This is a genomic window from Bacillus sp. V33-4 (assembly GCF_002860225.1).
In the GTDB taxonomy this organism is placed as follows: domain Bacteria; phylum Bacillota; class Bacilli; order Bacillales; family Cytobacillaceae; genus Bacillus_BJ; species Bacillus_BJ canaveralius.
Genome location: NZ_PGVC01000064.1, coordinates 1 through 41,546, shown reverse-complemented (window position 1 = coordinate 41,546; position 41,546 = coordinate 1). Strand labels below are relative to the sequence as shown.

The 41,546-nt window shown below is 43.3% G+C and carries 46 protein-coding genes, 10 tRNA genes and 2 riboswitches; of the genes, 50 read left to right on the top strand and 6 right to left on the bottom strand.

Annotation, left to right across the window (positions count from 1 at the left end; translation table 11 throughout):
* The first annotated feature begins 406 nt into the window (after positions 1-406).
* From CVD23_RS19820 to CVD23_RS19755, 14 genes are all read left to right on the top strand, one after another.
* Positions 407-1,183, top strand: a complete 777-nt coding sequence (locus CVD23_RS19820) for a hypothetical protein (RefSeq protein ID WP_101575414.1) — start codon at positions 407-409, stop codon at positions 1,181-1,183.
* 95 nt (positions 1,184-1,278) lie between these two features.
* A riboswitch (cobalamin riboswitch) is annotated at positions 1,279-1,465 on the top strand.
* 192 nt (positions 1,466-1,657) lie between these two features.
* Positions 1,658-2,635 (top strand): ABC transporter substrate-binding protein, encoded by a 978-nt coding sequence (locus CVD23_RS19815; RefSeq protein ID WP_101575413.1) that lies wholly within the window; start codon positions 1,658-1,660, stop codon positions 2,633-2,635.
* The gene (locus tag CVD23_RS19810) at positions 2,598-3,659 is read left to right on the top strand and encodes a FecCD family ABC transporter permease (RefSeq protein WP_101666960.1); all 1,062 of its coding nucleotides are present in this window, start codon (positions 2,598-2,600) and stop codon (positions 3,657-3,659) included. The genes CVD23_RS19815 and CVD23_RS19810 overlap by 38 nt, the downstream gene beginning before the upstream one ends.
* Before the next feature lie 3 nt (positions 3,660-3,662).
* Positions 3,663-5,135: an adenosylcobinamide amidohydrolase gene (locus CVD23_RS19805; RefSeq protein ID WP_101666959.1), complete on the top strand. Its 1,473-nt coding sequence runs from the start codon at positions 3,663-3,665 to the stop codon at positions 5,133-5,135.
* Positions 5,132-6,097 (top strand): adenosylcobinamide-phosphate synthase CbiB, encoded by a 966-nt coding sequence (gene cbiB, locus CVD23_RS19800; RefSeq protein WP_101666958.1) that lies wholly within the window; start codon positions 5,132-5,134, stop codon positions 6,095-6,097. The genes CVD23_RS19805 and cbiB overlap by 4 nt, the downstream gene beginning before the upstream one ends.
* The gene (cobD, locus tag CVD23_RS19795; protein ID WP_257988612.1) at positions 6,078-7,157 is read left to right on the top strand and encodes a threonine-phosphate decarboxylase CobD; all 1,080 of its coding nucleotides are present in this window, start codon (positions 6,078-6,080) and stop codon (positions 7,155-7,157) included. Before cbiB ends, cobD begins: the two co-directional genes overlap by 20 nt.
* Complete coding sequence (locus tag CVD23_RS19790; protein WP_257988611.1) at positions 7,130-7,705, top strand: bifunctional adenosylcobinamide kinase/adenosylcobinamide-phosphate guanylyltransferase; 576 nt, start codon at positions 7,130-7,132, stop codon at positions 7,703-7,705. The genes cobD and CVD23_RS19790 overlap by 28 nt, the downstream gene beginning before the upstream one ends.
* Positions 7,702-9,204, top strand: a complete 1,503-nt coding sequence (locus CVD23_RS19785) for a cobyric acid synthase (RefSeq protein WP_101666956.1) — start codon at positions 7,702-7,704, stop codon at positions 9,202-9,204. The genes CVD23_RS19790 and CVD23_RS19785 overlap by 4 nt, the downstream gene beginning before the upstream one ends.
* Positions 9,198-9,986, top strand: coding sequence for an adenosylcobinamide-GDP ribazoletransferase (cobS, locus tag CVD23_RS19780; protein ID WP_101666955.1), 789 nt, complete (start codon positions 9,198-9,200; stop codon positions 9,984-9,986). Before CVD23_RS19785 ends, cobS begins: the two co-directional genes overlap by 7 nt.
* Complete coding sequence (locus CVD23_RS19775; RefSeq protein WP_101666954.1) at positions 9,944-10,567, top strand: histidine phosphatase family protein; 624 nt, start codon at positions 9,944-9,946, stop codon at positions 10,565-10,567. The genes cobS and CVD23_RS19775 overlap by 43 nt, the downstream gene beginning before the upstream one ends.
* On the top strand, positions 10,519-10,956 hold the full coding sequence (locus tag CVD23_RS19770; RefSeq protein ID WP_101666953.1) for a bifunctional adenosylcobinamide kinase/adenosylcobinamide-phosphate guanylyltransferase: 438 nt from the start codon (positions 10,519-10,521) through the stop codon (positions 10,954-10,956). Before CVD23_RS19775 ends, CVD23_RS19770 begins: the two co-directional genes overlap by 49 nt.
* Before the next feature lie 2 nt (positions 10,957-10,958).
* The gene (locus CVD23_RS19765) at positions 10,959-11,543 is read left to right on the top strand and encodes a cob(I)yrinic acid a,c-diamide adenosyltransferase (protein ID WP_101666952.1); all 585 of its coding nucleotides are present in this window, start codon (positions 10,959-10,961) and stop codon (positions 11,541-11,543) included.
* 39 nt (positions 11,544-11,582) lie between these two features.
* Positions 11,583-12,293, top strand: coding sequence for an ATP-binding protein (locus tag CVD23_RS19760; protein ID WP_101666951.1), 711 nt, complete (start codon positions 11,583-11,585; stop codon positions 12,291-12,293).
* 4 nt (positions 12,294-12,297) lie between these two features.
* Positions 12,298-12,912 (top strand): histidine phosphatase family protein, encoded by a 615-nt coding sequence (locus tag CVD23_RS19755; RefSeq protein WP_101666950.1) that lies wholly within the window; start codon positions 12,298-12,300, stop codon positions 12,910-12,912.
* 73 nt (positions 12,913-12,985) lie between these two features.
* Here CVD23_RS19755 and CVD23_RS19750 read toward each other — a convergent pair whose 3' ends face one another.
* A complete protein-coding gene (locus CVD23_RS19750; RefSeq protein WP_180955736.1) occupies positions 12,986-13,555 on the bottom strand; it encodes a GNAT family N-acetyltransferase in 570 nt (189 codons plus the stop codon).
* A 169-nt stretch (positions 13,556-13,724) separates the two neighbouring features.
* Between CVD23_RS19750 and CVD23_RS19745 the strand changes: the two genes are divergently transcribed.
* From CVD23_RS19745 to CVD23_RS19735, 3 genes are read left to right on the top strand one after another with little or no spacing between them, the layout of a single operon-like run.
* Entirely contained in the window at positions 13,725-14,312 is a 588-nt protein-coding gene (locus tag CVD23_RS19745) for a TetR/AcrR family transcriptional regulator (protein WP_101666949.1), read from the top strand.
* Positions 14,313-14,333: 21 nt separating this feature from the next.
* Entirely contained in the window at positions 14,334-14,681 is a 348-nt protein-coding gene (locus CVD23_RS19740; RefSeq protein ID WP_101666948.1) for a DMT family transporter, read from the top strand.
* 1 nt (position 14,682) lies between these two features.
* Positions 14,683-14,997, top strand: a complete 315-nt coding sequence (locus CVD23_RS19735) for a DMT family transporter (protein ID WP_101575400.1) — start codon at positions 14,683-14,685, stop codon at positions 14,995-14,997.
* Between the two features lie 14 nt (positions 14,998-15,011).
* On the opposite strand, the gene CVD23_RS19730 is transcribed toward CVD23_RS19735, so the two are convergent.
* The 3 genes from CVD23_RS19730 to CVD23_RS19715 all read right to left on the bottom strand — a co-directional run bounded on the left by CVD23_RS19730 (position 15,012) and on the right by CVD23_RS19715 (position 17,480).
* Positions 15,012-15,464 (bottom strand): 8-oxo-dGTP diphosphatase, encoded by a 453-nt coding sequence (locus tag CVD23_RS19730; RefSeq protein WP_101666961.1) that lies wholly within the window; start codon positions 15,462-15,464, stop codon positions 15,012-15,014.
* A 403-nt stretch (positions 15,465-15,867) separates the two neighbouring features.
* Positions 15,868-16,104, bottom strand: coding sequence for a helix-turn-helix domain-containing protein (locus CVD23_RS19720; RefSeq protein WP_101575398.1), 237 nt, complete (start codon positions 16,102-16,104; stop codon positions 15,868-15,870).
* A 215-nt stretch (positions 16,105-16,319) separates the two neighbouring features.
* Positions 16,320-17,480: an alpha-hydroxy-acid oxidizing protein gene (locus CVD23_RS19715; protein ID WP_101666946.1), complete on the bottom strand. Its 1,161-nt coding sequence runs from the start codon at positions 17,478-17,480 to the stop codon at positions 16,320-16,322.
* Between the two features lie 100 nt (positions 17,481-17,580).
* A riboswitch (SAM riboswitch) is annotated at positions 17,581-17,687 on the bottom strand.
* A 1,015-nt stretch (positions 17,688-18,702) separates the two neighbouring features.
* Between CVD23_RS19715 and CVD23_RS19710 the strand changes: the two genes are divergently transcribed.
* The 8 genes from CVD23_RS19710 to CVD23_RS19680 all read left to right on the top strand — a co-directional run bounded on the left by CVD23_RS19710 (position 18,703) and on the right by CVD23_RS19680 (position 26,498).
* Positions 18,703-19,785, top strand: a complete 1,083-nt coding sequence (locus tag CVD23_RS19710) for a D-alanine--D-alanine ligase (protein WP_101666945.1) — start codon at positions 18,703-18,705, stop codon at positions 19,783-19,785.
* A 69-nt stretch (positions 19,786-19,854) separates the two neighbouring features.
* Positions 19,855-21,237, top strand: a complete 1,383-nt coding sequence (locus CVD23_RS19705) for a UDP-N-acetylmuramoyl-tripeptide--D-alanyl-D-alanine ligase (protein ID WP_101666944.1) — start codon at positions 19,855-19,857, stop codon at positions 21,235-21,237.
* Positions 21,238-21,496: 259 nt separating this feature from the next.
* On the top strand, positions 21,497-22,204 hold the full coding sequence (locus CVD23_RS19700) for an alpha/beta hydrolase (RefSeq protein ID WP_101575502.1): 708 nt from the start codon (positions 21,497-21,499) through the stop codon (positions 22,202-22,204).
* Positions 22,205-22,568: 364 nt separating this feature from the next.
* On the top strand, positions 22,569-24,038 hold the full coding sequence (locus CVD23_RS19695; RefSeq protein ID WP_101666943.1) for a DEAD/DEAH box helicase: 1,470 nt from the start codon (positions 22,569-22,571) through the stop codon (positions 24,036-24,038).
* Positions 23,947-24,315: a hypothetical protein gene (locus CVD23_RS22940; protein ID WP_374702653.1), complete on the top strand. Its 369-nt coding sequence runs from the start codon at positions 23,947-23,949 to the stop codon at positions 24,313-24,315. Before CVD23_RS19695 ends, CVD23_RS22940 begins: the two co-directional genes overlap by 92 nt.
* Entirely contained in the window at positions 24,312-24,467 is a 156-nt protein-coding gene (locus tag CVD23_RS22935) for a hypothetical protein (RefSeq protein ID WP_374702652.1), read from the top strand. The genes CVD23_RS22940 and CVD23_RS22935 overlap by 4 nt, the downstream gene beginning before the upstream one ends.
* A 125-nt stretch (positions 24,468-24,592) precedes the next feature.
* A complete protein-coding gene (locus CVD23_RS19685) occupies positions 24,593-25,072 on the top strand; it encodes a PH domain-containing protein (RefSeq protein ID WP_101666942.1) in 480 nt (159 codons plus the stop codon).
* Positions 25,065-26,498 (top strand): PH domain-containing protein, encoded by a 1,434-nt coding sequence (locus tag CVD23_RS19680; RefSeq protein WP_101666941.1) that lies wholly within the window; start codon positions 25,065-25,067, stop codon positions 26,496-26,498. The genes CVD23_RS19685 and CVD23_RS19680 overlap by 8 nt, the downstream gene beginning before the upstream one ends.
* 144 nt (positions 26,499-26,642) lie before the next feature.
* On the opposite strand, the gene CVD23_RS19675 is transcribed toward CVD23_RS19680, so the two are convergent.
* The gene (locus CVD23_RS19675) at positions 26,643-27,359 is read right to left on the bottom strand and encodes a rhomboid family intramembrane serine protease (RefSeq protein ID WP_101666940.1); all 717 of its coding nucleotides are present in this window, start codon (positions 27,357-27,359) and stop codon (positions 26,643-26,645) included.
* 110 nt (positions 27,360-27,469) lie between these two features.
* On the opposite strand from CVD23_RS19675, the gene acpS reads away from it, so the two are divergent.
* The 14 genes from acpS (at position 27,470) to CVD23_RS19605 (ending at position 39,188) form a co-directional block, all read left to right on the top strand.
* Positions 27,470-27,826 (top strand): holo-ACP synthase, encoded by a 357-nt coding sequence (gene acpS, locus CVD23_RS19670; RefSeq protein ID WP_101575501.1) that lies wholly within the window; start codon positions 27,470-27,472, stop codon positions 27,824-27,826.
* A 218-nt stretch (positions 27,827-28,044) separates the two neighbouring features.
* Positions 28,045-29,055: a LolA family protein gene (locus tag CVD23_RS19665; protein ID WP_101575389.1), complete on the top strand. Its 1,011-nt coding sequence runs from the start codon at positions 28,045-28,047 to the stop codon at positions 29,053-29,055.
* Between the two features lie 404 nt (positions 29,056-29,459).
* Entirely contained in the window at positions 29,460-30,620 is a 1,161-nt protein-coding gene (alr, locus tag CVD23_RS19660; protein WP_101666939.1) for an alanine racemase, read from the top strand.
* Positions 30,621-30,859: 239 nt separating this feature from the next.
* Positions 30,860-31,141, top strand: a complete 282-nt coding sequence (locus tag CVD23_RS19655; RefSeq protein WP_101575500.1) for a CopG family ribbon-helix-helix protein — start codon at positions 30,860-30,862, stop codon at positions 31,139-31,141.
* 4 nt (positions 31,142-31,145) lie between these two features.
* Positions 31,146-31,496, top strand: coding sequence for a type II toxin-antitoxin system endoribonuclease NdoA (gene ndoA, locus CVD23_RS19650; RefSeq protein WP_101666938.1), 351 nt, complete (start codon positions 31,146-31,148; stop codon positions 31,494-31,496).
* Between the two features lie 578 nt (positions 31,497-32,074).
* Positions 32,075-32,908, top strand: coding sequence for an RsbT co-antagonist protein RsbRA (locus CVD23_RS19645; protein ID WP_101575387.1), 834 nt, complete (start codon positions 32,075-32,077; stop codon positions 32,906-32,908).
* Positions 32,905-33,261, top strand: coding sequence for an STAS domain-containing protein (locus CVD23_RS19640; protein ID WP_101575386.1), 357 nt, complete (start codon positions 32,905-32,907; stop codon positions 33,259-33,261). The genes CVD23_RS19645 and CVD23_RS19640 overlap by 4 nt, the downstream gene beginning before the upstream one ends.
* Positions 33,262-33,265: 4 nt before the next feature.
* The gene (locus tag CVD23_RS19635) at positions 33,266-33,667 is read left to right on the top strand and encodes an anti-sigma regulatory factor (RefSeq protein ID WP_101575385.1); all 402 of its coding nucleotides are present in this window, start codon (positions 33,266-33,268) and stop codon (positions 33,665-33,667) included.
* 10 nt (positions 33,668-33,677) lie between these two features.
* Complete coding sequence (locus tag CVD23_RS19630) at positions 33,678-34,688, top strand: PP2C family protein-serine/threonine phosphatase (RefSeq protein WP_101575384.1); 1,011 nt, start codon at positions 33,678-33,680, stop codon at positions 34,686-34,688.
* 57 nt (positions 34,689-34,745) lie between these two features.
* Positions 34,746-35,078, top strand: coding sequence for an anti-sigma factor antagonist (locus tag CVD23_RS19625; protein ID WP_101575383.1), 333 nt, complete (start codon positions 34,746-34,748; stop codon positions 35,076-35,078).
* The gene (gene rsbW / locus CVD23_RS19620) at positions 35,075-35,548 is read left to right on the top strand and encodes an anti-sigma B factor RsbW (RefSeq protein WP_101575382.1); all 474 of its coding nucleotides are present in this window, start codon (positions 35,075-35,077) and stop codon (positions 35,546-35,548) included. The genes CVD23_RS19625 and rsbW overlap by 4 nt, the downstream gene beginning before the upstream one ends.
* On the top strand, positions 35,526-36,317 hold the full coding sequence (sigB, locus tag CVD23_RS19615; RefSeq protein ID WP_101575381.1) for an RNA polymerase sigma factor SigB: 792 nt from the start codon (positions 35,526-35,528) through the stop codon (positions 36,315-36,317). The genes rsbW and sigB overlap by 23 nt, the downstream gene beginning before the upstream one ends.
* Complete coding sequence (locus CVD23_RS19610; RefSeq protein ID WP_101575380.1) at positions 36,314-36,913, top strand: PP2C family serine/threonine-protein phosphatase; 600 nt, start codon at positions 36,314-36,316, stop codon at positions 36,911-36,913. The genes sigB and CVD23_RS19610 overlap by 4 nt, the downstream gene beginning before the upstream one ends.
* 97 nt (positions 36,914-37,010) lie before the next feature.
* A complete protein-coding gene (locus tag CVD23_RS19605; protein WP_101666937.1) occupies positions 37,011-39,188 on the top strand; it encodes a Tex family protein in 2,178 nt (725 codons plus the stop codon).
* A 26-nt stretch (positions 39,189-39,214) separates the two neighbouring features.
* On the opposite strand, the gene cmpA is transcribed toward CVD23_RS19605, so the two are convergent.
* Complete coding sequence (gene cmpA / locus CVD23_RS19600) at positions 39,215-39,328, bottom strand: cortex morphogenetic protein CmpA (RefSeq protein WP_101575378.1); 114 nt, start codon at positions 39,326-39,328, stop codon at positions 39,215-39,217.
* Between the two features lie 91 nt (positions 39,329-39,419).
* Here cmpA and CVD23_RS19595 point away from each other — a divergent pair, with 91 nt between their 5' ends.
* The 11 genes from CVD23_RS19595 (at position 39,420) to CVD23_RS19545 (ending at position 41,480) form a co-directional block, all read left to right on the top strand.
* Positions 39,420-39,896 carry a SprT family protein gene (locus tag CVD23_RS19595; RefSeq protein WP_101666936.1) on the top strand — a complete coding sequence of 159 codons (477 nt, stop codon included), beginning with the start codon at positions 39,420-39,422 and terminating at the stop codon, positions 39,894-39,896.
* 477 nt (positions 39,897-40,373) lie between these two features.
* Positions 40,374-40,448 (top strand) — tRNA-Asn (locus tag CVD23_RS19590).
* A 7-nt stretch (positions 40,449-40,455) separates the two neighbouring features.
* Positions 40,456-40,546 (top strand) — tRNA-Ser (locus CVD23_RS19585).
* A 14-nt stretch (positions 40,547-40,560) separates the two neighbouring features.
* A tRNA-Glu gene (locus CVD23_RS19580) sits at positions 40,561-40,632 on the top strand.
* Between the two features lie 84 nt (positions 40,633-40,716).
* Positions 40,717-40,791: transfer RNA gene (locus tag CVD23_RS19575), tRNA-Gln, on the top strand.
* A gap of 2 nt (positions 40,792-40,793) precedes the next feature.
* Positions 40,794-40,869, top strand: a tRNA-Lys gene (locus tag CVD23_RS19570).
* 62 nt (positions 40,870-40,931) lie between these two features.
* Positions 40,932-41,016 (top strand) — tRNA-Leu (locus CVD23_RS19565).
* A gap of 63 nt (positions 41,017-41,079) precedes the next feature.
* Positions 41,080-41,165 (top strand) — tRNA-Leu (locus CVD23_RS19560).
* A gap of 61 nt (positions 41,166-41,226) precedes the next feature.
* Positions 41,227-41,303: transfer RNA gene (locus tag CVD23_RS19555), tRNA-Arg, on the top strand.
* Between the two features lie 14 nt (positions 41,304-41,317).
* Positions 41,318-41,394, top strand: a tRNA-Pro gene (locus tag CVD23_RS19550).
* 12 nt (positions 41,395-41,406) lie between these two features.
* A tRNA-Gly gene (locus CVD23_RS19545) sits at positions 41,407-41,480 on the top strand.
* The last annotated feature ends 66 nt before the right edge of the window (positions 41,481-41,546 follow it).

Sequence of the window (41,546 nt, the reverse complement as noted above, 5' to 3'; positions counted from 1 at the left end):
ATAAATTTATTTGATTTGAGCTTGACAAATTCGCTTTTATTTAATGCAACGCTAGTGATAAAAATATAATAAATAATAAATTAGCATCAAAATTCGCCTGGTTTTTATTCATTTTCAACCTCGTTCTCTGTCAGTATCGTTCTGTAAGCCCGTATATAATATAGACGAAAAATTTTTGCATTAAGTTTCCATGTAACGGTAAATAGTTTTTAGAGATTCGTTGAAAAAGTGAAACTATTTTTCAGAAAATAAGGTCTAATAAAAAGATGGGTTTTTAAAAGAGATATTATTGAAAATTTTTGCTAAAATGAAAAAGATACAATTAAGTTGGTTAAAGTTAGACAGTTTCGCCTGAAGCTGTCTATTTCTTATAAGCTGGTATTAAACTTGCGCGGGGGTTTCGCCATTGAAAAAGCATAATCAGGAATTTCGGGATCTCATTTATGTTCATCTGAATACGGGAAGTCAATATGTAATGTCGTATGGGATTGAGTTCTATGAATTCGCTATATCCTTGCCCGAACCATTGAACCATTTGTTATTGCTGAAGCATCGTTTTGATGACGGCGATTTTAATATGCACACGTCCCTTGAATATGTTCCAAAGGAGCGGGTCGGACAATTGATCAAGGATGATGTTTATAGCTATGGCGATTTTTGTTGGCTGGACTTTGATGAGCTGGATGCTTTAGATGAATTATCCGGCCAGGAAATCGCCGAGTTGCTTTATTTGGGGCATTTAAAGCAGCATTTAAAGCGCCCTTTTTATAGCCATCTTGGCAACCAGTTCGTTTATTTAGCCCATGACGATGGCTGGTTTAATAAAATTTATTACCGGAATACTAATGATTTTTACTATATGCTTGGCAACGCAACCGCGCTGAAACTGTCCCATTTGAAAATGGAGAAAACACTTCTCGGCATGAGGAAAAAACGCACATACCCGCCAGTAACGAAAGAACTGTTGTTTTCCCTGTCAAGCTATATTAAGGAAGGGGTCTTATTTTCCTTGAAGGACGCTGTCCACAGCAGGAGCAGAATCGAAATTCCGATATGGGTGCTCGGCGATTATGCCAACATGGATGATATGTATGACCATTATCAGCAAGTACGCAGACAACGATCAGATGCAAAACTGATTTACGATAAAAAACAGAAAGAGTGGCAAGTTTTGGCGAATTAGTGTCTTTCCTGTTTGATTTTATCAAGGTCTATGGAAGATAAAGCTTGCTTTTTTGTCGGAGGGATAGTGTATAATCAATCTGACGGAAAATTTAATACATACGAACAGAACCAGGTGTCTTTCTAATGAAGACTTAAAAGGGAAGTTGGTGAAAATTCCAACGCGGTCCCGCCACTGTAAATGGTAGCAAGCTGCAAAAAGCCACTGTACAGCAATTGTACGGGAAGGATGCAGCAAGTGATGACCATGAGCCAGGAGACCTGCCTGAGTTTCTGCACCGATAAAACCTACGAGGATAGGGAGGTGTGTGAAGGTTCAGCCAGTTCGCAACTGGATTGTGATTGACAAGCCCTCACCGCATCTCCATATTTCGTGGAGGTGCTTTTTTTATTTTTCGTTGAGTACACGGACAATGCCCCATTTACATTCGGAGAGGGGATGGGGTTTGTTCATATTTTAGTAGGGGGAAAGCACATGAAAAAACTATATTCACTATTATTTGCACTACTGCTCTCAGTTGGTTTGTTAGCTGCTTGTGGAGAAACAGAGAAAGCTGCTCCAGACTCAGGCAACAGTGGAGAAGAACAAACTGATCAATCAGAAAAGGCTGCTTTTCCGGTCACGATTAAAGATGGGATCGGAGAAGAAGTAACAATAGAGAACAAGCCTGAAAAAATCGTTTCGCTTATGCCAAGCAATACGGAAATTGCGTTCGAACTAGGTTTAGGGGATGAAATTGTCGGTATTTCTGACTTTGACAATTATCCCGAAGAGACAGCATCGAAGGAAAAAATTGGCGGTATGGAGTTTAATGTTGAAAAAATCATTTCCCTGGATCCTGAACTTGTCCTGGCACACGCGTCAAGTGCCCATAATGGTGAAGCAGGCCTTCAGCAATTAAAAGATGCAGGTATTGCGGTTTTGGTTGTCAATGACGCGACGAGCTTCGATAAAGTATACGATTCGATTGAAATGATCGGGACGGCAACTGGAGAGTCTGATGAAGCCGACCGCATTGTTAAAGACATGAAAGACCGAATCAACGAGATAAAGGACAAAGCGGCTGATATTCCTGAAACAGATCGGAAAACGGTGTACGTTGAGGTCTCGACAGATCCGATTTTTACTACCGGAAAGAATACATTTATGGACGAAATGCTTACAATCGTCAATGCAAAGAATGCTTTTGCTGATTTGGAAGGCTGGGCTGAGATCGATCAGGAAGCTGTTATTGAAAAAAATCCTGATGTCGTTTTAACCACACATGGCACATATACGGGGGATCCGGTCGCAGCAGTGATGGGCCGGGATGGCTGGCAAGATGTGAAGGCCGTCCAAAGTCAACAAATAGTGGATGTAAACTCTGACATGGTAACCCGTTCAGGCCCTCGTCTTGCTGAAGGAGTAGAGGAACTTGCAAAGGCCATTTATCCGGACATTTTTGGAGAATAATCGCACAGCTGCTTATGTTTTATCAGGATTGTTTCTATTTTTTGCAATCCTGATGGGAATATCGGTCGGGACCGTTTTGGTTCCTGTCACCGAAATCTTCCAAATCATTGCTGCGAAAGTTTTCCAAGTACCGATAGGCGGGACAATAGAACCGATGTACACAAATATTGTCATGAATATCCGGCTGCCGAGAGTCATTCTCGCTGGACTTGTTGGGGCGTCTCTTGCAATTGCAGGAGCCGCCTTTCAAGGCTTGTTACGGAATCCGCTCGCAGATCCTTATACACTTGGCGTTTCATCGGGGGCTTCAGTTGGCGCGGTTGTCGTGCTTTTCTTTCAGATCACTCTCCCATTTGCCGGGATGTTCACACTGCCTGTCTTTAGTATTCTTGCTTCGTTTGCGACGATTTTTGCTGTCTTATTTTTTGCAAGAAAAATAGATCGGTCGATGAGAGTGGAAACGATCATTTTAACGGGAATTATCTTTAGTTCTTTTTTAGGAGCACTGATTTCTTTAATGATTGCTTTAACAGGTGAGGAGCTGCGCCAAATCATTGGCTGGCTGCTGGGGAGCGTCTCAATGCGGGGCTGGGATTATATTATCATTTTCTTGCCGTTTTTTATCGTTGGAGTACTTTTGCTGATGATGAATGCAAAAGAGCTGAATGCGATGTCGTTTGGGGAGGAACGAGCGCAGCATTTGGGCGTAAATGTGCAAAGGCGAAAGCACATAGTTCTGGTAGCGGGTTCGATTTTAACCGGTGCTGCCGTGTCTGTATCCGGAACGATCGGCTTTGTCGGCCTTGTCGTTCCACACTTAATAAGGCTGCTGTGGGGACCGGACCATAAACATTTACTGCCATTGTCAATGATCACCGGAAGCGGCTTTTTAATTCTGGCAGATTTGGTGTCGAGAACGATTATCTCGCCTACAGAGCTGCCGATCGGTGTTATCACCGCATTAATTGGGGCGCCTGTCTTTGCTGCGATTTTGCTGAGAAGAAGAAGAGAAAGAAGTGGATAGAGCATGCTGACGATCGAAAATCTGTCTGGAGGCTATTCCGGGGATCCGATTTTAAGAAATGTTTCTTTTAAAGTAAATAAAGGTCAACTTTTTGGGATCCTTGGTCCGAATGGTAGCGGCAAGACGACATTACTCAAGATGATAAGCGGAATCATCGAGTTTAAAAGCGGAAGCATTCTGATAAAAGATAAACCTATTTCAAGCTATGCTACAAGGGAGCTCGCAAAGACGGTCGCCGTTTTGCCCCAGCATTCTTCAGAGGTGTTTGCTTATTCGGTGAAAGAAACGGTTTCGCTTGGCCGATATGCCCATCAGCAGGGTTGGTTTCAAACATGGAACGAAGAAGATGAGGCAATTGTTCAACGAGTGATGAAACAAACTGGTGTTGACTCATTTCAGGATCATCATCTTTCGGAACTATCCGGCGGGGAGCGCCAGCGCGTCTATTTAGCCCAGGCGCTTGCCCAGCAGCCCGAAATGTTGTTACTCGATGAACCGACCAATCATCTGGATCTCTCCTATCAAAAGGATTTGCTGGATTTACTAAGAAAAATGGCAAAAGAAGAGGACTTAACCGTTATTTCTATTTTTCATGATCTAAATTTGGCGGGGCTGTATTGTGACAGGCTGCTCTTGTTGAATAACGGAGAGGTCAGCATTAACGATATCCCGAACGAGGTATTGCAGGAGGACCGGATTCAGGCTGTTTACGGGACCGCGGTGAAAAAGCATCCCCATCCAAACGTTCCGAAACCGCAAATGCTGATGATTCCCGAACTGGATTCCGATGGCCAATTGAACATCGAGATTGATGAACGCTTTTTAAAAATTTCAGACGAAATGATTGAGCTTCATGCACCAGCTCCGCTCAGGACGATGTCCTCAGGGGTAACAGGTGCGGGGACAGGCTGGTATCAAAATTTTATAAACCGTCACGTTAATCAGGATTATAACTGCAGCGACCATCGTGAGGAGATGGCACAGTTTTTGAAAAAAAACGGCTATGAGCCGGGCGAGACGGTCGGAATGATGACGGCTGTCAATCTGGCGGATGCTGCTTATCGCCTTTTTAAAGATGATGGCCTATCCGTATTTATCGTCGTGACAGCGGGAGCAGGAAATGCGATTGATGCGTCGCAAAGTGAACGGCACAGTTACGAAATTGTGCAGCCCGGCACGATCAACATCTGGGTTTTTATCAATGGAACCCTCAGTGAAGAGGCTTTCATTCAGGCGCTTATGACTGCAACAGAAGCAAAGGTGAAAGGGCTGCAAAATGAGCAGGTTTACGACCGGTTGACGGGAACGCTGGCTACCGGAACCTCAACGGACAGCATCATGATCGCCGCTTCCCAGCGAGGCAAGCTCCAGGAATTCGGCGGGACGATTACCCCACTTGGCAAGCTCGTTGGCAAAGGTGTTTACGAATGCACCGTTGAAGCGCTGCAAAAATATCAGGGCAGGCTTGAACGATGATTCTCTATCATCTCGCAGCCGTTACAATCGCTTTTATGCTTGATTGGTTAGTCGGAGATCCACCAAGATGGCCGCATCCTGTTCGCTGGATGGGGTCTCTTATTGCATGTGTGGATAGAAAATGGAATAAAGGGCAGTTTCGAAAGTGGAAAGGGGTTGGGATGGTTTTAATCGTCCTAACAGTCGTTATGTTGATCACTGCATTAAGTGTGGTTGGTTTTTATGCCATCCATCCGGCAGCCGGGATCGCTTGGGAGGCAATATTAATTTCGACGACAGTTGCGCAAAAGAGTTTGCAGGAAGCAGCTCTTGATGTTTACAAGCCTCTAAAAGCTGGTGAAATCGGGGAAGCGAGAAGGAAGCTCTCTTATATTGTTGGCAGGGATACGGATGGGCTTAATCAAGAGGAGATTGTCCGCGGAACGGTTGAAACCGTTGCGGAAAATACAAGTGACGGAGTGACCGCACCCTTGTTTTGGGGCTTGCTCGGCGGCGCTGTTTTTTCTGTAGCTTATCGGGCGATTAATACATGCGATTCGATGGTTGGCTACCGCAATGAAAAGTACCGGCAGTTTGGCTGGGCGTCAGCCAGGCTTGATGATGTCGCCAACTGGTTACCAAGCCGGCTTACTTCCTTGTTGATGATTGTCTGCATGCAACCGGCAATGATAAGCCGAAAACAAGCATGGAAAATAGTTATTCGCGATGCAAAGAAGCATCCAAGCCCGAACAGTGGCTGGTGTGAAGCGGCATGCGCGGCAATTCTCAGCGTCCAGCTCGGCGGAACGAACTATTATAAAGGAATTGTTTCTTTCCGCGCAAAAATGGGTGATCCAATTCTCTCTCTTGAAAAGAAACATATTTTATCTTCTATTACGTTAATGAAGCGGGCATCTCTATTATTCTTATTATTACTATGGCTGGGAGGTCTAGCGTTTGAATATGCCATTGCACGGTTCTAATCCCCATTCCTTATACAAGACTTTGAATATCGATCTCCCCCGGCAAATATGCGATTTCAGCGCCAATATAAATCCGTTCGGTCCGCCGCCAGCATTAAAAGAGAAATGGAATGAAATGTTTACGAAAATAATAGACTATCCAGATCCTGAAGGAGCCCAACTCGTCTCGCTGCTTGCCGCTCAGGACGATCTAGCAGAAAACTCGATTCTGCTTGGAAATGGCGGGGCGGAGTTAATTGCTCTTATCGGCAGATGGCTCGCCGGGAAAAGAATATTGATTATCGAACCATCTTTCTGTGAATATGAAACAGCATGCAGAGCGTCAGGCTGCACAATCATCCACCATTTTCTTGAAGAAGGAAATTGGGATCTTCATGTGGAACACGTACTACATAAGCTAAACTGGGCGGATGCTGTTTTTATTTGTAACCCCAACAACCCGACCGGCCAGTCTTTTTCGCGGACTGCGATTCAAGGAATTGTCGAAGAATCCTTTAAAATGAATACTTTTGTCATCATTGATGAAGCTTTTTATCATTTTTTGGAGGATGAAGCTTCGTTTGTGTCTTTTGTGAAGGATTTTCCTAACTTATTGATTCTCCGATCCTTAACGAAGATATACAGCATTCCGGGATTACGGCTCGGCTACTTAATCGCTGATCATGAACTAATCAGGAAAGTATCGTTGTTCCAGCCGCATTGGAGTGTCAACAGTGTCGCGCTTGCCGCTGGAGTAGAATGCTTAAACAGCGGCCCGTTCTTAACGGATAGCCGTAAATATATTGAAGCCGAACGGCGCAGACTGTTTCATTTCTATAAAGAGAGCGGCTATCGATTTTCTGATTCTTGCGTGAACTTCTATTTGCTGCAGGATCCGTTTCTTAATGATCAGCTTTCATTATTGAAGTTTTTACTGGAACAGGGAATCGCAGCGAGGCATACATACAATTTTAAAGGTTTACACGGACGCTGGCTCCGGCTTGCGGTGAAAAGAACTGGAGATAACGACAGGCTGATGGAGGTACTTGAGGAATGGCGGCAAGTTCAATCATCTTTATAACAGGCGGTGTCAGAAGCGGGAAGAGCCGGTTTGCAGAGGACGTAGCAGTTAAGCTTGCGGAACAAGCTGGATCATCCTTATTTTATCTTGCATCAGGACGGACGGAAGATGAGGAAATGAAGCGGAGGATCTCCCATCATCGGCAGGAAAGAGCGGAGAGCGGGAGCGGTTGGATCACGCTGGAATGCCCGGATGGGCTCGAACAAGCAGCATCCGAGCTGACGCCAAATTCGGTAGTCCTCTTTGACTGTTTAACAACTCATCTTAATAACAGACTGTTTTCAGAACAGGATGGATGGCTGGATCGAGACTATTGCCAGCATGTGAAAATTTCAATCAAAGAAAGCATTATGACGATAGCAGCACGGTGTAAGGCAATGATCATTGTCAGCAATGAGATATTGAATGAGTCGATCCGTGATAATGAAGTCATTTATACATACAGTAAAATTCTAGGCGAGCTCCATCAATGGATTGTCCGCCAGGCAAGGAGCGCCTATTTGGTGGAGTCAGGTCTCACTGTTGAGATGAAGGGAGAACCGCAATGAACGGAATTATGTTTCAAGGAACAGCCTCCGATGTTGGCAAAAGCCTGATTGTCACAGCAATTTGTCGACTGTTAGCCGGTGAAGGCTACCGGGTCGCTCCCTTTAAGTCGCAAAATATGTCCAATAACTCATACGTTACCTCGGACGGTAAGGAAATCGGCCGGGCCCAGGGGCTGCAAGCGGAGGCAGCAGGAACGGAAGCGATAGTCTGGATGAATCCGATTCTATTAAAGCCGCGCTCTGACCAGCAGGCTGAAGTAGTCCTGCTCGGAGAAACGTTTCAGACTTTATCAGGAAGAGACTATCGCGACACTTTTTACGAAAAAGGAATCGCAACGATCAAGGAAGCATTATCCAGGCTTGAAAAGGATTACGAGCTTATCATCATGGAGGGAGCAGGCAGCCCGGTTGAAATAAATTTAAAAGATAAAGAGCTTGTTAATATGAAAGTTGCCGAGCTGGCCGATGTCCCGGTCATTTTAATTGCAGATATTGATAGAGGCGGAGTTTTTGCGAGTATTGTTGGTACGCTTGGGCTTTTATCCCCCCGGGAACGCTCACGGGTAAAAGGGATTATCATTAATAAATTTCGCGGTGATATCGAGCTTTTTACAGATGGAATAAGCTGGATTGAAGCAAAAACCGGCCTTCCCGTTCTTGGCGTCCTGCCCTATCTTGATCAGCATATGATTGAGGGGGAGGATTCCCTGTCGCTCCCGGATCGTTTTTCACTGCAAGGAAAAACCGGCCTCGACATTGCTGTGTTAAGATTGCCTTATCTCTCAAATTATAGCGACATTGAACCATTTTTATACGAAGAGGATGTGGCGATCCGCTGGGTTGGCAGTAACAAAACATTCGGACGGCCTGATGCCGTGATTATTCCCGGCACAAAAAGTACGATAAGCGATTTAACTTATTTAAGAAAACAAGGACTGGATCAGCTGCTCATCAAATATTTGCAAGAAGGCGGTACGATTATTGGCCTGTGCGGCGGCTACCAGATGCTGTCCCGAACACTTATTGATGCGGAAGGATCGGACACCGGGACACCGGGCAAAAGTGTGCCTGGACTTGGCTTGATTCCGGCTGTTACGACTTTTTACGAAAAAAAGATAACAGTCAGGGCATCGGGCTCGCTTTATAAAAATCAGGAAATTTCGATTGAAGGATATGAAATTCATCTCGGGCAAACGCTCCCTGAAAATGGAGAATCGCTTACGCCGTTTCTGCTTCTGGAAGACAATCGCCGGGAAGGAATATGCGAGCTTAACGGCAGGGTGATTGGTACATACGTTCACCATCTGTTTCATAATGATGAATGGCGCAGTGAATGGCTGAACAGGCTGCGGAGCCGTAAAGGACTGCAGACGCACAAGCCGGTTATGCTGAAGACACTCAAGGAACAGAAATATGACGAGCTGGCTGAACGATTTGCTCCGCACCTGGATTGGCAAACGCTAAAAGAAATGATGATTGGGAGCGGTTTGCGATGCTGAAAGGATTATTGCTTAATTTGCAGTTGTTCACTTCAGTTCCGATCCGCATCCAGCTGCCAATGGACGCCCATCATCTGCAAAAAGCGGTGCAAACCTTTCCGTTACTGGGACTTTTTCAAGGCTTGATCATTGGTGGGGCTTTTTTCGGACTCACGGAGTTTACGCCGCTTTCGGCCCTGGCAACAGCTTTTGTTGTCTGGCTGCTAATGATAGTGCTGACTGGCGGCATTCATCTTGATGGCTGGATCGATACAAGTGATGCTTTTTTTTCTTATCAGGACCAGGATAAGCGCCTTGAAATTATGAAGGATCCGCGAACAGGTGCCTTTGGCGTGTTATCCGTTATCGTTTTACTGTCCGGGAAGTTTTTGTTTATTTATGAGCTGGCAGCTTATGCAGATATCAATGCTGCTGCCTGGGTGGTTGCGATCATTCCATTTTTGAGCAAAAGCCTGATGGGCTATTACTTGGTCACCCTGCCGCCGGCAAGAGAGGAGGGGATGGCCCGATTTTTTGCGAACGCGGTGGACAGGAAGAGTTTATGGCCTTACCTTCTCTATACAATCGTTATTATCGTGGCAAGCTGGCTTTTTGTCGAGGAATCGCTGCTGACCGCGGTTATTCTGCTTACCACATCTATTTGTGCAGGATTGTATGGAAAAATAAAAATCATCAAATGGTTTGGCGGAGTCACCGGGGATGTGGTCGGGGCCTCTGCTGAAGGAATGGAGTTTTTCCTATGGATGATCGTATGGTTGTTGCACTGTTACGTCATGGTATGACCGGGGCAAACAAAAAAGGGGCCTATTGTGGCTGGACCAATCCGCAATTATGCAAACAGGGAGTGAAGCAGCTTAAAGCGATCAAGCATATTCCGGATTATGAACTGATCGTCGCCAGTGACCTGATGCGAACCAAGGAAACAGCCGGGATTTTATTTCCGGGAAAATGCCTGCTGCCAATGAGCGAATTTCGCGAACTGCATTTTGGCGAATGGGAAGGTAAAAACCATTTCGAACTAGAAAAAGATTCATATTATCAGGAATGGCTGACAAGTCCGTTCACCGTTCAGCCGCCGGAAGGGGAATCCTTTGGGCAGTTCACGGAACGGATTGAAGAAGGCTTTTCCCAATTGCAAAATAAAATGCTTGCTGATCATAGAAAAAGTGCAGCCCTTGTTACACACGGCGGGGTGATCCGGTATTTGCTGATGACATATGCCCTGGAAGAAAAAAATTTTTGGGAATGGAAAATTCCCTTTGGATCAGGTTATCAGCTTGAATGGCCATTAAACTCATTTGGAGGTGGTAATCGGTGCACTTTGTTACGGGCGGTGCCTTTAACGGAAAATCAGCGTGGGTAAAAAATTTTTATCAGTTAAATGAACAAGAACATCTTTGGATATCGGCTTATAAAGGTTATTCACTTCCTGGTTCATTTTTTGGGCATGTGGTGGTTTTAGAAGGAATAGAAGAGTGGTTAAAAAACTGCCATGTCAATAGCAGCATTGATGCTTCAAGAGAAGAGTGGCAGAGGTTATTGCAGAATTGGCTCGCATGGGAAGCGGGGGATCCAGCAAGAACGTTCGTGGTGATCGGGGCTGACATTACAAAAGGGGTCGTTCCGGCCGATCCGGGCGCGAGACAGTGGCGCGATTTAACCGGCTGGGTTTATCAGGATATCGCAAAGTTTTCAAGCAGGGTTGATTTAATCTGGTACGGCATGTCAAAACAGCTCAAACAGGGGGAATGAAGATGAGGATTTATACGCGCACAGGGGATAAGGGACAAACGAGTTTAATTGGTGGCCGTGTTGATAAAGATGATACACGGGTCGAGGCTTACGGAACTGTCGATGAGGTAAACTGCTATGTGGGCCAGGCCATGGCAGAATTGGACCGGAAGCTGTTCGGCGATGTGTTGGACGATCTCGAAAAGATTCAGCATGAGCTGTTTGACTGCGGCGGTGATCTGGCGAACATCTCGAAAAACAGGCAGCTAAAGCTGACCGAAGAAGCTGTTACGTACCTTGAGAAGAGAATTGATGAGTTTATTGCAGAAGCACCAGCGCTTGAAAGATTTATTTTGCCGGGTGGTACGAAAGCTTCCGCATCAATCCATATTGCCCGTACTGTTACACGCCGGGCCGAGCGCCTTGTTGTCAAGCTCGCGAAGGCTGATGAGAATATGCCGCCGATTACTCTGCAATATTTAAATCGTTTATCCGACTACTTTTTTGCCTTGGCAAGGGTCGTTAACTTTCGATCCGGCGTGCCCGATGTTGAGTATATCAGAAGCGCAAAAGTATTTCGTGAGGGCAAGCGCAAGGAGGACAAGTGAAATGAACAGGCGAATGGCATGGCTGGAAGGAGGCTGGCTGTGAGGGATGCGCTCATTTTACCTTTTAATGAAAGGGAGTCGCTTGTGATCGCCAGTGATAACAGCGGCGGAATTGGTTTAAAGGAGCATGATATCGTTCATGTGCCTTACGGGGTTGTTTCGTATTATGGTTTTCGCGTTGCCGCGATGGAATGCATTGCGGCTGGCGGTGCTCCTTTAGCAGTCATTATTCATAATTTTAGCGGGGATAGTGCCTGGGAGGAACTGATCATCGGTATTAAGCAAGGACTAAGAGAGCTTGAACTGGATCATATACCGATATCCGGCAGTACAGAAAGTAATTTTCAGCTGCTGCAATCTGCAGCAGGGATCATCGTTGTTGGGAGCAAGCTTAACAAAACAGACCGGAAATTTTCCCTTTCGGATGATATCGGATTTGCAGTAATCGGCCAGCCGCTGGTTGGTGATCAGGTTGTCGAGCAGCCCGAGTCTATTGCTCCTCTTCAATTGTTTCAATGGTGTACCGAACAGGATGAAGTAAAAGAAGTGATGCCTGTTGGCTCGAAGGGGATTTTACATGAGCTCCTTCATTTTTGCGATGTAAAAGAGTATGTGTGTGAAAACAATCTCGATTTACAAAAATCATCAGGCCCATCAACCTGCTTCTTAATCGCTTATTCCAAAAACGGAGAAGAGAAACTGCGCCGGAAAGCTGCTGATTTATTTTCGGAGATTCGACTGAAGGGATGAAAAAATGCTGACACTATACATCACAAGGCACGGAGAAACAGAGTGGAATATCGAAAAGCGCATGCAGGGGCGGATGGATTCAAAGCTCACTTCCCGGGGTGAGGCAGATGCACGGCTGCTTGCAGAAAGACTGCATGATATCGAGTTTACTGCTCTGTATACAAGCCCAAGCGGCAGAGCAGCAGAAACGGCCACGATCATTAAAGGGAGCAGGACCATTCAAGTTATTGAAGACGAACGGCTCATGGAAATTCAGCTTGGCTGCTGGCAAGGAATGACAGAGGATCAGATTCAAGAGCTGTATCGAGAGGATTACGACCATTACCGGAATTCACCTGCACTCTACAAGCGTGTTGATGGAGAATGTTTTCAGGATGTAAAGATGCGGCTCGTCAGTTTTCTAACAGATTTACAAGCTAGCCATGATGCAGGCAATCTATTGATTGTTAGCCATGGGGTCGTCATAAAAACGATGATGTTGATTTTTAAAAATGCCAGAATTGAAAAAGTTTGGAAGCCACCTGTCATCGAAGGGGCGAGCTTGACGATTGTGCAGATCGAACGAGGCAGCTTTCAAGTTTTGCTGGAAGGGGACACTTCACACAAAGCGTATTTTTAAAGGAGCAGGAACGGGTGTTAAACAATTTCTGAAATGTATTTAAGAGATTAGCAATATCATAAACCGCCAGCTCCTAAAGAAGCTGGCTCTCCTTTTTTTCTCTCCATTCTTCTCGTAAAATTCCCATCCTGATTGAATCGTAATATTCCCCGTTATAAAACCGGCATTTTCGCATGCGTCCTTCCAACTTCATCCCGATTTTTTCGGCGGCCCGCATCATTCGTTTATTTCCGGACCAGGTTGTGATTCCTACACGAACAAGAGGCAAGCTTTGAAATAAGTGCTCCACCCATATCGATAGCGCTTCCGTTCCATAGCCGCCATTCCAATACTTTGAATCATAAATCACAATTCCGGCTTCAAGCCAATGAGAGTCCCTATCCTCCCAATAATAGCTAACCTGGCCAGCAATCTCCCCGTCAATTTCGATTACCATTCTTGGCGCGGGATCAACCTCTAAAACCATCCGCATATGGATACGGTAATCCTCAAGGCTCATCGGTGCCAGCGGAAAATAGGGGGCATCCCATTTCTTCCACTCAGGCTCACCCGTGCCATAAATATACTCCCAAAACACTGGGATATCATCTTCCGTAATCTCCCTAATAGATACTTTCTTTCCTATATATAAGTATGATTTCAATGCATTCACCCCCTGATTTGTATTTCTAAATTATAGTATATATTGTGAATTTTTAGAAATAATACTTTCGTATCAATGTACCTAAAGATTTTTATAACAAGTTGTTCCAGTTGATTTAAAAACTTTATGTTGTTAAAATCTAACTAATGATAATTAGGAAGGTGGAATAATGACTTCTAACAAACTAAAGGCCGCTGCTTTGCAATTGTTTGCTGAAAAGGGATATGAGGGCACTGCTTTATCAGAAATAGCGAGAATGGTTGGAATCAAGACACCGTCTATTTATGCTCATTTCCCTTCAAAGGAAGACTTGTTTTTATCCATTTACCGTGAGCATGCGTCCAGTGAAATGCGGACGATTGAAAATGTTTTAATGGAAGAAAAAGATAAACGAACCGGGGAAATACTAAAAACGATCTTTAATGAACTGACAGATCTTAACGCCCATAAAGAAGAAAAGCTTTTTTTCAAAAGAGCTGTCCTGCTTCCGCCCAATCATCTTAAAGAAAAAATGAAACAGGAGTTTGTCGGCTTTGAAAATAAAGCGAGTGAACGGCTCACGGATTTCTTTAAAACAGCGATAAATGCAGGTGAAATTGTCCCTCTAAACCCGGAGGATTTGGTCGCAACGTTTTACTGCATGCTTGATGGATTGTTAATGGAGTCTCATTATTACGATCAGGATGAATATGAAAAACGGCGAAACTCGATTTGGACGATTTTCTGGCAGGGAATACTGCAAAATAACAATTCCTGATTATAAGAGAGGAATCACATCATGGCTTGGTTTTATTTGCTGCTCGCTGGACTTAGCGAAATTGGCTGGGCGTTCGGGTTAAAATACTCAAAGGGTTTTTCCGAACCAGTTCCAACCGTTATGACAATCATGTTAATTATCGTCAGCTTCATGTTGTTTGCAAAAGCGATGAAAACCATTCCGATTGGAACGGCCTATGCGGTGTTTACGGGGATTGGCGCAGCTGGTACTGCATTAATCGGCATTGTATTTTTGGGTGAACCGGCCGGCTTGCTGAAGGTTTTGTTTATTTCCTTATTGCTTGGAGGCATTATCGGATTGAAGATTTCATCAGATGATAATGATGAGAGAACAGAGAGGGCTTCGTAATATGTCGTGGATCTATTTGCTGTTTGCTGGACTGGGTGAAGTAGGCTTCGTCATATTTATGAAGCTTTCTGATGGTTTTACCCGCACCAAATATAGCATTCTTTGCGGAATTTCAGGTTTTGCAAGCTTTTATTTATTATCAAAGGCATTGCTTGAGCTTCCGATCGGAACGGCTTATGGTGTCTGGACAGGTATTGGCGCTGCCGGCAGTGTGCTGCTTGGGATGTTATTTTTCGGCGAGCCCAGAAATTGGCGACGAATTCTTTTCATCGCCATGATTATCATAAGTGTGATTGGCTTAAAAGCAGTTTCATGAGAGGACTGACCTCCCTATATTTTTTTGATGAAATGCTCGGCTTCTCGATTGTTTCGCGCATCCCAGACGGTATGGATTTCAAATGTCCCTTTTTCAAAAAATAACGGGAATTTACGTCGAAACCAGCTCTGCATCGGCAGCTGTAAGGCTTCTTCTCTATGAAACCAAGATAATTCTCCTTCAGGGGGATCATCGAGAAGTTCGCCTTCAACATCGTCTGCCAAATAATTAAAAACCATATGGCGGATATTTTCATGGGGGCTGACATATTCATCGAGGCCTTTATACGTAATATTGCGAACAGTTAAACCTGTTTCTTCCTTAACTTCGCGGATGGCCGCTGCAGATAAACTTTCCGGATAGTCGACTTTGCCGCCGGGTGCAACAAATCCAGGGTATCCGCGTTCTTCCGGCCTTTTGATTAACAGCACCTTATCGCCTTTCACCACCATACATAATGTGTACATTTGATGTTCGATTTCTTTCCAGTTCACTAGTGTCCCGCCTTTGTCTGTTAAAAGATAATTTAATCATATCAAAATTGTGAGAAAATGGCCTGGATTGTAAGATGAAAAAGAGTGGAAACGTGAGTGTTATGAAGGGGAAAAAGGAATTTTCACCGAAATTGATTTTTGGGAGCGTTCGAACAGATAATCCACTGACGCATTGTGAAAGGGAAATATTGAAGATGGTCGCAGAAGGTAAAAAAGCCAAGGAGATTTCAAGCTATTTTTATCATCCGGAACTATATATCAAAAATTTTAAATAAGCTTGAGTGTAAAAAATCAAATAGAGGCAATTTCAATAGCGGAAGGGTGGATTTAGCAGTTCCATCTTTTTTTACATAGAGCACTTGAAACTTTTATTGCCCTAAAACAAAGGCGGTATGCCTTTGCTGAATTCAGAGACGAGGGTTGCGATCGATTGCAATTGTTCTTCATCAAGGTCAAAAGTGTTTTTAATTTTACTTTCAAGATCTTCTGTAACCCTTCTTTTGCCAACTTCAACAAGGGCAATAAGCGAGAAGCTGCAATTAACGAGCTTTGCAAAGTCGCGCTGATTCATGTTATAGCTTTTTCTTAAAAATTTTACAATTTCTTTATTCATCTTTCACCTCTCCTTAGAAAAAGCAATTTACACGGGCTTTTGGTAAGGCTTTCTCTTGTTCAGACGGACGTTATTCTTTAAATTAGCATTAAAGTGAGAGGGTTGTCAAAATCTTTATCATTACACAACCGTTAGCATTTTTAGCTGGGCAACGATATGCTTCACGAACTTGAGTCACATGAAGAAAGCGAGCAAAAAATGCTCGCCAGTACTTATCAACCTTTTGCATCATCCATGATATATCGCATGAGAGTAGTCTTTTTCACCTCAGTAATATTCTTCGCCCCAGCCAGACCTGCCGATACTTTAAATTCATCGAGTAAGTTCGAAACAACCTTTTGAACTCCGTGTTCGCCTGCAACCGCCAGCCCGTATACATAAGGCCTTCCAAGCAATACAGCATCCGCACCAAGTGCAAGCGCCTTGACCATATCCGTGCCACGGCGGATGCCGCTGTCAAACAAAACTGGAAATGTTTCGGGCACAACGTTGCGAATTAATGGTAACGCATCCAGCGAGGATGCGACCCCGTCCAGCTGCCTTCCGCCATGGTTTGACACAATAATTCCCTCGAAGCCCCTTTTAACTGCTTCCACTGCATCGTCAGGATGAAGGATTCCTTTTAAAACAATCGGCAAACTCGTTTGCGTTTTTAGCCACTGCAAATCATCCCAGTTAAAGGAAGGATGGAGAATCTGGTTTAAAATTTCGTCCACGACTTCATCACTGTCTTCAATATTCACTTTAGCCTGAAAAACAGGATCAGAAATATAGTTTGCTTTTCCAAAACCAAGTCTGAGCGGGGAGTAGCTATTGTGCAAGTCCTTTTCCCGCCATCCGAGCATGACGGTATCGACTGTAACGACGAGGGCTTGATAACCGGCGTTTTCAGCCCTTTTAACCATGCTTAACGATAAATCACGATCATTGGACCAGTAAAGCTGGAACCAGTTTGGGCTAAACGGGTTCGCTTCGGCAATCTCTTCCATAGTGTAGCTCGATACAGTACTTGCAATATAAGGAATTCCAAACGAGCCTGCTGCTCTTGCTGCAGCCAATTCTCCGTCTTGATGAGCAATCCTTTGCATTCCAACCGGAGCGAACAATAAAGGGGAAGGAAAAGTTTGATTCAACAATTCTATTGAAAAGTCTGGATTTGCTACATTCGTTAAAACTCTTGGCAAAATGCTGTATTGTTCAAAAGCTCTCGTATTTTTCTGCAGCGTTTCTTCACCGCTGGACCCTGATTGGATATAACCGAACGGGCCTTGCTCAAGAATACATTCAGCCGCCCTTTCCCACTCTTCGACTGAAAAATTGAGCCCGGTCTCTTTCATTTTTGCTAATAAAGGATCTTCCTTGCTGATTACCGCCATGATTTCATTTCCTTTCTAAATAGCTGATTTTTTGATAAAGGTTCTAAAACAAAAAAACCTCTCCAAAGTAGAGAGGTTTGATCATATGTATGGTCGCCCGCTCTCATCTTCCAAAACTAAAATGTTTTGCTGGATTTAGCACCAATTCCAAATTGGAATGGTTGCCGGGCTTCACAGGGCCAGTCCCTCCGCCACTCTCGATAAGAGAACAAAATTATTAAATTAACAGCAATTCGTTACTTATAACTTTAGGATTTCGGGAAGTGGTTGTCAATGAAATATTTTTTAAAACTATTTGTCGGAAAACACCAACTGGGAAATGTTTTATGGTGAAAAAAATTATAGATACATTTTATATATGAAAAACATTAAAAAATGGCGAAAATGAGAGATTGGTTACGAAAATGCCGCTTACATCAAGAGTTGCTTGACAAGAAATGGTGCTTGGCAGTGTCAGCCATAAGGTTGCCAAAAAGGGGAAAAGCACCGGTTATGATTGTGAAATAACGCAGATCCGTCATAAAACAAAATAAAAAAGGCCTATCAAGTGCGATCAGTCAATTGATCAGTACTTACCATTGAGGAGCAATAAGGCCGAGGGGCGATCCCGGATCCCGAGCGGCAATTGCGACAATAATCTTGCGCAGTAGGCCTAATTTATTGATGATGTCCTCCTAAAATAAGCATTTGTTTTTATCAGGCGGATTATATCGTGAATAAATCGAACAGTTAACTAATAAATATTATAAAAATAAAATAATTGTGTGTTTTCTGAAGACAAGATTTCAATGAGTTTAATATAATGTTAAAATAATAATCTGTTGACTATAGTGAGGGATCAATCATTCAGCCATACTTATTCCCAGCAGAACGATTACGGAATCGCTTTCTGTGTTCGCGCCTACAGGCTGTACGAAAAGATGTTGCATGTCATTTAACAGAGAATAGTAATGGCAAATCACCGGGCGATAAATTTCCATTAGAAAACAATCGCGTATGACTCTTTTCTTTCAAAAGAACATGTTAAAATAAAACCATGTGTGTGAGTGAATTTCATAAAGCAATTCTTTAATTGAAAAACGAACAGTAATTTAAAATTAAGATATTATTATTCGTTTCCTACGGCATTCTCTTGTTTATTTAGACAACTTCATTCGTTTTTCGGTTTAGCTTATTACATTGTGGAATTCACTCGTGTGAATGACTAATTGGAGGTTCGATGATGAAAACTAAACTTGGGTTATTATACGGGGGTAAATCCGCTGAACATAATGTTTCTCTACAAACAGCTCTTGCTGTTATTAAAGCGCTTGATGTAGAAAAATTCGATATTCATCCTATTTACATAACAGATGAAGGAAAATGGGTAAAAGGGCCGCAATTAAGCGGTCCAGTGGCTGATGTTAAAGCATTGCAGTTTTCTCAAGGAGACGCAGCTTCTCAAGCTGCTCTCGCTCCGGCATTGTTTCAAGGAAGTGCAGCAGGGCAGGATCAATCTTTGGATGTGATCTTCCCGCTTCTTCATGGACCAAATGGAGAAGACGGAACGGTTCAAGGTCTGCTTGAGCTTTTAAACCTTCCTTATGTAGGTAATGGAGTGCTTGCTTCCGCTGCCGGCATGGATAAAATCATCATGAAAAATGTATTTGCACAAGCCGGGCTTGCCCAGGTCAAATTTGCCTGGTTTACCCGCAGTGAGTGGGAGAAGGCCAGCGAATCCGCGTATGAAAAAATCGAAAAACAACTTGGTTACCCTTGTTTCGTGAAGCCGGCCAATCTCGGTTCCAGTGTTGGCATCAACAAGGCTTCCAATCGTGATGAATTAGCAGCAGCCTGTGAGGAAGCCTTCCTATTTGATCGGAAGATCATTGTCGAAGAAGGCATTACCGCCAGAGAGATTGAAATCGGTGTACTTGGAAATGATGAGCCTGAATGTTCAGTTGCCGGTGAAATTGTGCCGAAAAAGGATTTTTACGACTATAAAGCAAAATATGAAGACGGCGATACCGCGATGATTATCCCGGCGGATGTTACAAAAGAAGAATACAGTGAGCTTAAGGAAATGGCGATTAGATCGTTTAAAGCTCTGGATTGCTCAGGACTGGTACGCGCCGACTTCTTCTTAACAAAGGACGGAAACGCATATATCAATGAAGTCAATACGATGCCTGGCTTTACGCCCTTCAGCATGTTTCCTTTACTGTGGAAGCACACCGGGGTTGAATACCCGGAGCTGATTGAACGTCTTGTTAAGCTTGCAGAAGAAAGACATGCAGAAAAGCAAAACATTAAGCATACATTCTAGCAGCAAAGGGATACACGGCGCTTGATGCCGTGTTCCTTCATGTTTTGGAATAATCCGAGGAGGAGTATAATGATCCGAAAAACGATCAGGCAGCTTTCAAAAATGATTAAAGCCGAAATTGATCTCCAGCAATGGGGAGACACTGAAATTAACGGGGTCAGCATTGATTCGAGAAAGATAGAAACAGGGAATTTGTTTATACCTTTTAAAGGTGAACACGCCGATGGTCACAGGTTCGTGGAGGAAGCAGTTAATAAAGGTGCAGGGGCCGCGTTCTGGCAAAAGGATGTACCAAACCCACCCGTCGATTTGCCGATTATTATCGTCGAGGATACTCTTCTTGCTTTACAGGAGCTGGCCGCCAATTATCGAGACGAGTTATCAACAAAAATCATCGGGATTACTGGAAGCAACGGGAAAACGACGACAAAGGACATGATGGCTAGCGTTCTCTCCCTCGAATATAAAGTCCAAAAAACAGAAGGGAATTTTAACAACCATATCGGGTTGCCCCTGACCGTCCTGCAGTTGAAACCGGAAACGGAAATGGCTGTTCTTGAAATGGGCATGAGTGCAAAAGGTGAGATTGAATTGTTAACAAAGCTTGCCCGGCCTGACGCCGTGATTATTACAAATATCGGAGAAGCCCATTTGCAGGATCTCGGATCACGGGAAGGGATAGCCGAAGCAAAGCTCGAAATTGTGAAGGGCTTGCAGGATGGCGGTCTGATTGTCTATTGCGGTGATGAACCGCTTCTCCGGGAACGGCTGAAGGATTATGAAGCAAAGTTTACCGTTAAAACATTTGGTAAATCGCGCGAAAATGATCTTTATCCCACCGACATTATCCAGAGTGGACAAGGCAGTCAATTTACAGTAAATCGGTTTGAAGGAAAATTTCATCTGCCTGTTCTTGGGGTTCATAATGTCCTCAATGCGCTCGCTGTCATGCTGACCGCCCGCTTTTTTGGTGTTTCTTACGAAAAAATGGACAAAGGCTTTCAAGGCTTAAAGTTAACACAGATGAGAATGGAACTGGTCGAAGGCGCCAAGGGAGAAAGAATTATAAATGACGCCTATAATGCGAGTCCAACAGCGATGAGGGCTGCGATTGAGCTTATTTCGGATTTGGAGGGCTTTTCAAGAAGGATTGTCGTTCTTGGCGATATGCTGGAGCTTGGACCGCTCGAAATTGAATACCATCAGCAAACTGGCGCAAGCCTTGATCCTGAAAAGATCGATTATGTTTTTACATACGGCCCCTTAGGCCGCTTTATCGCAGAAGGTGCCCGTCAGTCATTCGAGGCGGAAAAGATATTTGCTTTTGATGATAAAAACGATCTAATAAACGAATTAAAAAAATATACGGACCGGAATACACTGATCCTCGTAAAAGCTTCGCGGGGAATGAAGCTTGAGGACGTTGTTATCGGGTTGCAAAATCCAGTGTAAGGAGAATGCGAAATGATTGCAGTACTCGCCCATTTCAACCAAGCGTTTGCTGACATGTCACTGGTCATAACTGATATCTTTCTTGTTCTTTAGTATCATAAGTGTAAACCAGTAAAGAATAGGGAAAGAGTTTTGATATCGTGGAGAAAGTCGATAATCCTTTCCTATCGACATTAACGGTCCGGTCTGAGAAAGAGGACTTCTTTTGGAAGTCATGTTTATATCAAACTTTTACTGAAAGTAATGGTGGGTGATCAAACTGATTGGCTGCTTATGCATTCATGGTTTTACCGGCTCTCCCTTTGAAATTGAACCGTTAGTTAGCTATTTGCAAGAAAGGACGGATTGGGAATTCTCAATTCCAACTCTGCCGGGACATGGAGAAACCCTTAGTTTGAAGGGTATTCGTTACAAACAGTGGATTGAACATGCAGAAAAAGAATTACAAATGCTATTGGAGAAATGTGATGAAGTTTATTTGATCGGTTTTTCGATGGGCGGGATCATTGCAAGTTACCTGGCGGTTCATTATCCAGTTACTAAACTGGTCCTGCTAAGTGCGGCGGCTTATTATGTGAACCCGAGACAACTTGCTGCCGACATAGGATTAATGGTCAAGGATGCAGTTGCCGGGAGCTTATTAGAAAATGAATTGTTTCATAGGTATAAGCGAAAAATCATCAGCACGCCATTATCGGCAACAATTCAATTCCGACGGCTGGTTGCCAGCATTCGGCCTCTCTTGAAGCAAATCCAAATACCAACATTTATTGCCCAGGGTGAAGAGGATGGAATTGTTCCCCTTAAAAGTGCCAGATACTTGTACGATAAAATTGGAACGAATCATAAAGATATTAAATACGTGAGCAACTCGGGTCATTTAATTTGTCATTGTGATAAAAGGGAGCAGCTCTTTTCAGACGTCTTCCAATTTTTAAAAGCAGACGAACCAGCAGAAGTAATCTGAGTTAGATTTATCTGTCTATAATGAATTAGAAGCCCCTCTGAGGCATGCGATATCATTGCATTTAATGTTGTTTAATGCTAAGATTAACATCAAAGTGCCTAAGAGAGAAATTTCTTTTTCAAGCGGACATGCTCCTGATGGAGAATGTCTTTTTTTACGAACCACCCTGAATAAGTTTGTGTTTTGCTAGGTTGTGCTGTTTAAAACTCACCAGCTGTTCACATCACATATTACTCTAGTAGGTGCTCCAGCTATTTGCAAAAAATAGCTGAAGAGTCCGATTTGGTTGTCATCTTGGCTTAAGCAAGCCCTTAAAAGATGCATACCTTATATCATTTTTGTACGAATAGAAGGAGAATGAAAATTGACAAAGTTTCAAGATTTAGGTTTAAGCCCTGCATTAATGAAATCAGTTCAGAAAATGGGATTTGAAGAAGCAACTCCAATTCAAGCCCAGACGATCCCGTTGAGCCTTGAGAACAAAGATATCATCGGCCAGGCCCAAACAGGAACCGGTAAAACGGCTGCATTTGGAATTCCTCTAGTTGAAAAAATCGACAAAGACCAGGACGTCATCCAGGGAATTATCGTCGCACCAACTCGTGAACTTGCAATCCAGGTGTCTGAGGAACTATATAAAATTGGTTATGGAAAAAGAGCCCGCGTTTTGGCGATTTATGGCGGGCAGGACATTAACCGGCAAATTCGTGCCTTAAAGAAAAACCCGCATATCATTGTGGGTACACCAGGCCGGATTTTAGATCATATTAACCGTAAAACATTGCGGCTTAACAATGTCAAGATGGCGATTCTCGATGAAGCGGACGAAATGCTGAACATGGGCTTTATTGATGATATTGAAGCAATTCTTGGCCAAATTCCAACAGAGCGGCAAACGCTACTTTTCTCAGCAACGATGCCGGCACCGATCCAGAGAATGGCTGAAAAATTCATGAAGGACCCGCAAGTTGTCCGCGTAAAAACAAAAGAAGTAACGGTTCCTCTAATTGAACAGTATTATGTAGAGGTCCAGGAAAAGACCAAGTTTGACGTTTTGACAAGGCTTCTTGACAGCCAATCTCCTGAACTGGCGATTGTATTCGGAAGGACAAAACGGCGTGTAGATGAGCTCGCCGAAGCCTTGAATCTTCGCGGATATATGGCAGAAGGAATCCACGGCGATCTCAGCCAGGCGAAACGCATCTCGGTATTGCGCAAATTTAAAGAGGGTTCGATTGATGTTCTTGTTGCCACCGATGTTGCTGCGCGCGGCTTGGACATTTCCGGAGTGACCCATGTCTATAATTTTGACATTCCACAGGATCCTGAAAGCTATGTGCACCGGATTGGGCGTACTGGCCGTGCCGGAAAAACGGGAATGGCGATCACGTTTGTTACTTACCGTGAAAGAGACTACTTAAAAGTTGTCGAAAGAACAACAAAACGGCGGATGGAACTATTAAAGCCGCCTACTCAACATGAAGCGTTCGAAGGTCAACAGAAAGCGGCTGTCGATAAGATTCTTCAAACGATCGAAAACAATAACCTGCAGCAGTATAAAGAAACAGCGGATCAACTGCTCGAACAGCATGATGCTTCCACTATTGTAGCTGCCGTATTAAAAATGATTACAAAAGAACCTGATATGACACCTGTTAAGCTGACAGAAGAAGCTCCTCGCCCGCAGCGGAGAGATCGCAGCTCAAATGACCGGAGCAGAGGCTACGATAATAAAAGGGGTAATGATGCCAATAGTCGAAGAAAAGGCCCTTATAAGCCGCGTTCCGGGACGAAGCGAAGCAGCCAGTCAACCAATTCAAAAAGTTATCGGTAAGAGAGCATTTGCTCTCTTTTTTGTGCGAATAACAGCTCGTAAAAAGCAAATTTCCGCTCAATCATTAAGTCATTCTTTCAAGCTTTTATCGGGGCTCGGGATTCCGCTTGTTTTCGACTATCACCATCATCTTGCCAATCAAGGGGCTGGCAATTGGGAAGGCGCATGGGAACGGGTTGTTTCAACATGGGGTGCTTCCAGTTTGCCGATTAAAATGCACATTTCCAGCCCGAGATTCGGGCACATAGCGATTATATCGATGTGGAGATGTTTTTGACGTTTTTAAAGACGATCAAAGGCTCCGTTCCGGAAATTTACTGTATGATTGAAGCGAAAAAGAAGGATGAAGCGCTTTTTCAGCTGATGAGGCAGATTAAGCGGGTACCGGGAGTAGAATTGATCAATGAAGCAAGCTTTCGGATGCCGTGAAGATTTGCTTTTTATAAAACTTTTAGCTTGGCTTCTGCGTAAAAGTAATAGCATCTTCTTCAAATGTATGACATTCATGTATACTTAAAGGGGATATACCAAGGAAAACGCAGGAGGATACTGGCGTGATAATGGAACCGCAAACAAGAATTTCTGAACGGGCGTTAAAAGTGTGGAGGATATCAGGTACAATCCAGTCTGTTATTATTGGCCTGGTTGGAGCCGCGCTGATTATTTTATCGATTATTTTTTCCTGGCCGAGCTGGATCATTGGATTGACTGTCGTGATTATGCTTGGCTACAGCTATCTTTATGTTTATTTGTTTCCTTCCCTTCGCTGGAAGCGGTGGCGCTACGAGGTTAGAGAACAAGAGATCGAACTCCAGCAGGGGATATTTATTATTAAGAGGACGCTTGTGCCGATGATTCGGGTTCAGCATGTTGACACCCGGCAGGGACCTTTATTGAGAAAATACAGTCTGGCGACAGTCGCGATCTCAACTGCGGCGACTGTACATGAAATTCCTGCCGTCGATGTTGCGGAAGCGGATGAACTTCGTGTCTTTATTTCAAAACTGGCAAGGGTGGCGGATGAGGATGTCTGAAGCAAAACGCCTGCACCCGATCTCTACACTTTATAATTTTGCCAGGCATGTGAAGGAACTGTTCTTCCCGTTTATCATTTTCGTTTTCTGGGGCGGAAATGGAACAGGCGCTGATTGGGTTTTCTGGTTGATTTCAATTGGGACAGTGCTATTTATCCTTGTAGGAGGCGTGCTCTCCTGGCTGAGGTTTACTTACCGCGTTGAAGACGGTGAATTGAGGATCGAATACGGAATCGTCATTAGAAAGAAACGCTATATTCCTTTTGAACGAATTCAAAGCCTTGACTATTCAGAAGGAATTTTCCATCGTCCGTTCGGGCTTGTGAAAGTAAAAGTGGAAACAGCAGGCGGACTTGGATTGAACGAGGCGGAGGCTGTTTTAACTGCGATTACAAAAGCAGAGGCAGATGCTATTCAACAGATCTTGACCTCCGCAAAAAACAATCACCGCATTCCTGTCGAAATACTTAATGAAACGGAAGAAGAACTCATTTATAAAATATCTGCTCCTGAACTGCTTCTGCTTGCTTCTACTTCCGGAGGTGTTGGGGTAGTCATTTCTGCCGTGATCGCGTTCTTTTTTCAATTTGATGAGCTTATCCCTTATCGGCGATTGTTCACAGGATTTGAAAGATTGATCGGAAGCGGGATTGTTTTTGTAAGTACACTGGTGTTCATCGGGTTTTTCATTGCCTGGGTGATTGCCTTAATAGGGACGATGCTTAAATATGCAGATTTTACAGTAAAAAGAATTAACAATGATTTAGTCATCTCAAGGGGCCTTTTGGAAAAACGCCAGACGACGATTCCGTTGAAGCGGATTCAGGCAATGAGAATTAGCGAAAACTTGATCAGGCAGCCGCTTGGTTATGCTGCTGTATCATTGGAAAGCGCCGGAGGCTCATTCGAAAAAGGCGATCAATCGCAGGTTTTGTTGCTGCCGATGATCAGAAAAAATAAGATCGGCGATCTTTTGCAAAATGTTTTGAATGACTATCAGCTTGAAACATGTTTTGTCCCGGCCCCGCTTAGGGCGAAAGTACGATATGTGACGAGAGGATTGCTAATTGCTTTCCCGTTCGCTGTTGTGCCGGCTGTCTTCTTTCGTCCGTGGGGATATTTATCCCTGCTGCTTTTTATTGCAGCAGCGATCTGGTCGCTGTTAATGTATAAAGATGCCGGCTGGAATCTTGACAATCAGCAGCTTGCGCTCAGATACCGGGGGATTGTTAAAAACACTGTGTATATGAGAAAAATAAAAATCCAGTCTTTGAGCAATCAAGAAAGCTATTTTCAAAAGAACAAAGACTTGGCAACAGTTGAAGCGTTCGTCATGTCGGGAATTGGTGCCGGCGGCGGGAAAGTCATTGACATCGAAAGAAACGATGCAATTCAAATATATAAATGGTATTCCGGAACAGATTGAATAAAACTATGATTGCATAAATAAAAGCATCCCTGTCAAACCTTTCGTACAGGGATGCTTTTTCGCGTTTTGGCTTACTTACCTCAGTAAATTCGCAGTTAAACCCAAAAATGAATGCAGTTGTCTAAATAAACAGCAATTCATTCACCTATTAATCAGTCCAAGAACAGCGAGCAAGGCGACGCCTCCCCAAAGAAGCATCTGCCAGAACGATTTTCGGTTGCCAGCAGGCCGCCATGAACTGTTGTCTCTCACTTGATGATAAATGTCTTTTTTTGAGTCTGAATAAGAGAAAGCCCCGATTAAAAATCCCGCTATAAGACCGAAAATATGTGCGGTAATATTGATATTTGGCTGGATAAACGTCATGATGATTCCAATAACAGAAATAGTTAAAATAATTTGGGCATTTTGGCGGGAAAGCATGTACCTTCTAAAAGTGAACATCGCAAGATAAAAGCCGAACAGACCGAAAATAGCCCCACTTGATCCAACATGTGTATATGTTAAAGGCATCAACAAAAAGGTGGCCACATTTGCAAGAATCCCGCTGAACGTGTATAAAAGAATAAACTTTATTTTGCCGAGCATTTGCTCGAGGGGCGGTCCGAATAATACAAGGGAAAAGCTGTTGAAAAGGACGTGGGCAAAGCCGGCATGCATGAAAATAGGTGTAAGCAGGCGCCACCATTGTCCTTCTGAAATAAATAGATTAACTCCGGCCAATTGTTCAAATAAAAGCATGCCGGGAAATAGAGGAAGAACTGTTAATAGATAGAGAATTGCGTGTAAAATAAGAATAAAGGTGATAACTGGGTAAAAACGGATAAACTCCCGAAAGCTTTCTGTTCTTGTAAACATAATTAACCCCCCGAATTTATATACATACATTCTATCCCGGATCGATAGCGGAAAACCATATTTGTACTATTGTTTATGCAATAAAAATTGAAATAGAAGGATGATGAATGATGATTTCAGGCATTGGAGTGGATATTGTCGAGCTGGAGCGGATCTCTGAAATTGTCTCTTCCCAGCCGAAATTTATTAAACGAGTTTTAACAGATGCCGAAATTAAGCAATTTGAACGGCTTTCTCCTAACAGAAGAATCGAATATTTGGCAGGAAGATTTGCAGCGAAAGAGGCTTTTGCGAAAGCAGCAGGAACCGGAATCGGGAAAGATCTTTCTTTTTTGGACATCGAGGTTGCAACTGATGAGAAAGGAAAGCCGTTTTTCATTAAGCCTTTGCAAACAGGTGCGCATTTGTCGATCTCCCATAGCCGTCAATATGCGGTTGCCCAGGTGGTCTTAGAAAAAAGTTTCTAAAAAATAAAAGCTTGTCATCCGGCCCGGTATATTCATTAAGGTTGTCTCATATATTCATAGTGTGCAACAGGAGAGACAAGGCAAAAAGGCGGGAACATTGGCGTTAAGCCCTTTAAAAGGGTCACTCCAACAGACCGAAAAATGTTTCTGGCGTCAATGTCTGATCATCCTTTTACTCTCCGTAACCGTGTTGAAATGAGACAAAAGGGGTTGGAAAAATGAAGAAGAAATGGTTGCTGCTTCTCGCCGGGCTAATGGTCATTTTCGTTTTATCTGCATGCGGTTCAAAAACTCAGGAGGATGTTGTTCAAGAACTGAATGGCAAGTTTGAGGAAATGAAAGGCTACAAGGCTGACGCAAAAATGACCTTGCAAATGGGGGAGGAGCCGCAGGAGTATGATGTTGAAATTTGGCATAAACAACCTGATTTCTACCGGGTAAATCTAAAAAATGCCCAGAAGGATCAAAGCCAGATGATTCTCCGAAACGAAGAAGGAGTGTTTGTCCTGACTCCTGCTCTTAATAAGAGCTTCCGTTTCCAGAGTGAATGGCCGCAAAATAGCAGCCAGGCCTATTTATATGAATCCTTAATTACGGACATTATTGAAGACAATGAGGCAAAATTCAAAGCAACGAAAGAAGGTTATGTGTTTGAAACAAAAACACGCTACCAAAATAAAAAAATGCTTCCTTTGCAGGAAATCACCTTAAACAAAGACCTGGCCCCTGTCAGTGTCAAAGTAATGGATCCTGACCGGAAAGCGTTAGTAACAGTGGAGTTTTCCAATGTTAAGTTCGATGTGACTTTTGACAAAAACGACTTTGACATGAAGAAAAATATGACCGGAGCCCAATTGGAAGTGCCAGTGATGGCTGACCTAAATGAGATGGAATTTACAGTCAAATATCCAACAGCAGAGATTCCTGGTGCCAGTCTGGTAGATGAAAAGGAAATCGCAACTGCGGATGGAAAACGGGTCGTCTTAACTTATGGCGATGAAAAAACGTTCACGCTTGTGCAAGAAAAAGCAGAAGTGATGGAGTCAACTGCTTCGGCTATGACGATGAATGGCGAGCCGGTCGATTTAGGGTTTACGATTGGGGCTTTAGCTGACAATATGGTGACATGGACTCAACAGGGGGTCGACTATATGGTTGCTTCCAACGATTTAACGAAGGAAGAATTGGTAATGATCGCCCGTTCTGTACAAGGAAATGTAAGTAAATGAGTGAATTTCACAATATAATAGGCTAAACTGAAAAACGAATGTAGTTGTCTAATAAACGGTAGTATGCCGCAGGATACCGAATAATACTATCTTAATCGTAAATAACCGTTCGTTTTTCTATTAAAGGAATGCTTTATGAAATTCAAATAATAACATGCGAAAGCAGGCTCCGACTGGTAGCCTGCTTTCTACGTCTATTTGGAGCCGTGTTTTTAAGTTTCAGGGAAAGCGATCTAATCTGATTGGCTTTAAAGAGCCTTGCCGGAAGCGGAATGCAATCCAGGAACGACGCTGGATAGTAAATTCTTCATTTGACATCAGAGGTGCTTGAGCATAATAATCAAGGATGTAGCTTTTTATGATAAATATACAGCGTTGAACGGATTCAGGAGGAAGTGGAGCAGGTGGAATACCAAGGAAGTTTTTATCGGGATACCTGGGTTGAGATAGACTTAAATCATATCGAAGATAATCTGAAGTCAATAAAAAAACTACTGCCGAACGAGGTGGAAATGATTGCTGTAGTGAAGGCCAATGCCTATGGACACGGCGACATTCAAACCGCTGAAGCAGCCCTTCGTGCCGGTGCATCGATGCTGGCCGTAGCGTTTATGGACGAAGCAATCGCACTGAGGAGGAAAGGAATCACAGCCCCGATTCTTGTTCTCGGTGCAAGCCGCCCGGAAGATATAAATGTCGCAGCTGAGTTAAATCTTACGCTTACCGTTTTTCAAGAGGAGTGGATTGTCAAGGCTGCGGGAATCTTAAAACCGGAGCTGGAAATATCGGTGCATATTAAAGTGGATACCGGAATGAATAGAATTGGCGTCGGTACCAGGGATGAACTTAGGAAGCTCGAAGCATCGATCACGAATAATCGCCAAATTCGCATGGAAGGTATTTATACTCATTTTGCGACCGCGGATGAGCTGGACCTTTCGTATTCTGGGGAGCAGTTGGAGCGCTTCAATGATTTGCTCGGCGTTCTTGACAACCTTCCCCGCTATATCCATAGCAGCAACAGTGCAGCAGCTATCAGGTTTCCGGAAGCTCATTTTAATGCGGTGCGCGTTGGAATCGCCATGTATGGATTAACCCCCTCACTCGAAATCGCAGCTCAGTTGCCGATTGCATTAAAGGAAGCATTCTCATTACACTCGCGGCTTGTCCATGTAAAAAAAATCAACAAAGGTGAAAAGGTCAGCTACGGTGCAACATATGAAGCTGCAGAAGATGAATGGATCGGCACACTGCCGATCGGTTATGCAGATGGCTGGATCCGAAAGCTTCAGGGACAGGACGTCCTGGTCGAGGGCAGGAGGGTGCCAATTGTTGGGCGGATTTGTATGGATCAATGCATGGTCAAGCTACCAAGTTATGTTCCAGTCGGAACAAACTGTACCTTGATTGGTTCACAAAAAGCAGAAACAATTTCCATAAATGAGATTGCTTCCAAGCTGAAAACGATTAACTATGAAATTCCCTGTATGATTTCAAACCGTGTACCGAGGATATTTAAACAAAATGGAAAAATGTTAGCCATAAACAATCCTTTGTTGACATAGTATAGGAGTGGCGGGAGCAAATCCATGAGAAAGTGAAAAAAACCGATGACAGACCTTTTTAGTTGTTATTTTGCGCTGGAAGGAAGGATTCGGTTTGCCTTCATGCATAAAAGTTGATTTTTTTGGACGATAATACAGAAGAATTAATGAATAGTCTTTGCATGGGCCTTGAATAGTGATAATATTAGAAATAGTAGAGACTCAAAATGATGTGTAGTTGATGGTGGAGGTGTATGTTTGTGTCAGAATCCGGCGCAACAACAGAGATCATGGTAAAATTGCCGCAACATCTTTTAACCGAATTAGATGGATTTGTTAAACAAGAAAATGTAAACCGAAGTGAATTCATTTACCAAGCTACAAAAATGTATTTACGTGAGCGAAAAAAAAGGCAAATTTGTGAATCAATGAGACGGGGCTATATGGAAATGGCCAAAATTAATTTGACGATTGCATCTGAAGCATTCCAAGCAGAATATGAGGCAGAACACACAGTTGAACGTCTAGTAAGCGGAGGGTAATCCCTTGATTGTCAAACGTGGTGACGTATATTTCGCGGACCTATCCCCAGTTGTTGGTTCAGAACAAGGTGGAGTCCGTCCAGTGTTAGTCATCCAAAACGACATCGGGAATCGGTTTAGTCCGACAGTAATTGTAGCCGCAATCACAGCACAAATTCAAAAAGCAAAGTTGCCTACTCATGTTGAAATTGTTGCGAAACGATATGGTTTTGAACGCGATTCGGTCATCCTATTAGAACAGATTCGTACCATTGATAAACAGCGGTTAACCGATAAGATTACACATCTCGATGACGAAATGATGGAAAAAGTGGATGAAGCCTTGCAGATAAGTTTGGGTCTCATCGAATTTTAACTGCAAGCACGCTCTTTGGTGAAAGGGCGTTTTTTATTGAAAAAAGACATGCAGAACGCCGTTGCGACGGAAATTTACGTGTATAAAGTTATAATATGATGAGATTGTAAAAAGTTGACCCGCGCAGGTCTAAACGCTTGCTTGATTATGAAGAAATTTACAGGGGACAGCCGCCAATATTGTTTATATATCATCATGAAGATTTGTTTTTTCTGCATAGCAGGCTGTTTTGGGCAGCTTGCTTTTTTGTTTTTATGTAACCCGCCAGAACACCCGTGATATCAATCGTGGGAAGAATGGCGGGTGTTTTATTTTGTTTTAAGGGTTCATTGTAGTTCTGTATGCAGGAATCCATGACTTTAGTCATGAGAGATGCAAAAAAGGTTTGTTTGTTTGCAGGAAATCCCTGCATTCCTGTAGTATTTAATTTGACGAAGAGGATTTGTTATCATTAAATAGTTATAAGGAATCGCGAGAAGGATTATTTAATTTAGTTTACAAATTTAAATTTACTTTACAGCATACAGGATAACGGTACGGTTAATTTTTGTGTGATAGAATGGGGAGGGTTCGGCTTAATGAATAAACAAATTGTTGATTACATTCAAACCAATAGAGAAGCAATGTTAACGGACTGGATCGAGGAGATTAGGGAACAGGCCGATGAGCGCATTATTCGCGTAGCGTCCGACCAGGTGTTTATTGGGACAAGCCGTGAATTTATTGATTTGATTGTATCGAACATAACAGATTCGAACGAAGAATTCATTGCAAAACTGTCTGACTTTGCTGAAAAGGTAGTCCGGTTAGGCTGGCCATTAACATTTGTAACAAAAGGTTTACAGACTTTCGGGAAAATTGTGTTTGAAGGAATGCAAGAAGCAGGCCTGATAACCCGGGATAATCAGATGGATATAGTTTATGATTTTGATAAATGGCTGACACCGATGACAAATGAAATCGTCAGTATGTATTCCACTACCTGGGAAAGAACCGTTTCCCTGCAAAAAATAGCGTTGCAAGAGTTATCCGCACCGTTAATTCCCGTATTTGAAAAGATCACGGTGATGCCGCTCGTTGGTACGATTGATACAGAACGGGCCAAGCAGATCATGGAAAACCTGTTGAGCGGGGTTGTTAAACACCGTTCGGAAGTTGTTTTGATTGATATCACAGGAGTTCCGGTTGTTGATACGATGGTAGCGCATCATATTATCCAGGCGGCAGATGCTGTCCGTCTTGTCGGGGCCAAATGCATGCTTGTCGGAATTCGTCCGGAAATTGCCCAAACCATTGTGAATTTAGGGATTGAACTGAATCAATTTACTACGAAAAATACCTTGAAAAAGGGAATTGAAGCGGCATTAGAAATTACAAATCGCAAAATTGTGAATGTGGAGGGAGCAGAGTGAGAATACCTATTTTAAAATTGCATGATTGCCTATTAGTCTCCATCCAATGGGAGTTGGATGACCAAACCGCTCTCCAATTCCAAGAGGATTTGCTTCACAAAATTCATGAAACAAGCGCAAACGGAGTCGTTATCGATCTTACTTCGATCGATTTTATCGATTCGTTTATTGCAAAAGTTTTGGGAGATGTCATTAGCATGTCCAAGCTAATGGGTGCAAAAGTTGTCATTACCGGAATACAGCCTGCCGTTGCTATTACGCTGATAGAGTTGGGGATTGGGTTGGATGATGTCCTCACAGCTTTAGATTTAGAAAAAGGGTTGGAGAAATTGCAACTGGAACTGGGGGATTGACTGTATGGGAATCCAATCCTGCGTTAAGATTATAAATGAGTGGGACATTGTTGCAGCCCGCCAGCTTGGGCGGAATGTTGCAAAAGAGCTTGGGTTCGGAACAGTTGACCAGGCAAGAATTACAACGGCGATAAGCGAACTCGCAAGGAACATTTATTTGTATGCCGGGCAAGGACAGATTTGCATCGAAAAAATATATGATGGCGGAAAAGCCGGGTTGCTGATTCATGCGATAGATAGCGGACCTGGTATAAGTGATTTGCGCCAAGTGATGGAAGATGGATTTTCAACATCAGGCGGACTGGGAGCCGGGCTGCCGGGTGTTAAGCGATTAATGGATGAATTTGATATCGATTCATCGCCGGGAAATGGTACAGATATAAAAGCAACAAAGTGGCTCCGTTAGGGGGAACATAATGGATTTTCGCGAATCGATGGAGTCAAAGTATCGAGAAATATTGGAAAGTTATTTAAAAGAACAGAATGAACAGGCATTATATGCAAGTCAAAAATTCAGTCGCAAAACGATTGAGCATAAGATTTCACCGGAAGAAATTATCAGCCTTCATAAAGGGCTTCTTACTGATCTTTATCCCGATATTCCGAACCATGTAATGAACTCGTTTGATATTTTATTGGAAGTGATGATCGGATATGGCTTAGCTTACCGGGAACATCAAACATTAAGGCATATGCAGCAGGAACTCAGGTCGGAAATGGAAATTGCCGCTAACGTCCAGCAAACGCTGCTTGGTACAAAAGTTCCGAAAATCGACGGGCTTGATATTGGGGCGATCAGTGTGCCGGCCAGGCACATGAACGGGGATTACTATCATTTTGTCCAGGATGAAAATGATTATATAAGCGTCGCGATTGCAGACGTAATTGGAAAAGGAATTCCCGCCGCTCTTTGTATGTCGATGATCAAATATGCGATGGACAGTTTGCCTGAAAATCGGAATGAACCGAGTGTGATTCTTGAAAACCTCAACCGTGTCGTCGAACAAAATGTCGATCCAAGCATGTTTATCACGATGTTTTACGGTATGTTTAATCCGGCCGAAAATATTTTTTACTATGCATCAGCCGGTCACGAGCCTGGTTTTTATTATTGTTCAGCTCAGGATGAATTTTTTGAATTGGAAGCAAAGGGTTTGCTGCTTGGCGTAGACAAGCGTACAAAATACACCCAATATAAAAAGGCAATCAAGCCGGGAGATATGGTTGTCCTTATGTCTGATGGAGTAACAGAATGCAGGACAGAAGAGGGATTCATCGAGAGAGAAACATTAATCGGGTATATCAGGAAATACCATCACTTAAGTGCTCAGGAAATTGTTAATAATATATATAAGGAACTTGAAAAGCTTCAGCACTTTCAATTGCGTGACGACTTTACGTTAATCATTTTAAAAAGAGATGTTTAATTTTTTTCGAAAAGGGTAAACAGAAAGAGCAATTGAGATAAAGAGGTGGGTCAAAAAATGAATTTAACAATAGATGTAAATGAGACAGAAACTTTGGTTGAAGTAACAGTAAGCGGTGAAATTGATGCATATACTGCGCCAAAACTCCGAGAAGCCCTTTTACCAATGTCCGAAAAGAAAGGGATTGAAATGATCGTCGACCTTTCCGAAGTGTCCTATATGGACAGTACAGGTTTAGGTGTGTTTGTCGGCGCCTTTAAAAATATCCGTTCCCATGACGGGAAATTTCAATTAGTTGGCTTGTCTGAACGGCTAAAAAGGCTATTTGACATTACCGGTCTTGCCGATATTATCGATATAAACAGCGAGATAGAAGGTGGAGTGCAATGAATCAGCCGTTTGACTATATTGAGATGAAAATTCCGGCAAAACCGGAATTTGTCGGAGTTATTCGGTTAACCCTTTCTGGCATTGCGAGCAGGCTGGGGTTTTCTTATGATGAGATTGAGGACTTGAAAATTGCCACGAGTGAAGCATGTACGAATGCAGTTCAACACGCATACAGGCAAAACGAACATGGTGAGGTTGTAATCGGCTTCGGCTTGTACACGGACCGCCTGGAAGTGATGGTTTCGGATAGCGGAAGAAGCTTTGACTTCCAATCTGCCCGTCAAGGACTCGGGCCGTACGAGCAAACCGATTCTGTAGAATTTATGCGAGAAGGAGGCTTAGGCCTTTATCTTATCGAAACATTGATGGATGAAGTTCGAATCCATCAAAAAGAGGGTGTGACGGTCTTCATGACCAAATACCTGGAAGGAGAGCAGGTGGAGATAGATGCAGAAACAATCTCAACCTAACCAACCCAAGCAAGAAACGAACGACTTAATTAAAGCATATCAGCTGCATCAGGACGAAGAAGCGCAAAAACAGCTCGTCCTTCAATATCAAAACCTTGTTGAAACAATCGCTAGAAAGTATTCCAAAGGCAGATCCTTTCATGAAGATATTTTTCAAGTCGGCATGATTGGCTTGCTGGGAGCGATCCGCCGCTATGATGAAACTTTCGGCAAAAGCTTTGAAGCTTTTGCCGTACCGACAATCATTGGTGAAATCAAACGGTTTTTAAGAGATAAAACGTGGAGTGTCCACGTTCCACGCCGAATTAAGGAGCTTGGCCCGAAAATCAAGACAACGGTAGAGAATTTGACTACGGAGTTGCATCGCTCTCCTAAAGTAGAAGAAATCGCTGCTGCACTTGAGGTTTCCGAAGAAGAAGTGCTTGAAGCAATGGAAATGGGGAAAAGCTATCAGGCTTTGTCTGTCGATCATTCAATCGAAGCGGATTCTGACGGTGGAACGGTTACCCTGCTTGACATTGTCGGAAATGTAGATGAAGGCTACGAAAAGATTAATCAGCGAATGGTGCTGGAAAAAGTGTTGCATGTACTGACAGACCGTGAGAAGAAAATCATTCAATATACGTATTTGGAAAATATGAGCCAAAAGGATGCAGGTGACAAATTGGGAATTTCTCAGATGCACGTCTCACGTTTGCAAAGGAGAGCCATCAAGAAACTACAAGAAGCCATCCATGCAGAGGTGAATAACTCGGAGTGCCTTTCATGAACGATTCAGCAAAAGAAAAGGTCCAACTTTTAGCTCACCAAACAGCAAAAGAAGGCCGGCAGGAATGCGGAGATGCTTATTATTATAAGGAAACCGATGAATATTTTATCTGTGTTGTAGCAGATGGACTCGGAAGTGGTAAATATGCAAATGAAGCTTCGTCCGCTGTTGTAGCTGCGGTAGAACAATATCATGGGGATGATGTAGAAACACTCATGAATCATTGCAATAAAGCACTTTTACAAAAACGAGGCGCTGCTGTATCGATATTCAAGGTTTATTTTAAAACAAGGGAATTCGTGTACAGCTGCGTAGGAAACATCCGGTTTTTTCTCTATTCCCCCTCCGGTAAGCTCACATATCCCCTGCCGGTGACTGGCTATTTATCAGGAAGACCGCAATCCTTTCATACTCAACGGTTTCTTTATGAGCCAAGATCGAAATTCCTCATTCATTCTGACGGGCTGCATTTGCAGGGAGCAAAGTCTTTGCTCAAAGGATTTCTTCCACTCGAACTTATCGCTAATGAAATTAAATCTAAATATATGACCACAAGTGATGACACCACCTTTATAATCGGGAGCTTACTTCAATAATACAGTAAGCTCTTTTTGTCTGTATAATCGTGCAAACCAGGAAAACATTTTGTAAAATAGGATAAAAGACTTTATTTTTTAGCGGGAGGCTCGAAGCTTGGAGAAAACAGTTGAAAAAAAAGATACATATATAAATTTAATTGCAACAGAACAAAAGATTACGGGTAAACAAGTAAGCAGTGTTATTTCTTTATTGGAGGAAGGGAACACGGTTCCGTTTATCGCCCGTTACCGAAAAGAACAAACAGGAGCACTGGATGAGGTACAAATCCGGGATATTATGGATCGGTGGCAATACATTCAAAACTTAGAGCAAAGAAAAGAAGAGGTCGTTCGTTTAATTGATGAACAGGGAAAGCTGACGAATGAACTGAAAGTGCAAATCGAACAGGCAAACAAGCTTCAGGAAGTCGAAGATTTATATCGGCCTTATAAACAGAAGCGCCGGACAAAGGCGACTGTCGCGAAAGAAAAAGGGCTGGAACCTTTTGCGGAATGGATCATGGCATTGCCGAAGGAAGGATCAGTGGATGAAAAAGCAAATGATTTTTTATCCGAAGAAAAACAAGTGCTTACAATTGAAGAAGCGATTTCCGGTGCAAAAGATATCATTGCTGAAATCGTTTCTGATGATGCAGACAGTAGAAAATGGATTCGCAGAGAGACGAGTCAAAGCGGATTAATTGAAACGGCCGTAAAAGATGCAAATGAAGATGAGAAAAACATTTATGAAATGTATTATGAATACAGCGAACCTGTCAGCAAAATAGTCCCGCACCGCATATTGGCCTTAAACCGCGGCGAAAAAGAAGATATCATCCGCGTCGCGATCAAGCCTAACACCGATAAAATCATCGGGTTCCTGACGAGAAAATGGATGGAAAACCGCGAATCGATTACAGCAGACTTCATGGAAGAAGCTATTGAAGATAGCTACAAGCGGCTTATCCAACCATCGATTGAACGTGAAATCCGCAATGAGTTGACAGAAAAGGCTGAGGAGCAGGCGATCCATATTTTTTCTGAAAACCTTCGCAACCTGCTGCTCCAGCCGCCATTAAAAGGCAAGGTTGTACTTGGAGTCGATCCTGCATACCGGACAGGCTGTAAGCTAGCGGTTGTCGATGAGACCGGCAAGCTTTTGCAAAAAGGAGTTATTTATCCGCATCCGCCTGTTTCAAAAGTAAACGAGGCAAAGGAGAAGGTAATCAAACTTCTGCAACAATATAAAGTGGAAATGGTCGCGATCGGCAATGGAACAGCTTCCCGGGAAACAGAGCAATTTGTTGCAGATATCCTCAAAGAGATTCAAGGAGAGATTTTCTACTTGATTGTCAATGAGGCAGGGGCGAGTGTTTATTCAGCATCAGATATTGCGAGAGAGGAATTTCCTGAATTCCAGGTGGAAGAAAGAAGCGCAGTATCGATTGCCCGCAGACTTCAGGATCCTCTAGCTGAGCTCGTTAAGATTGATCCGAAGTCAGTTGGTGTCGGCCAATACCAGCACGACGTGTCCCAGAAAAAATTATCTGAGTCTCTGACCTTCGTTGTAGAAACAGCTGTAAATAAGGTCGGCGTCAACGTTAATACAGCGTCAGCCTCGCTTTTGCAGTATGTCGCCGGTTTATCGAAAACGGTCGCCATCAATGTAATCAAAAAACGTGATGAAGAAGGTAAATTTTTGAGCCGGGTACAGTTGAAAAAAATACCCCGGCTTGGCGCCAAGACATATGAGCAGGCAATCGGATTCCTTCGGGTTATTGATGGTAGCGAGCCCCTTGACCGGACTGCAATCCATCCGGAAACTTATCCTGAAGTTAAAAAATTGTTAAGTATGCTTGGGTTCAAATCAACAGACCTTGGCACAGAAGCGTTAAAGGCATCTCTAAATAATTTGGATATTAAAGCAACAGCCGCTGAATTGAAAATTGGTGAACTAACCTTAAAGGATATTGTCGAAGCTTTAATGAGGCCGGAGCGGGATCCTCGTGATGAATTGCCAAAACCATTGTTAAAGCAGGATATTCTCAAATTGGAAGACTTAAAGCCCGGCCTTGAACTGCAGGGAACGGTAAGAAATGTCGTTGACTTCGGCGCTTTTGTCGATATCGGGGTCAAACAGGATGGTTTGGTTCACATTTCGAAGCTGCGCCGCCAGTTTGTAAAGCACCCGTTGGATGTCGTTTCTGTTGGGGATGTCGTCACGGTTTGGGTGGATAGTGTCGACAAACAAAAAGGCAGGGTTGCGCTGACGATGCTGTCGCCCGCCGAGTAGACAGTCGCTTTAAAAAACACTGCTTTTTAAGAGCAGTGTTTTTTTTGGTAAAAAAACCAACATTGATTTAATAATTTAATTTGGTAACTATTTTTTTCATAAAATGCCTTCTTCATTTGATTCTGGAACCAGGCCGGCATAATGATACCTCCCTAATCATTTTCGTTTCAAAAGGTATATATAATGTATGCTATAATAGGTTGTCATGTTCACCCAAAGGAGAGACACACCATGAATGATGATGAACTTCAAAGATTAGTCGAGCAAATATCCATTGAATCCTTTCATAGGCTCTTCCGGCATAAGGCTACTTTCAATGCGCGACTCCGCTCAACAGGAGGACGTTATCTCCTCCACTCCCACAATATAGAAATCAACAAAAAGTATTTTGAACAGCTCGGTAAGGAAGAATTAATCGGTATTATTAAACACGAGTTATGCCATTATCATCTTCACTTGGAGGGCAAAGGTTACCGCCATCGTGATCAGGACTTCAGGACCCTGCTCAAACAAGTAGACGCTCCCCGTTTTTGTTCGACACTGCCGGAAAAACCTAAAAAGAAAACACTGAGTAAAATGCTTATATACCAATGCAAACAATGCGGGCATCTTTACAAACGGAAACGGACAGTGAATACATCTAAATACGTATGTGGCAAATGTAAAGGCAAACTGATGAAAGTTAATGAAGTCGCCTTAAATTCATGAAACCTTGGGACTATGACCAGATGAAAAAATCATCTTGACTTATATGCCTGAGGTTTTTATAATAGTAAGAGTCGATATTGATGGAAGTTCAGCCAAATTCACTTTAAACTGCTGTATGAGCCGCAAATTGGTTTAGCTTACTGAGATGGGGACATTCGAAGCAAAACTGGTTTTAGGAAGCAATTATTAATATTCCGCAGTAGCTCAGTGGTAGAGCAACGAGCAAGGCTTCCATGAAAGAACTGCGAGTTGTACCCATCGAGCTGCAACTTGGCATAGCTTACTGAGATGGGGACATTCGAAGCAAAACTGAATTTAGGAAGCAGTATTAATATTCCGCAGTAGCTCAGTGGTAGAGCAACGAGCGAAGCTACCATGAATGGACTGCGAGTTGTACCCATCGAGCCACATCTAGCCTTGGCTTACTGAGATGGGGACATTCGAAGTTAAACTGAATTTAGGAAGCATTATTAATATTCCGCAGTAGCTCAGTGGTAGAGCATTCGGCTGTTAACCGAATGGTCGCAGGTTCGAGTCCTGCCTGCGGAGCCATTTATATGGGGAAGTACTCAAGAGGCTGAAGAGGCGCCCCTGCTAAGGGTGTAGGTCGCGTAAGCGGCGCGAGGGTTCAAATCCCTCCTTCTCCGCCAGAATATTTTAGCATGGCCCGTTGGTCAAGCGGTTAAGACACCGCCCTTTCACGGCGGTAACACGGGTTCGAATCCCGTACGGGTCATTTTAGTGTTATTTTTTATATTGAAGTGTTTATCTAACTGGAGAACGAATCCAGTATTATACTTAAAATATAACTCTTTATCTATGGGCTATAGCCAAGCGGTAAGGCAACGGACTTTGACTCCGTCATGCGTTGGTTCGAATCCAGCTAGCCCAGCCAAAGAGCCATTAGCTCAGTCGGTAGAGCATCTGACTTTTAATCAGAGGGTCGAAGGTTCGAGTCCTTCATGGCTCACCATTTTAGTAGTAAGAAAACGGAAGTCGGATTGAACAAATACATCTGATTTCGATATTTAATGCGCGGGTGTGGCGGAATTGGCAGACGCACCAGACTTAGGATCTGGCGCCGCAAGGCGTGGGGGTTCGACTCCCTTCACCCGCACCATTCTTTACCAGTTGAATGATGAAAACTATCGTGATATAATAGTTTTTGTCGCCTTAAAACGATGCGGTCGTGGCGGAACGGCAGACGCGCTAGGTTGAGGGCCTAGTGGGGGCAACCCCGTGGAGGTTCAAGTCCTCTCGGCCGCACCAAAAAAAGTATTGACTTAATAATAGTTAGGTGCTATGATAGTTTAGTTGCTATTTTAAGTAAGCGCCCGTAGCTCAATTGGATAGAGCGTCTGACTACGGATCAGAAGGTTATGGGTTCGACTCCTGTCGGGCGCGCCATTAAAATTGAGATACGGGAAGTAGCTCAGCTTGGTAGAGCACTTGGTTTGGGACCAAGGGGTCGCAGGTTCGAATCCTGTCTTCCCGACCATATGTAAATATTGCGGGTGTAGTTTAGTGGTAAAACCTCAGCCTTCCAAGCTGATGATGTGGGTTCGATTCCCATCACCCGCTCCAAAGTATTGCTCTTTGAAAACTGAACAAGCAAGCAAAAACGTCAACGTTAAGTTTATTTTTATTTAA

Bases quoted from the DNA above. Each gene is read 5' to 3' on its own strand.
- CVD23_RS19765 (WP_101666952.1), top strand. From the start codon at position 10,959: ATGAGGATTTATACGCGCACAGGGGATAAGGGACAAACGAGTTTAATT.
- sigB (WP_101575381.1), top strand. From the start codon at position 35,526: ATGCAGAAACAATCTCAACCTAACCAACCCAAGCAAGAAACGAACGAC.
- CVD23_RS19815 (WP_101575413.1), top strand. From the start codon at position 1,658: ATGAAAAAACTATATTCACTATTATTTGCACTACTGCTCTCAGTTGGT.
- CVD23_RS19675 (WP_101666940.1), bottom strand. From the start codon at position 27,359: ATGTTTACAAGAACAGAAAGCTTTCGGGAGTTTATCCGTTTTTACCCA.
- CVD23_RS19705 (WP_101666944.1), top strand. From the start codon at position 19,855: ATGATCCGAAAAACGATCAGGCAGCTTTCAAAAATGATTAAAGCCGAA.
- CVD23_RS19785 (WP_101666956.1), top strand. From the start codon at position 7,702: ATGAACGGAATTATGTTTCAAGGAACAGCCTCCGATGTTGGCAAAAGC.
- CVD23_RS19755 (WP_101666950.1), top strand. From the start codon at position 12,298: ATGCTGACACTATACATCACAAGGCACGGAGAAACAGAGTGGAATATC.
- CVD23_RS19635 (WP_101575385.1), top strand. From the start codon at position 33,266: ATGGGAATCCAATCCTGCGTTAAGATTATAAATGAGTGGGACATTGTT.
- CVD23_RS19680 (WP_101666941.1), top strand. From the start codon at position 25,065: ATGTCTGAAGCAAAACGCCTGCACCCGATCTCTACACTTTATAATTTT.
- CVD23_RS19805 (WP_101666959.1), top strand. From the start codon at position 3,663: ATGCTGACGATCGAAAATCTGTCTGGAGGCTATTCCGGGGATCCGATT.
- CVD23_RS19735 (WP_101575400.1), top strand. From the start codon at position 14,683: ATGTCGTGGATCTATTTGCTGTTTGCTGGACTGGGTGAAGTAGGCTTC.
- CVD23_RS19715 (WP_101666946.1), bottom strand. From the start codon at position 17,480: ATGGCGGTAATCAGCAAGGAAGATCCTTTATTAGCAAAAATGAAAGAG.
- CVD23_RS19630 (WP_101575384.1), top strand. From the start codon at position 33,678: ATGGATTTTCGCGAATCGATGGAGTCAAAGTATCGAGAAATATTGGAA.
- cobD (WP_257988612.1), top strand. From the start codon at position 6,078: ATGCCATTGCACGGTTCTAATCCCCATTCCTTATACAAGACTTTGAAT.
- cobS (WP_101666955.1), top strand. From the start codon at position 9,198: ATGCTGAAAGGATTATTGCTTAATTTGCAGTTGTTCACTTCAGTTCCG.
- CVD23_RS19595 (WP_101666936.1), top strand. From the start codon at position 39,420: ATGAATGATGATGAACTTCAAAGATTAGTCGAGCAAATATCCATTGAA.
- CVD23_RS22940 (WP_374702653.1), top strand. From the start codon at position 23,947: ATGATGCCAATAGTCGAAGAAAAGGCCCTTATAAGCCGCGTTCCGGGA.
- CVD23_RS19740 (WP_101666948.1), top strand. From the start codon at position 14,334: ATGGCTTGGTTTTATTTGCTGCTCGCTGGACTTAGCGAAATTGGCTGG.
- cbiB (WP_101666958.1), top strand. From the start codon at position 5,132: ATGATTCTCTATCATCTCGCAGCCGTTACAATCGCTTTTATGCTTGAT.
- CVD23_RS19720 (WP_101575398.1), bottom strand. From the start codon at position 16,104: ATGAATAAAGAAATTGTAAAATTTTTAAGAAAAAGCTATAACATGAAT.
- acpS (WP_101575501.1), top strand. From the start codon at position 27,470: ATGATTTCAGGCATTGGAGTGGATATTGTCGAGCTGGAGCGGATCTCT.
- CVD23_RS19610 (WP_101575380.1), top strand. From the start codon at position 36,314: ATGAACGATTCAGCAAAAGAAAAGGTCCAACTTTTAGCTCACCAAACA.
- CVD23_RS19710 (WP_101666945.1), top strand. From the start codon at position 18,703: ATGAAAACTAAACTTGGGTTATTATACGGGGGTAAATCCGCTGAACAT.
- CVD23_RS19645 (WP_101575387.1), top strand. From the start codon at position 32,075: ATGAATAAACAAATTGTTGATTACATTCAAACCAATAGAGAAGCAATG.
- CVD23_RS19625 (WP_101575383.1), top strand. From the start codon at position 34,746: ATGAATTTAACAATAGATGTAAATGAGACAGAAACTTTGGTTGAAGTA.
- cmpA (WP_101575378.1), bottom strand. From the start codon at position 39,328: ATGCCGGCCTGGTTCCAGAATCAAATGAAGAAGGCATTTTATGAAAAA.
- CVD23_RS19665 (WP_101575389.1), top strand. From the start codon at position 28,045: ATGAAGAAGAAATGGTTGCTGCTTCTCGCCGGGCTAATGGTCATTTTC.
- CVD23_RS19730 (WP_101666961.1), bottom strand. From the start codon at position 15,464: ATGTACACATTATGTATGGTGGTGAAAGGCGATAAGGTGCTGTTAATC.
- rsbW (WP_101575382.1), top strand. From the start codon at position 35,075: ATGAATCAGCCGTTTGACTATATTGAGATGAAAATTCCGGCAAAACCG.
- CVD23_RS19745 (WP_101666949.1), top strand. From the start codon at position 13,725: ATGACTTCTAACAAACTAAAGGCCGCTGCTTTGCAATTGTTTGCTGAA.
- CVD23_RS19790 (WP_257988611.1), top strand. From the start codon at position 7,130: ATGGCGGCAAGTTCAATCATCTTTATAACAGGCGGTGTCAGAAGCGGG.
- CVD23_RS19775 (WP_101666954.1), top strand. From the start codon at position 9,944: ATGGATGATCGTATGGTTGTTGCACTGTTACGTCATGGTATGACCGGG.